This is a genomic window from Sphingopyxis sp. 113P3, assembly GCF_001278035.1.
GTDB lineage: Bacteria > Pseudomonadota > Alphaproteobacteria > Sphingomonadales > Sphingomonadaceae > Sphingopyxis.
Genome location: NZ_CP009453.1, coordinates 1 through 57,671 on the forward strand (window position 1 = coordinate 1; position 57,671 = coordinate 57,671).

48 protein-coding genes, 3 pseudogenes and 2 riboswitches (1 of these 53 running past the window's edge) are annotated in these 57,671 nt (G+C 64.8%); of the genes and pseudogenes, 13 read left to right on the forward strand and 38 right to left on the reverse strand.

Annotation, left to right across the window (positions count from 1 at the left end):
- Positions 1-626 precede the first annotated feature (626 nt).
- A complete protein-coding gene (locus LH20_RS21440; RefSeq protein WP_047867039.1) occupies positions 627-1,760 on the forward strand; it encodes a replication initiation protein in 1,134 nt (377 codons plus the stop codon).
- A 46-nt stretch (positions 1,761-1,806) separates the two neighbouring features.
- On the opposite strand, the gene LH20_RS21445 is transcribed toward LH20_RS21440, so the two are convergent.
- The 3 genes from LH20_RS21445 to LH20_RS21455 form a co-directional block, all read right to left on the reverse strand.
- Complete coding sequence (locus LH20_RS21445) at positions 1,807-2,202, reverse strand: hypothetical protein (RefSeq protein ID WP_047867038.1); 396 nt, start codon at positions 2,200-2,202, stop codon at positions 1,807-1,809.
- Positions 2,195-2,881: a ParA family protein gene (locus LH20_RS21450; RefSeq protein ID WP_047867037.1), complete on the reverse strand. Its 687-nt coding sequence runs from the start codon at positions 2,879-2,881 to the stop codon at positions 2,195-2,197. Before LH20_RS21450 ends, LH20_RS21445 begins: the two co-directional genes overlap by 8 nt.
- Positions 2,882-3,277: 396 nt before the next feature.
- Positions 3,278-3,937 carry a hypothetical protein gene (locus tag LH20_RS21455; RefSeq protein ID WP_231471610.1) on the reverse strand — a complete coding sequence of 220 codons (660 nt, stop codon included), beginning with the start codon at positions 3,935-3,937 and terminating at the stop codon, positions 3,278-3,280.
- A 252-nt stretch (positions 3,938-4,189) separates the two neighbouring features.
- Here LH20_RS21455 and LH20_RS21460 point away from each other — a divergent pair, with 252 nt between their 5' ends.
- Genes LH20_RS21460 through LH20_RS21470 form a run of 3 tightly spaced genes read left to right on the forward strand, consistent with a single transcriptional unit; the run spans position 4,190 to position 7,769 of the window.
- Positions 4,190-5,857 carry a Mu transposase C-terminal domain-containing protein gene (locus tag LH20_RS21460; RefSeq protein WP_047867036.1) on the forward strand — a complete coding sequence of 556 codons (1,668 nt, stop codon included), beginning with the start codon at positions 4,190-4,192 and terminating at the stop codon, positions 5,855-5,857.
- A complete protein-coding gene (locus tag LH20_RS21465; protein ID WP_047867035.1) occupies positions 5,857-6,678 on the forward strand; it encodes a TniB family NTP-binding protein in 822 nt (273 codons plus the stop codon). The genes LH20_RS21460 and LH20_RS21465 overlap by 1 nt, the downstream gene beginning before the upstream one ends.
- Positions 6,675-7,769 carry a hypothetical protein gene (locus LH20_RS21470; protein ID WP_047867034.1) on the forward strand — a complete coding sequence of 365 codons (1,095 nt, stop codon included), beginning with the start codon at positions 6,675-6,677 and terminating at the stop codon, positions 7,767-7,769. The genes LH20_RS21465 and LH20_RS21470 overlap by 4 nt, the downstream gene beginning before the upstream one ends.
- Positions 7,770-7,838: 69 nt before the next feature.
- Here the strand turns inward: LH20_RS21470 and LH20_RS21475 are convergent, their stop codons facing one another.
- The gene (locus tag LH20_RS21475) at positions 7,839-9,032 is read right to left on the reverse strand and encodes a hypothetical protein (RefSeq protein WP_144423740.1); all 1,194 of its coding nucleotides are present in this window, start codon (positions 9,030-9,032) and stop codon (positions 7,839-7,841) included.
- A gap of 477 nt (positions 9,033-9,509) precedes the next feature.
- On the opposite strand from LH20_RS21475, the gene LH20_RS21480 reads away from it, so the two are divergent.
- Positions 9,510-10,409, forward strand: coding sequence for a recombinase family protein (locus tag LH20_RS21480; RefSeq protein ID WP_053556442.1), 900 nt, complete (start codon positions 9,510-9,512; stop codon positions 10,407-10,409).
- 566 nt (positions 10,410-10,975) lie between these two features.
- Here the strand turns inward: LH20_RS21480 and LH20_RS23825 are convergent.
- From LH20_RS23825 to LH20_RS21495, 4 genes and pseudogenes are all read right to left on the reverse strand, one after another.
- The gene (locus tag LH20_RS23825) at positions 10,976-11,206 is read right to left on the reverse strand and encodes a hypothetical protein (protein ID WP_066117265.1); all 231 of its coding nucleotides are present in this window, start codon (positions 11,204-11,206) and stop codon (positions 10,976-10,978) included.
- Positions 11,109-11,483 (reverse strand): annotated as a pseudogene (locus LH20_RS24450) (hypothetical protein); the annotation flags it as partial. The gene LH20_RS23825 and the pseudogene LH20_RS24450, both read right to left, overlap by 98 nt.
- On the reverse strand, positions 11,480-12,403 hold the full coding sequence (locus LH20_RS21490) for a TniB family NTP-binding protein (protein ID WP_053556444.1): 924 nt from the start codon (positions 12,401-12,403) through the stop codon (positions 11,480-11,482). The pseudogene LH20_RS24450 and the gene LH20_RS21490, both read right to left, overlap by 4 nt.
- The gene (locus LH20_RS21495) at positions 12,400-13,962 is read right to left on the reverse strand and encodes a Mu transposase C-terminal domain-containing protein (RefSeq protein ID WP_235527231.1); all 1,563 of its coding nucleotides are present in this window, start codon (positions 13,960-13,962) and stop codon (positions 12,400-12,402) included. The genes LH20_RS21490 and LH20_RS21495 overlap by 4 nt, the downstream gene beginning before the upstream one ends.
- A gap of 311 nt (positions 13,963-14,273) precedes the next feature.
- On the opposite strand from LH20_RS21495, the gene LH20_RS21500 reads away from it, so the two are divergent.
- Positions 14,274-15,284: a site-specific integrase gene (locus LH20_RS21500; protein WP_235527232.1), complete on the forward strand. Its 1,011-nt coding sequence runs from the start codon at positions 14,274-14,276 to the stop codon at positions 15,282-15,284.
- Between the two features lie 437 nt (positions 15,285-15,721).
- Here LH20_RS21500 and cobU read toward each other — a convergent pair whose 3' ends face one another.
- Genes cobU through LH20_RS21575 form a run of 15 tightly spaced genes read right to left on the reverse strand, consistent with a single transcriptional unit; the run spans position 15,722 to position 28,121 of the window.
- Entirely contained in the window at positions 15,722-16,249 is a 528-nt protein-coding gene (gene cobU, locus LH20_RS21505) for a bifunctional adenosylcobinamide kinase/adenosylcobinamide-phosphate guanylyltransferase (protein ID WP_011443984.1), read from the reverse strand.
- Complete coding sequence (locus LH20_RS21510; protein WP_041549915.1) at positions 16,246-17,733, reverse strand: cobyric acid synthase; 1,488 nt, start codon at positions 17,731-17,733, stop codon at positions 16,246-16,248. Before LH20_RS21510 ends, cobU begins: the two co-directional genes overlap by 4 nt.
- A complete protein-coding gene (gene cbiB / locus LH20_RS21515; protein ID WP_011443986.1) occupies positions 17,721-18,671 on the reverse strand; it encodes an adenosylcobinamide-phosphate synthase CbiB in 951 nt (316 codons plus the stop codon). Before cbiB ends, LH20_RS21510 begins: the two co-directional genes overlap by 13 nt.
- Positions 18,664-19,647, reverse strand: coding sequence for a threonine-phosphate decarboxylase CobD (gene cobD, locus LH20_RS21520; protein ID WP_011443987.1), 984 nt, complete (start codon positions 19,645-19,647; stop codon positions 18,664-18,666). Before cobD ends, cbiB begins: the two co-directional genes overlap by 8 nt.
- Entirely contained in the window at positions 19,644-20,384 is a 741-nt protein-coding gene (locus LH20_RS21525) for an adenosylcobinamide-GDP ribazoletransferase (protein ID WP_011443988.1), read from the reverse strand. Before LH20_RS21525 ends, cobD begins: the two co-directional genes overlap by 4 nt.
- Positions 20,381-20,950: a histidine phosphatase family protein gene (locus LH20_RS21530; protein ID WP_053556446.1), complete on the reverse strand. Its 570-nt coding sequence runs from the start codon at positions 20,948-20,950 to the stop codon at positions 20,381-20,383. The genes LH20_RS21525 and LH20_RS21530 overlap by 4 nt, the downstream gene beginning before the upstream one ends.
- Positions 20,947-21,963, reverse strand: a complete 1,017-nt coding sequence (gene cobT, locus LH20_RS21535; RefSeq protein WP_011443990.1) for a nicotinate-nucleotide--dimethylbenzimidazole phosphoribosyltransferase — start codon at positions 21,961-21,963, stop codon at positions 20,947-20,949. Before cobT ends, LH20_RS21530 begins: the two co-directional genes overlap by 4 nt.
- Positions 21,960-22,367 (reverse strand): DUF1636 domain-containing protein, encoded by a 408-nt coding sequence (locus LH20_RS21540; RefSeq protein ID WP_011443991.1) that lies wholly within the window; start codon positions 22,365-22,367, stop codon positions 21,960-21,962. The genes cobT and LH20_RS21540 overlap by 4 nt, the downstream gene beginning before the upstream one ends.
- Positions 22,368-22,392: 25 nt before the next feature.
- Complete coding sequence (gene bluB / locus LH20_RS21545; protein ID WP_083455651.1) at positions 22,393-23,040, reverse strand: 5,6-dimethylbenzimidazole synthase; 648 nt, start codon at positions 23,038-23,040, stop codon at positions 22,393-22,395.
- Between the two features lie 14 nt (positions 23,041-23,054).
- On the reverse strand, positions 23,055-23,681 hold the full coding sequence (gene cobO, locus LH20_RS21550; protein ID WP_011443993.1) for a cob(I)yrinic acid a,c-diamide adenosyltransferase: 627 nt from the start codon (positions 23,679-23,681) through the stop codon (positions 23,055-23,057).
- Complete coding sequence (gene cobF, locus LH20_RS21555; protein ID WP_011443994.1) at positions 23,671-24,435, reverse strand: precorrin-6A synthase (deacetylating); 765 nt, start codon at positions 24,433-24,435, stop codon at positions 23,671-23,673. The genes cobO and cobF overlap by 11 nt, the downstream gene beginning before the upstream one ends.
- A complete protein-coding gene (locus tag LH20_RS21560; protein ID WP_011443995.1) occupies positions 24,432-25,766 on the reverse strand; it encodes a cobyrinate a,c-diamide synthase in 1,335 nt (444 codons plus the stop codon). The genes cobF and LH20_RS21560 overlap by 4 nt, the downstream gene beginning before the upstream one ends.
- Positions 25,763-26,548 carry a precorrin-4 C(11)-methyltransferase gene (cobM, locus tag LH20_RS21565; protein WP_011443996.1) on the reverse strand — a complete coding sequence of 262 codons (786 nt, stop codon included), beginning with the start codon at positions 26,546-26,548 and terminating at the stop codon, positions 25,763-25,765. The genes LH20_RS21560 and cobM overlap by 4 nt, the downstream gene beginning before the upstream one ends.
- Positions 26,545-26,925, reverse strand: coding sequence for a cobalamin biosynthesis protein (locus LH20_RS21570; RefSeq protein ID WP_011443997.1), 381 nt, complete (start codon positions 26,923-26,925; stop codon positions 26,545-26,547). Before LH20_RS21570 ends, cobM begins: the two co-directional genes overlap by 4 nt.
- Positions 26,922-28,121 carry a bifunctional cobalt-precorrin-7 (C(5))-methyltransferase/cobalt-precorrin-6B (C(15))-methyltransferase gene (locus LH20_RS21575; protein ID WP_011443998.1) on the reverse strand — a complete coding sequence of 400 codons (1,200 nt, stop codon included), beginning with the start codon at positions 28,119-28,121 and terminating at the stop codon, positions 26,922-26,924. Before LH20_RS21575 ends, LH20_RS21570 begins: the two co-directional genes overlap by 4 nt.
- 7 nt (positions 28,122-28,128) lie before the next feature.
- On the opposite strand from LH20_RS21575, the gene LH20_RS21580 reads away from it, so the two are divergent.
- Positions 28,129-28,890: a cobalt-precorrin-6A reductase gene (locus LH20_RS21580; protein WP_011443999.1), complete on the forward strand. Its 762-nt coding sequence runs from the start codon at positions 28,129-28,131 to the stop codon at positions 28,888-28,890.
- On the opposite strand, the gene cobJ is transcribed toward LH20_RS21580, so the two are convergent.
- From cobJ to LH20_RS21620, 8 genes are all read right to left on the reverse strand, one after another.
- The gene (gene cobJ / locus LH20_RS21585) at positions 28,854-29,627 is read right to left on the reverse strand and encodes a precorrin-3B C(17)-methyltransferase (protein ID WP_041549922.1); all 774 of its coding nucleotides are present in this window, start codon (positions 29,625-29,627) and stop codon (positions 28,854-28,856) included. The genes LH20_RS21580 and cobJ overlap by 37 nt on opposite strands.
- An 11-nt stretch (positions 29,628-29,638) precedes the next feature.
- Complete coding sequence (gene cobI / locus LH20_RS21590; RefSeq protein ID WP_053556447.1) at positions 29,639-30,376, reverse strand: precorrin-2 C(20)-methyltransferase; 738 nt, start codon at positions 30,374-30,376, stop codon at positions 29,639-29,641.
- A complete protein-coding gene (locus LH20_RS21595; protein ID WP_011444002.1) occupies positions 30,373-31,002 on the reverse strand; it encodes a precorrin-8X methylmutase in 630 nt (209 codons plus the stop codon). Before LH20_RS21595 ends, cobI begins: the two co-directional genes overlap by 4 nt.
- Positions 31,002-32,147: a precorrin-3B synthase gene (locus tag LH20_RS21600; RefSeq protein WP_011444003.1), complete on the reverse strand. Its 1,146-nt coding sequence runs from the start codon at positions 32,145-32,147 to the stop codon at positions 31,002-31,004. Before LH20_RS21600 ends, LH20_RS21595 begins: the two co-directional genes overlap by 1 nt.
- Positions 32,144-35,428 (reverse strand): cobaltochelatase subunit CobN, encoded by a 3,285-nt coding sequence (cobN, locus tag LH20_RS21605; protein ID WP_053556448.1) that lies wholly within the window; start codon positions 35,426-35,428, stop codon positions 32,144-32,146. Before cobN ends, LH20_RS21600 begins: the two co-directional genes overlap by 4 nt.
- A gap of 10 nt (positions 35,429-35,438) precedes the next feature.
- Entirely contained in the window at positions 35,439-36,491 is a 1,053-nt protein-coding gene (gene cobW / locus LH20_RS21610) for a cobalamin biosynthesis protein CobW (protein ID WP_011444005.1), read from the reverse strand.
- 182 nt (positions 36,492-36,673) lie between these two features.
- Positions 36,674-36,901, reverse strand: a riboswitch (cobalamin riboswitch).
- 86 nt (positions 36,902-36,987) lie between these two features.
- Positions 36,988-38,034 (reverse strand): HoxN/HupN/NixA family nickel/cobalt transporter, encoded by a 1,047-nt coding sequence (locus LH20_RS21615; RefSeq protein WP_083455652.1) that lies wholly within the window; start codon positions 38,032-38,034, stop codon positions 36,988-36,990.
- 81 nt (positions 38,035-38,115) lie between these two features.
- Complete coding sequence (locus tag LH20_RS21620) at positions 38,116-40,152, reverse strand: TonB-dependent receptor (protein WP_011444007.1); 2,037 nt, start codon at positions 40,150-40,152, stop codon at positions 38,116-38,118.
- A 173-nt stretch (positions 40,153-40,325) separates the two neighbouring features.
- Positions 40,326-40,559, reverse strand: a riboswitch (cobalamin riboswitch).
- 246 nt (positions 40,560-40,805) lie between these two features.
- Here LH20_RS21620 and LH20_RS21630 point away from each other — a divergent pair.
- A protein-coding gene (locus LH20_RS21630; protein ID WP_085995949.1) for an IS3 family transposase occupies positions 40,806-42,169 on the forward strand; the annotation gives its coding sequence in 2 pieces (ribosomal slippage) (positions 40,806-41,153 and positions 41,156-42,169; 1,362 coding nt in all).
- A 61-nt stretch (positions 42,170-42,230) separates the two neighbouring features.
- On the opposite strand, the pseudogene LH20_RS21635 reads toward LH20_RS21630, so the two are convergent.
- From LH20_RS21635 to LH20_RS21645, 3 genes and pseudogenes are all read right to left on the reverse strand, one after another.
- A pseudogene (locus tag LH20_RS21635) lies at positions 42,231-43,448 on the reverse strand (ABC transporter ATP-binding protein); the annotation flags it as partial.
- Between the two features lie 191 nt (positions 43,449-43,639).
- Positions 43,640-44,548 carry a hydrogen peroxide-inducible genes activator gene (locus LH20_RS21640; protein ID WP_053556449.1) on the reverse strand — a complete coding sequence of 303 codons (909 nt, stop codon included), beginning with the start codon at positions 44,546-44,548 and terminating at the stop codon, positions 43,640-43,642.
- Positions 44,549-44,570: 22 nt separating this feature from the next.
- The gene (locus LH20_RS21645; protein WP_053556450.1) at positions 44,571-45,905 is read right to left on the reverse strand and encodes an SLC13 family permease; all 1,335 of its coding nucleotides are present in this window, start codon (positions 45,903-45,905) and stop codon (positions 44,571-44,573) included.
- 236 nt (positions 45,906-46,141) lie between these two features.
- Here LH20_RS21645 and LH20_RS21650 point away from each other — a divergent pair, with 236 nt between their 5' ends.
- Positions 46,142-47,008 carry a hypothetical protein gene (locus LH20_RS21650; RefSeq protein WP_144423742.1) on the forward strand — a complete coding sequence of 289 codons (867 nt, stop codon included), beginning with the start codon at positions 46,142-46,144 and terminating at the stop codon, positions 47,006-47,008.
- A gap of 187 nt (positions 47,009-47,195) precedes the next feature.
- On the opposite strand, the gene LH20_RS21655 is transcribed toward LH20_RS21650, so the two are convergent.
- Entirely contained in the window at positions 47,196-47,735 is a 540-nt protein-coding gene (locus LH20_RS21655) for a hypothetical protein (protein WP_053556452.1), read from the reverse strand.
- Complete coding sequence (locus LH20_RS21660; protein ID WP_053556453.1) at positions 47,732-48,361, reverse strand: recombinase family protein; 630 nt, start codon at positions 48,359-48,361, stop codon at positions 47,732-47,734. Before LH20_RS21660 ends, LH20_RS21655 begins: the two co-directional genes overlap by 4 nt.
- Positions 48,362-48,456: 95 nt before the next feature.
- On the opposite strand from LH20_RS21660, the gene LH20_RS21665 reads away from it, so the two are divergent.
- From LH20_RS21665 to LH20_RS21680, 4 genes and pseudogenes are all read left to right on the forward strand, one after another.
- Complete coding sequence (locus tag LH20_RS21665; RefSeq protein WP_053556454.1) at positions 48,457-51,354, forward strand: Tn3 family transposase; 2,898 nt, start codon at positions 48,457-48,459, stop codon at positions 51,352-51,354.
- Between the two features lie 34 nt (positions 51,355-51,388).
- Positions 51,389-53,761: pseudogene (locus LH20_RS21670) on the forward strand (strawberry notch C-terminal domain-containing protein); the annotation flags it as partial.
- Between the two features lie 73 nt (positions 53,762-53,834).
- Positions 53,835-55,934: a ParB/RepB/Spo0J family partition protein gene (locus tag LH20_RS21675; protein ID WP_053556455.1), complete on the forward strand. Its 2,100-nt coding sequence runs from the start codon at positions 53,835-53,837 to the stop codon at positions 55,932-55,934.
- 125 nt (positions 55,935-56,059) lie between these two features.
- Positions 56,060-57,019 (forward strand): ArdC family protein, encoded by a 960-nt coding sequence (locus LH20_RS21680; RefSeq protein ID WP_053556456.1) that lies wholly within the window; start codon positions 56,060-56,062, stop codon positions 57,017-57,019.
- Between the two features lie 10 nt (positions 57,020-57,029).
- On the opposite strand, the gene LH20_RS21685 is transcribed toward LH20_RS21680, so the two are convergent.
- Both LH20_RS21685 and LH20_RS21690 read right to left on the reverse strand, forming a co-directional pair.
- Positions 57,030-57,404, reverse strand: coding sequence for a hypothetical protein (locus tag LH20_RS21685; protein ID WP_053556457.1), 375 nt, complete (start codon positions 57,402-57,404; stop codon positions 57,030-57,032).
- Positions 57,401-57,671 carry the final stretch of an AAA family ATPase gene (locus LH20_RS21690; protein WP_053556458.1) on the reverse strand. The gene runs 413 nt beyond the window's last position, so the window shows 271 of its 684 coding nt (coding positions 414-684); its start codon lies off the right edge, out of view; the stop codon is at positions 57,401-57,403. Before LH20_RS21690 ends, LH20_RS21685 begins: the two co-directional genes overlap by 4 nt.

Here is a 57,671-nt window from a genome sequence, read left to right on the forward strand (position 1 = left end):
GGGCTTCAGTGTGAGGGCTCGGGGGCGTCTGTGCGAGCCAGGGGGGGCTGGAGCCTGAGTGATCGGGGGACAATGTGAGTTCTCGGGGGACTCAGGCGAAACGGGCTAAAGAGCTGCCGGGAAATCCCTGAATCCCCGTATGTTTTTGCTTCGGGGAAGATCGCCGACATCGGAGATGCTCTTTTATGTGAGCGATTGGGGGATCGTGGCCGAGGCGTGCGGATCTTTGCGTGAGGTCTCGGGGGCGGCCCGCGAAAATGGGGCGTTCGAAATAAGGAATTTCTCCACCTTTATGTGAGCGATTGGGGGATGCCAAGAAAAGCCAATTAAACCAACATGATATGAAGATCTATATGTGAGTCGGCGGGGGTCACGCGCTGCGCGGCCCTGCTCGCCGCTTCGACGCGGCCACGCGACACGAATCTTTTATGTGAGTTTTCGGGGGAGTGATCGCGACTCGGCTCGGGAACGCGAGTCGCGTGCCGAGGGCTCGGCGGCTTTATGTGAGCGCTTGGGGGCTGGTGATCGCATGGGCCAACGACGTCTCTATGAGCGTCTGGGGGCACGTCTATGTGAGTGAACGGGGGGCGGTTCTCATTATGACAAGCTGATGGTATGCAACTCACATGAAGCTCGATTCGGACACCGTGGAAATCGAGGTTCCGCCTGACCTGGAGGGTCTGAGTCGGACGTTGCGGGTTGCTGACGTGATTCGCCGCCGCGACCTCGACTTTGTAAGTAAACCTGGGGAATTAGTCGAATCCGAGTTCGAGACGGGGTCGTTGAGTGCGGCCGGAAGAAAGGCTTTCGCACTGATGTTGCGGAAAGCGGGACCGGAAGCCGGCGAAGACAGCAAGACTTTCACGATCACCAAGAAGGAACTGCGCGGCTCGCACAAGGGTAACGAGCGCATCCAGCCGGTAATGGACGAACTGCTACGCGTGATCGTCCGTATCCGGACCACCTCGAAGAAGGGTAAGCCTGCGATCATGTCGCAGTCGCTGCTGTCGAGCTGCGTCGAGGAAATCTCCGAAGACGGCATGAGCGTCGTGGAGTTTCAGTTCTCAGAGAGCTTCAAGCGCGTGATCCAGCGTTCGGATTACTATGCGCGGGTGAACCTCGGGGTGATGCTTGCGCTCCAGTCGCGCTATTCGCTCACCTTGTACGATCTTGGCTGCCTGATCATCAATCGGCAGAACCGCGTCGTCAAAATGAACGTCGATGAACTGCGCCGACGCCTGGGTGTGCCCGACGGCAGCTTCAAGAACTTCGCCGAGTTTCGGCGTGACGTGCTCGTCAAATCGAAGGCGGAGATCGACCAGCTCGCCGATTTCATCGTGGAATGGGAAGAAATCCGGGGGTCCGGGCGCGGCCGGCCGGTCGAGGCGGTCAAGCTGACCTTCAGCCCCAAGGACCCTGTTGAGCAGGAAGAGACGGCAAAGGAGCTCGATCGGCCCAAGGTCGGACGCCGTGCCAGGCGCGATGGCAGCGTCGAGGAGGTCGCGGCCATTCCGGCGGCCGCCCCTGTGGCGGCATTGCCGTCGAGCAAGCCCTTCCCCACTGGATCGATGCATTTCTGCGGGGATCAGCGCCTGTTGACGATTGTGGCCGATTTCGGGGGCGGCTGGGACAAGGATCTGATCGCCGGGGCGTTTCGCGAGAAGATGGGCGACCGGCTCAAGACCCTGACGGGCGTGCCGCTCTACAAATCCTGGGAAGGCTTCTGCAAAAGTTTCGTCGGGCTTCGTGGCCGGCCTTAGGGATAGCCTGCCCTCCCCCGTTTCCTCACATAAAGCGAGACCGGGCCTATTCGGGCGCCCTCCCCTCCCCTTCGGCCAGATCGATCAGCGCCATGATCCCGTCCGGGAGGCTGAGGTTGCGGTCGTCGCACCAGCGCACGAGGCGGTCGCGCTCAGGAGGCGACAGGCGCATGCTGATATGGAGCGACCGGGCCGGACCGCGCTGGGGCTTGCGCTTGGGTGTGACGCCGAGATCGGCAGTAACCTGCGGAAAATAGTTGGCTGGGAGCGCCGATCCGGCGGGTTCGCGTTGGACTGGCGGCGTGCTGGCAGGTTTGGGCGCGGCTGTAGCGGCAACGAGCCCGCGGAGACGATCGGCGGGCGCTTCTGGCTGCTCCAGGCGCTGCCGTGTCGATCCGATGATGTCGCCCATGCTGCTCACGGCGGCTTTTTCTTCAGGCATCGACTGCCTCCTTGTTCTGAATTTCGCTGAGAATATCGGCGAGGACGCTTTGCGCGATGCGGCGCGCTTTCTCCGTCTTGGCGAGGTTGGCAGCTTCGACCTCAGCGAGGGTCATCCGGTAGTTCGACATGGCGCGAAAGGCGTCGAGGGTGAACATCTGGTCGGTGAAGGTCGGGAGAGCTTTCCTGATTTGACCGTCGATCTCCCACTCGGCTTTGGAGCGGGCCACCTGCCCTGTCTGGGTGATGAGCACGCGGTATGGGACGCCGCGGCACATTTTCTCGAGCATATCGCTGGTTTCGACGGTTCGCTCGAGATCGAGCCGCGATGACCGTGTCGGGATGACGACAAAGTCGGAATCCATAGCGGCATAGGCGGTCTTGAAGTTCGACGTTCCCTCGGAATCGACGACGACGAGCTGGGCCGCCTCGCGCGCTCGTCCGATCGCGGCACCGATATCCGAGTCCCGCAGCTGCGAGGCGTCCTCGACGGCGATGCGCGAGTCCCCTCCCCTGCCCGCTGCGATCCGATCCCGGTGCCAGTTCAACAGGCTGTTTTGACGGTCGGCGTCGAGCATGAACACCGAGCCGCCCAGTGCCTCGAATTCCGATGCGAGGGCAAGCGCAAGCGTCGTCTTGCCTGCTCCACCCTTGCTCTGCGCGATAGTGATGACTGGCACGAAATAGCTCCCTGTGGGTCGCGGGCGCGGCACCCATGTGACGTGGCACAGGCAGCGCGGCACAATTGATCTGCGCTTCTCATAGCGCCTGTGTAAGCGCGGTGCAAGGCGACCGCGCTACTGACCGCGCTGGGAATGGCACACGCGCAACAGCAAGCGCCGTTAGCAGCGAGGACGCAAGCGCCAGTAAACGCACAAGCGCACGCGCTGCGGCTCGCGATGCCGCACGCGCCAGCGCGCTGCGCCGCGCGAACGCTAGGCAGAGCGCAATCGCGGCACCCAGCGCGTTACAACACGCGGCACATAACGCGGCACAGGGAGAAAACGGCGGAAATCGGCCAAACCGCAGCACGCGACTCTCGCGTCGACGGCGTCTTCATCGCGACGATAGCTGGATCAAGAGCGGGACAGAAGGCGATCGATCTCCGCCATCTGCTCATCGAACGAGTCGAAAACCTGCCTGAGGCTTCGATCGGCAGGTGGGGGAGGGGGCTCCAATCGCGGTCGACCGCGCTGGGGAGAGGCATATCCGAATGCCACCGCGAGATCACCGGCCACGAAAACGCGCCAGGAACGACGCCGCGTGACTTCGACCAGCAACCCAGACCCGACACCGCGCTCGAGGAGCTTGCTCGCACCAGTTATAGTGAGGCCGAGAGCCTCGGAGACAAATTGCGGTGAGAGAAGAGGACGGTGAATGGTCAGAGCGGCCAAAGAGGGGAGGGCGCCCGGTCTGTACTCGCTGACGATCGCGCGCTGCGCGTCACGATAGAGTCGTTCGAGTTGATCGAGCCGCTCAGTCCCATCAGCGGCTGCACGTTGCAGCGACCTCACGATCGGCAGCCAGTCCGCGTCGGACAGCCGCGGCTTCAGCCGCATAGCCTTGGCGCCGCCGCAGAGGCAGGGCAGTGGGACGTGGGATAGACCCTGATCACGAAGGGAGAAGGGTAGACCAAGCCAGGGCGTGATCGTGCCGAGTTGCCGTGAATATTGCCGGACACGGTCGATGGCACGAATGAGGGGAGGGTGCTCGGCCGCCCCGGGTGGATCGACCACCGACGTGGGAAGAGCATCGCGCCATTCAAGCGGCTCGTTTGAGAGCAGCGCTTGCCGCCAACCGTCAAATTCAGCGAACTCGTCCAGATGTCAGCCGACAGAATAGGCTGCATTTCCATAATGCCTAGTAATATCAATAGATTATGTCGAATGAGCTGCAAGTAAATCTGTCCAGGGCGATATGCACGTCGCGGCCTTAGACAAAATAAGCTACATTCCGCGGGCAGCAAAAATCGTTGGGGAGCCCGTTCCATGATTGAGCGCAAGCCGTCTCCTGCGCCCCGTCGGCGCCTCAAATCTCTCGAGACGGGCCTGGCGCTCTACCCGCATTTCCGGCGACATATATCGCTTAGCGGCCCGGTGACTGCGGCGCAGGTTCAGGCGATATCCGAGGCAACCGGCCTCAAAGAGCGGCGGATACGGACACTTGCCGCGCGCTTCCGGCTGCATCCCGTTGCCGAAACGCTGGCGCCAAAACCGCGCGGACCCGCTATCGGATCGCACAGGATCGATCCCGAGGTGAGGGTCGCCATCGATACGCTGATTGACGAAATCGCGCTCAAGATGGTCGCGCCATCGCGCGCGGAAGCGGCGCGGCAGATCTGGGGCCTGCTGCACGCGTATAACGGAGATCATCGGTTTCCCGCCGATCTGATCCCGAGCGAGAAGACGATCGAGCGGCTGCTGGCCGAGATTCCGAGCCGTGTTTGGGCGAAAGCGACGATGGGATCGAAGACGCGGAGCGCGCATGAGCCGCACCCCGGCGAATATGCCAGCGAGGGATTTCTCGATCTGGTGCAGATGGATCATACCAAGGGCGATGTGATCCTGGTCGATAGCCTGCGGCGCGAACATCTCGGAAGACCGTGGATCACCTTCCTCATCGACATCTGGACCCGGTCGATTCTGGGCTATTATGTGAGCTTCGGCGACCCTTCGATCTTCCGGTGCGGGCGGGCGGTAGCGAGCGCTGTGTTGCCCAAAGAGCCGGTCCTTTCCCACCTGCGCGTCGACGTCAGCTATCCGATGCACGGCCTCTTCCGGCGCTGGCATGCCGATCAGGCCAAACCGCATCGCTCGGAGGCTTTTAGGCGCGCCTGTATCCGAAACGGGATCGCCCCCGATGTTCGGCGGCCCGGGCCGGCTCACCTTGGCGGACATATCGAGCGGCTGATCGGCACGATGGTTGGAAAGCTGCGGCTCTTGCCCGGTGCGACCGGATCGAATGTGGCGGCGCGCGACGGCTATGATGCCGAGGCGAACGCGGCGATGACGCTTGCAGAATTCGAGCGCTGGCTCTTGTGCCAGATCGCGATCTATCATCACGCGCCGCATAGCGCGCTGGGCGGCCTGTGCCCGGCCCAGATGTGGGCGCGCGAAGCGGCGAAGCACGGCCCGCTGCTGCCCGTGTCGGTCGCTTCCGACGCGCTGTTCCGCCAGTTTCTGCCGTCGAAGTCGCTGACGGTCCATGCCAAGGGCATTCAGATCAAATATCGCCATTACTGGCATCCGGAGCTTGCCGTTCGGATCGGCCAAAAGATCGAAATCAGCTGGGACGAGCGGACGATTCAGCATGTCTACGCCGATCTCGATGGCCGCTATGTCGAATTGCCGGTTATCGGCGACTATCCCGATGTCTGGGAGGCGGACTGGGAAGCCGCCAGGGCAGGCGTGCGGGCGCTGGGGCGGGCCTACCAGGCCGATGGCGGCCGCGCGGCGACGGCGCGGGCGGTGGCCGCCGCAAATCAGGAAATACACCGCGCCCGCGTTCGCACGAAGGAGGCGCGGCGCCAGGCCAAGCGCCGCGAAGGGGAGGGGGCGACCGTGGCCGATCTGCGGCGTCCAAAAACGCCGGCGGCCAAGCCCGTGATCTGGAAACCCGCGGCCGAACTCGGCGAAGACTGGGACCGGATCGGCTGATGGGACCAGCACCATCGCTGCCCTTCTGGATCGCCTTTGACGAAGCGCGCAATGCCGTCGAGACGATCGTCGACGTGGCCCATGACGATCCCGAGGAACGGCCAACGTGCATCGTCCTAGTCGGCGATTCAGGCATGGGCAAGACCTCGATCCTGCGTGAAGTGCAACGGCGGCTGACCGCGGACTTTCCCGAGCCGCCCGATTGGGGTGATGCGCGCTATCAGCCGGTGCTGAGGACGGTCATCCCCTCAAGCCCGACCTCGCTCAAGATCAATCTCGCTCTGCTGTGGCAGCAAGGCTGGCCTGTCACCAGCACGACCCACAAGGTCGCGGACCTCAGGGTCGTCGATCTGCTCGGCAAGCAGGGCACCCGGCTTGTCGCGGTGGACAATGTCCATGTGATTCTGACGGCCAGCGGCAAGGCGCGCCGCGATACGCTCGATACTTTCCGCTATTTGATGAGCGCCGGCAATGTGCCGTTGGTTGTGGCGGGCCTGGACGTGGCCGAGTATATTTTTTCCGAAGATGTCGAACTCGCCTCGCGCTCGATCATCCTGCGCTTGCCGCTGTGGGAGCCGGGGGAGGCGTCACAGCGGCTGATCCGGGCGCTGGCGCGCGGCATGGGCCTTGTCGAGCCTAACCGGCTCGCCGAGCCCGATCTCGCCGAACCGATTTGCACTGCGAGCCATGGCGTGACGGGCAATTTCAAGCGGATCCTGCACTGGTCGGCCAAGGTCGCGAAAAGCGATGGTCGCAGCGTCATTAGGCGCGACGATATCGACAATGCGCTGAAGCGTTTTCCGCCCTACCGGCTCTTATGAAGCCGGAAGCGCCGGAGCGCACGCCGCTCGCGTTCCGGGTGCGCCCCCAGCCTGCGGAGGGCTTCGATTCGTGGCTGGACCGGATCGTGCGCCGCCACGAAACCTCGCGGAGAACCTTGTTCCGCTATCTCGATGTCGATCCCGATCTGGCAAATTATGACCTCGCGAGGGGTAAGCTCGGCCTGCCGGCGCGGCATCATGCAACATTCGACGGGCTCGTTGCCGGGCTGGGCTGGGCGGTGGACGTCGATCGCGATGCGGTGATGGACGGTTTTGCCGCTGGGCCTGCGCATTGGCTATTGCCGCTGACCCTGCGCCGCTATGGCTGCGCTTGCTGCTGGTCCGGGCTGATCGCCGAAGGGCGGCCGCTCTATATCCGCAAGGACTGGATATGGAGCGCGAGCTGGTGGTGTCACGAGCATCAGCTGCCCTTGTCGGTGATGCCGGCATGGGACTGGCCGCGCCGGGAGGGTAGCCTTGCGGCGATGCTGGGACGCCTCGAGGCGGCCGCGCGCGAGATCGTGCGCGCGGCGCGCCCGACGGCGCGGCTGATCGCGTACAATCGGGCCGTGATCGAATTTCTCCGCAAAGGCGACGATGGCGTCACTCCGCAGCGGTACAGGCGCTATGTCGAGACCATCGTCGCGAACCGTTTTCATTTTTCGAGCGAGCGGATCCGGTTGCTGGCCTTGCGGCACAGCAGCGGAGCGCAACCGGCGCGGCGCTTCGAGCGCTTTGTCGCGCTCAGCCGGAGCGAGCTTGCGAAGGAGGGGAGGGGGTTCTTCCGGCGCCCGCAGCCGAGGGTCGAGGGAATCGATATCGAGGCGGCTATCGACAGGCCCAGGCGCGGCCGCCGCTGGGAACCCGATTTGCCGATGCTGTTGCAAACCTATCTGTCCATTGCCCAGCGCGCGGAAGCGCGGGGCGAGCCGCTCGGTCGCCCCGCGGGGCCTGGAGACAATTATGGCTTCTATCGCTCGATGAACAGCGCATCGGCGCAAAAATGGACGAATGATCGCGGGCCGGGCGGCCTCGGTTGGCAAAATCGCCCTCAGAAGCCCGTACAGCGCGATTTGGGGTCGCTGCCGTAAGTCTGGGCTGGCCTACGCCCGTTTTGGCGCTGTAAGGGGCATTTGCGGGGGCAAAATTTTTGCCGGTTTTCAGGCCTGGTCGTCCGACTGATCGTCATAGCGTGCCAGCAAGGCGTCGATCTTGGCGAGGGCGGCATCATAGTCCTCGATCGCCTCGCTGGAAAACTGGCTCGGTTCGTCGGCCAGGGCGGTGGGGGGAACGGACGGTCTGCCGCGCGTGACCGAGTAGAGCTTGACGCCCGAAACGGTTTCGATGGCCAGGTCGCCGGCTTCCGACAAGGCCTCCAGCATTTTCCGGACCCCAAGGCGGGTGACGCCCAGCACTGCCTCGATCTGCGACGACCGCAGCGGACCGAAGCTGGCGAGGAGGCCATAGAGCTGGGGCACGCGCGAATTCGCCCGCTTCGCACGGTAGCGATCGGCCAGCGCCTGGCGCGTGTCGCGGGCTTTCGCGACCAGGCTGTAGAGGTGCTCCAGGACATCGCGCAACGCCTCGGCCTGAACAATGGCGGCGTGCGCCGGGTTGTCGTCGACGTCGGCCGCGCGCACCGTGTCGAGCCGGATCAGACCGTTCAGCGGCAGCGCCGCACCATGGGCGCCGGTGGCTTGGAGATGCGCACCAAAGGCGCATTCGATCGCCCAGCGCGGGGAAGGTGGGCGCGGCCGCTCGATCACGACTTGCCGGTTCGCGAGCGCGATCGTGTCGGTCGTCCGCTCGGCGGGAGCGAAGCGCGGGCTCTGGCCGATGGCGCGGTGGAGGGCGGCGAGAGCGGTGAAGGGGAGGGGGGCCGGCTCGAGCGCCGCGACCAGGGCCGCGGCCTCGTCGATCGCGGCCTTTGCGGTTTCGACGGCGGCAGCGCTGTCGGGATCGCGCAGCGCCAGACAGGCTTTTTCCAGCCCCAGCGCCGCGTCGGCGAGCGGCGTCCAGCGGCTGCGGGTCATCTCCGCGAGCAGGGTGGTCGCGAGCGCGCGGGGGGCAAGTGCGAACTGGAGTGGTTCGTCGGAAAGGGGTATAAGGCCAGCAAACCAGGCGTGGAAGCGTGCGTCGGTGAATGGATGCCCTTCCTGCCGGAGCGCCGAGATCAGCGTCTCACGGATGAGGCGCGAAGCGAAGATGGGATGGATGTCGGGCGGGCACCAGGCGAGCGCCGCATCGAGCTTACCGAGCGCGAGGGCCGCGTGCGCCTGGGCTGTTCCCAGCGCCTCGAGATCCGCCAGCGAGGGCGGTTCGGTGGTCTCGAAGTCAGGAAACGCATGAGACACGGCCAAAAAATCCAGTAAAAACAATCATATGTAATCTATGTATAACGAAGGGAGGATTACTATACAACCACTCTGATGCTTTGCATTATATACCTTTGATAATTGCACTTATCACATAAGCAGATTTGACCGTTCTTTATAAGGTGGGCTACAAGTGTCGGTTTCCCTATACGACCGGACTCCAGCGTTTCCCGCGATGTAGCGCGTCAGGCTGACCCCAAACCTCCGGACTCCGATACCAAACCACTGGACTGGCATTGGCAAAGCGCCGGAAAGTCGCGGATTGGGGCGCTTTTGAACCTTTGAGTGGGGAGGGGGCTCAATCCCTCACGGGTATAGGCGCTGGCGCGGCGCGCAACATTCTCTCCTTGGATCACCGGCGCGCGTTCATGGCGATCAAGACCAGCCGCCACTTGCTCAAAACTCTATCGTACGGGGACAACCGGTCGGTTGCTAGCGTTATACGGAATGTGACAAATGGCTCTGATCGGCTACGCCCGCGTTTCAACCGAGGAACAGGACACCTCCGGTCAGCGCGACACGTTGCGCGCGGAGGGCTGCAGCGTGATCATCGAGGACAAGGCAAGTGGTGGCAGCCGCGAAAGGCCCAACCTGGCTCGAGCGCTCAAACGGGTGGGGCATGGTGACACACTGCTCGTCGTGCGGATTGACCGCCTTGCACGTTCGCTGTCGCATCTGCTCGAGATCGTTGAGATCCTGCGCGCGAAGGGTGCCTACTTTCGATCCATCAACGATCCCATCGACACATCGAGCCCTCAGGGCATGCTGATGACGCAGATGCTCGGTGCTTTCGCCGAGTTCGAACGCGCGTTGATCAAGGAACGCACACGGGCAGGGTTGAAGGCTGCGATTGCCCGCGGCGCCAAGCCCGGCAACCCGAAGATGCGTGCGCGTGATCCTGCGGCGATTGCCGACATCCGTTACAGCCTCAATGAACGCTATCTCAACAGCCTGCTGGACGGCCGACAGCGTTGGCTTCCGACCGTCCAGCGGCTGAGGCCGGACCTCCCGTGGGCACTCGTCCTGAGGCAAATCCGCGCGATCACGCCGCCGGTACGCTCATTCACCGAGCGCACGCTCATCAAGGCGTGCAAGGCATTGGTCAAGGCTGGCTATGCCGACGCCTCGATGCTTGAGCCGGCGAAGCGCCTGCCGCCGGACACGCGCGTGGCCCTGCTAGTGGCCGACAGACTTCGCACGCATCCGGACTCAACCTTGCGCGACATTGCCACTTGGCTGTCGCGAGGCCTGCGCGAACCGACCCCGCGGGGCGGCCTGGCGTGGTCTCCAGAGGGCGTCAGGCGGGTCATTGCGCAAGCAGAGGCGCTGCATTTGATCGGTGAGCCTCAGGGATAGCTCCTTGTGTCGTCGTCTGTCCAACGCTGCGGAAATTTGGCTACGAAACGACGGTGACCATCTCTTCGGCTCGGCCATGCAGTTATCGAGTGCAGATCCTTCGACCGACCTGATAAAGATATCAATGGCTTGGTCGGATCCCTGGCCGAACAGGGTTGTGCCAATGTGCCGCAGTGGTTGGATGATGGCCGCTACCGCCCCAAGCAGGGCCCGGCGCTGCGCCAAAGTGGCGGTGGCAAGCGGGAAGGTCGTATCGATTGGAAGAAAGTCGACTTCTGTCCGAGCCGGGCTCAGGGCTGGGCATTTGAAACTGTTGAGCGCGGTGTCAGATCGCGGGGGCACGCGATTTCTTCGGGTAAGGAGGCGGCAGATATCACGGACAGCGTTGATCAAATGGCTCGCTGAAGTGAAATTGAAGCGGAACTGGTCTGGTGTTTTGCCCCTTACTGCGTTCAGCAATTCGGTCTCGAGCCCGATCACGCAGTCCCAGCACTCTTGGGAGTCTTGTGCGCTTTCAAGTGTAGCGGAATTGGCGCGTTCCAGCGGTCGCCAACAACTCCTACAGATCATGCGAAGCGGGCCGCGAGGGGGCGCTGCAAATCGCCATTGGCCGGCACCGCACGCGCTGCATTGGTCATCGAGCGGCCATCTGTGCATATGGCAAAAGCCTGCGGCTGCCATAACCCAAATTTGCCGGATATGTGCTGGTCGACCAGCGGCAAAATCGTCAGCCAGGCACCGGGTGCACCAAGAAATTCGCAGCCTTGGTGCTGGCCCGGTTTCGTCGGGACGGCCAAGAAAGAATGCAAGATTCCACGCCGCAAAATCAGGCGGTAACGCGGGATAGCGGCGTGCAAGCGCGCATGCATTCAACTCTGACGTCGACACATTGAACCGTGCCGATGCGGCTTTGAGCCAAGCCTTGGTCGGATTGATGTCAGGGTGGCACCACTCGGCGTTGCGATTGAGGACGGCGTGCGTCGCGACTTGCTGCGGCCCGCATTCCTCTACCCGGCGCCGAGCATGCCACGATGCCAGTAGCTCATCGGCAAAGGGCGCGTGATACGCTTTCATGCCGCGCGTCGGCGCAATGAGCGATTGGTGTTGGCTATAACCTGCATCGATACCAAGGGCAGCAACAGCTTCTCGTCGTCAAAGCTCGCAGCATCGATCATCTCTCGGCCGCTGCGTATTGCGGCTATGGCGATGGCTTCGATCAACCTGAAAATGCGGCCCGTTACACCTTGGGTCAGCGCAATGACACGTTGCCGTACCTCCGGCGCGTCGAGCAGGGAAGCGCGGCGCAAAGGCAGCAAGCCAGAGAAACTCGCCATGAGTTGGCGCAGTTCGTGATCGTTGCGCCAGGGGAGCAGTTCAAATACGCCGAAACGGTCAGCGAGATTGGGATCGGTGAGGACCGCGATGCGCGCGTCTTCGGTGCCAGCGCACACAATCGGAATCTTCAGGTCATTGGTCAGGAAACGAATGGTATTGAGGAATATCCGTTGCTGACGCGGAGTGCCGGCCAACATCTTGTCGATTTCGTCGAGGACCAGGACTTTCGTGCCGAATTCTGTGAGCATGCGGCGGGCAAGCCCGCGTAGCGAGCGCAGGGGTAGGCGTTCGAACTCGACATAGTTCATTGCCAGCATCAACTCGGTGTAGAATTCTTCCTCGGTCGGCTGCGGCGGCATCTGGACGACCACCACCGGCATGGTCGCCATGCCAGCTCGCACGTCGTACGATCCGGCGTGGAGCTCGGCGAACCGGTTCAGTATCTCGCTTTTGCCCATACCGGTTGAGCCAAACAACAAAAGGCACGGCATCCGTCCACGCGGCGGGTAGGTCAGAAGGTCCTCAAGCCGGGACACAGCTGCCTCGGCTTGCGGCAACGATAGCCACCGGTCGCGCCTCAACCAGTCAATCCGCGCTTCGTCACTCAAATTCGCCTGTTCGCGATAGGCTGGGAACAGATGATCGTAAGGGCCGGTCATAATCGCTCCTCGATCTGGAAGGGGACGATGGGTTGGTCGTTACCCGCTGGGCCGATGTCAGGCAGGGCCGGGTGAGGGGGGCTGCTGGTCAGGGGCTGCCCGTCATGCAAAGCGTAAGCGATACGCTGGGCGGTCTTGCGAGCAGATTTTGTCTTGGCGAGAGCATCGACGACGATCCGACGCTGCTCGGCAATCATCGAGAAGAGCGATTGCTCATCGACTGACTGTCGCCCGCGATCGCGCAATGTTTTTAGCGCAAGATCGTGTTCGAACTTGGTGATCGGCGGACGCCGGTGGTCCCGGAGCGGCACCGTCAGATATTTGCCATCGGGCAGCTCGACATAAACCGCTGAGAGATTGAGCGGATTGTATTTGACCGGGACCTTCCGGTCGGAGTTCGCGATCAGAGGGGCGAGCGCTCCGTGCCAGTAGAACAGGTGGAATAATTCGATGCCCTCGCGCCGTGCCTTGCGCATTTCGAAGGGCAGGAAATCCAGGAGGAAAGCGCCGGTATCGGCAGGCAGACGCGGTGGTAGCGGGCGGATGCCAAGCGCGTCGGTCCACGCAGTCAGCGGGGGAAGGCCGAGCTCACTATGGATGGTGCCGTGATAAACCCCGATCTGAATGGCGAACCAGCGCTCGAAGTCCCGGAGGGTCATGCACGCCTGACCTTCGGCGTCGTAGTCGCCCTTTTCCTTGATGTTCGAGAACGTCGTGCCGGGCAAAAGATGCACTTCGCCGATTGTGGTGCCGATAAGCCGTTCGATGTGGCCTCCATAATGCGGCGTGCGTATGGGGCGGTAGTTGAGTTCAATCCCGTGTTGCTGGCAGCCGCGCTCGAGAGCGCGGGAGTGGAACTCCTTGGCATTATCGAGGTGGAGAGTGTCGGGAATGCCATAAATCGGGTAATCGATCTCAACTTCCCGTTCCTGCAGCCAATCGGCCTTCGGCAAGACGGCATGGCGGATCGCCATGCCCACGGACGTATTCGAGGGACTTTCCAGCGAAATGTAGAAGCCGGGGATACAACGCGTCGCGACGTCGATCTGAAGCGTCAGTGTGGGTCGACCCAAAGGTCTGCGAAAGTGCTCATCAACCACGATGATGTCCGCAGGGGTATGGTCCATCTGAACGACTTGCAGCGGGTAGTCTGCGGTGAACGATCCAGTGATCGGTCGATATCGGTCATCGGCGGCCTTCCGGCCGTCTCGCGCAGCGACCAATCGCTCGCGATCGATTGCAACGACGCGCGCCTCGATCGTTTTGCGCGAAGGTGGCGGCAATTCGCGCTCGAGGCAGGAGAACTTGATCCGTCGAACAAGTTGCGAAAGTTTAGGCTTGGGGCGGGACAAATGGAACTGCTCGATCTCATCCGCGATGACTTGGTCAACGTCGGGGGCGAGGCGCTTGAAGCCCTTCGCGACCCCTCTTGATCTGTTGAGCAAGGAACTGGTTACCGGATCGGCGCGGTAGCGCCCGACAAGTTCGAATATTCGCGTCCGGCTCAGGCTGAGCTCGTCGCAGGCCTCCGCGATCGCTGCCGGGGTCAATTTCGGCAACGTGGCAAGGGCACGGATGACCGGCTCGCGGCTGCAAGCGATGCTCCAAGCGGTTGAATCGGCCCTCGTAAGGGCAGTGCCGGTTTGGGCCATGGCCAATCCGCAAATTTACCAGGGACTCGGGCTGCCTGGTCCGGGCATATTCTACCAAAATCTGCTTTCGAACGCTACAGTCCACTCATTCTGGGAAAGCAAAGTCTTGCGATTCCGCCGATCTTCAGTCCGGTCATTTGGGGAAACCGACAATATCGCCCGCGTCCGAAGGCTGAGGTAAGGCACAGCAGCGGCATTGAAACTTGAGGAGTGTCGCCGTGGACGATGACAGCAGTAGGGCCTTGGGGCTTTCAGATGAGGCCGCGCTTGCGCCGCTAGGGAATGTGATCCCGCCGCAGCTCGCGGCTGAGATCGAGGCGGCCCGCTCGTACCGGGCGCGCTCCAAGGCCGCCAACACCGTGCGGGCCTACGACAGCGACTGGCGGCAGTTCGAAGAATGGTGCTGGACGCGCGATCTTGAGCCTATGCCGGCTATGCCAGAAGCAGTGGCAACGTATCTGGCCTCGCTGGCGCAGGCGGGGAGGGCGGACAGTACCATCGGGCGGCACCTTGCGGCCATCGCCTGGCACCACAGGCGGGTAGGGCAGGTTGCGCCCCAGCACCGCGATCCGCGCGATGTCATTGGCGACACACTTGCGGGGATCCGGCGCGAGCAGCGCGCGCGGCCGAAGCGTAAGAAGAGCGCAATACTGGTAGCTGATCTGGCGCGGATGATTGCAGCTGCTGAAGGCCAAAGTCCGCGGGCTATCCGCGACCGGGCCGTCATGGCACTTGGGTTGGCGGCGGCGCTGCGGCGTTCCGAATTGGTCGCGCTACAACTGGCTGACCTCGAACTGGTGCGGGAAGGGCTCAAGCTGACGATCAGGCATTCCAAGACCGACCAGGAAGGGGAAGGGCAGGTCATTGCGGTGCCGTTGGGCAAGGTTCTCAAGCCCGGCGCGCGCCTCAACGAATGGCTCAGCGTAAGGGGAGGAGAGGCGGGTCCTTTGTTCTACCGCACCGACGCACAAGGGATGATGACCAAGGAGCCCATGTCAGATCGCTCGGTTGCCCGCCTTATCCAGCGCTACGCCGAAAAGGTTGGGCTCGATCCTGCCGTGGTTGGCGCGCACTCGTTGCGATCCGGATTCCTGACTGAAGCGGCCAAGGCAGGGGCTTCGTTGCCCAAAATGCAAGAGGTGTCGCGCCAGAAAAAGGTCGAGGTGTTGCTTGGCTATGTCCGTGATGCTGCTCTGTTCGAGAACCATGCGGGCGAGAGATTTCTGTAGTCCGTGTTTTTGAGCGCTCACCGTGGCCGAATTGACCGGGTCTGGGACAATGCTGCCGTTCGACGTGCGCCGCTCAAACGGCAGGCTTCGCCGCAACCCGCCTTAGCTAGCGTGAGATGGGGCGGATGGGGGTCTGGGGCAAAAGGTTTCCGGCTCAGGTGTCAACACCGGGACAAAAAACGGGCCAGGCTGTCAAAACCGGTCGACAGTCGAGCACTGGCGCACTTCGGTGATTACCTCTGCGGTCGGGGATCCCCGCGTCCGAAGGCGTAGTCGCTAATCAGCGAGCCGCAGACACCGTTATTCCCGCTACATCATCTAGTGGCAGCTGTGCACCACAATGATGGCCGGCGGCCTCACCGACACGCTGGATCTGGCTTTGCTCCATACCACCTGCCCCCACGAGTTGCACAGTGGCAAGTGGTATGGCTAGCCGCTCATCCTTTAGGTTTCAGCGTCAAGGGAAGGCCGGCGAACATTATGACTGCCTCTTCAACCAATGCCGCTATTTCCTGATTGATGCGGCCCGCAACATCGCGAAACCTTCTGGCAAGGGCGTTGTCGGGTACAATGCCCAGACCCACTTCGTTGGCGACCAGAATGACCGGCCCCCGTGCGGCTGAAAGCGAGCGCGTCAGTCCTTCCGTAGCGGCAGCCGTATCGCGTTCCGCCAGCATCAGGTTCGAAGCCCACAGCGTCAGGCAATCGACCAGCACCACCGTCTCGGGCGTGCTATATACCGTGATCGCCTCCGCCAGTTCCAGGGGGGCCTCGACGGTTGACCAGCGCGGCCCACGATCGGCACGGTGCAGGGCAATCCGCTCGCGCATCTCGTCATCGAAGGCCTGGGCTGAGGCCAGATAGATCAGTTCACCCGCCAGGGCCTCTGCCCTGCCTTGCGCATAGCGGCTCTTGCCCGAACGCGCGCCGCCCAGCACCAGCAAGTGGGACAAGGCGCTGCTCATGCGCTGTCTCCCGCCGGGACGGAAGCGGGTCTCTCCGCCATGGCCAGCGCCACCAGCGCGTCAATATCGAGATGCTCCTCAAGCGCGGCTGCGATCTCGTCCAGCGCCGCCTCGACAGAGGCGCCATAGTCCACGCCCCCGGCTTCTACATCCATGCGCGACAGCAGCGCCCGGCGCAGCTCCGCATCAGCCAGCAGGCCGTGGACATAGGAACCAAACACCGTGCCGCCCGCATTTATCGCGCCATCGCGGCGGCCATCGGCGAAAACGGCGAAGGGCTGTTCCGTATCCGGCCCGTTGGTTTGCCCCATGTGCATTTCATATCCCTGGAATGGCGCGCCCATCGCCAGCCCGCTGACCGGACGCAACGCCTTGTGCGCGTGCAAGGTCGTTTCAACATCAAGCAGGCCAAGGCCGCTGGCAGCGCTGGCCGAACCTTCAAACCCATCGGGATCGGCGATGCTTTTGCCGAGCATCTGGTAACCACCGCAAAGCCCAAGGATCAGCCCGCCGCGCCGGTGATGCGCAAAAATATCGATGTCCCAGCCCTCTGCACGCAGAGCGGCCAGATCGGCGATTGTCGACTTTGACCCGGGCAGGATGATGAGTGCGGCCTCTGCCGGGATCGGCTGGCCGGGCGGAACCATGTGCAGGTCCACACCATGTTCGAGCTTCAGCGGATCGAGGTCATCGAAATTAGATATGCGCGGCAGGATCGGACAGGCGATCAGCTTGCGGCTTTCAGCCCGCGCCTTGCCGCTCTCCAGCACCACGGCATCCTCGCTGGGGAGCCGCGCCGCCGCGCTCAACCATGGGACAACGCCGAAGCCGCGCCAGCCTGAGAGGCTTTCGATCTGGGCGTAGCCATCGGCGAACAGGGCGGGATCCCCCCGAAACTTGTTGATGATGAAACCCTGGATCATCGCCGTGTCGGCGGGGTCGATGATCGTTCTCGTGCCAACGATGGCGGCAATGACTCCGCCGCGATCAATATCGCCGACCAGCACGACGGGCACGCCTGCCGCTCGCGCAAAGCCCATATTGGCGATGTCGCCAGCGCGCAGGTTGATTTCCGCAGGAGAGCCGGCACCCTCGACAACGACGATGTCGCACGCCCGGCGGAGCCGGTTATAGCTGGCCAGAACTTCGCCGAGCAGCGCGCCCCGTGCCTGCCGAAAATTGCCCGCGCCCAATGTGCCGCGCACCCGACCATGCACGATCAGTTGCGATGTGCGGTCGGCCTGCGGTTTCAGCAGCACCGGATTCATGTCGGTATGCGGCTCCACCTTGCAGGCGATTGCCTGCAAGGCCTGCGCCCGGCCGATCTCGCCGCCATCGCTGGTGACGGCAGCATTGTTCGACATGTTCTGCGGCTTGAACGGCAAGACCCGCAAACCCCGCTGCACCAGGGCGCGGCACAGCCCCGCCACCAGCACGGATTTGCCCACATCAGAGCCGGTGCCCTGAAGCATTATAGCGCCCATGCTGCACCTCCTGCAATACCGGCCGCCATGAACCACAGGCACAGACATGCACGGGCGTAGATGCCCAATCCGCGCCAAATATCCTCTGTCCGGGCCGGGCGGTCTCCCTCCCCAATCCAGAGCTTGTCCGAAAGAATCCCGTCATAAGCGATTGGCCCAGCCAGGCGCAGCCCCAGCGCCCCAGCCATCGCGGCCTCGGGCCAGCCCGCATTGGGCGAGGCGTGCCTGGACGCATCGCGCCACAATATCCGCCAGCCACCCCCGCCGCACAGGCAGATCAGCAATCCCGACAGGCGCGCTGGAATGAGGTTCATCGCATCGTCGGTGCGGGCCGCAGCCCAACCATAGGCGCGCCATCGCTCCTCGCGGTGCCCAATCATGCTGTCGGCGGTGTTGATCGCCTTATAGGCCCAGATACCGGGCAGCCCCAGCACCAGCAGCCAGAACAACGGCGCGACCACCCCGTCGCAGAAACTTTCCGCCAGACTCTCGATCGCCGCGCGGGCAACACCCGCGTCATCAAGCGCGGCTGTATCGCGGCCAACGATCATGCCGACTGTGGCGCGCGCGGCTGGCAGATCCTGCCGCTCCAGCGCATCGGCAACGAGGCGGACGTGGTCGTACAGGCTGCGCTGCGCCAGACCCGGCCAGGCCAGCACAGCGATCAGGGGCCAGGCCCAAGGCCCGGCGATTGCCACGAGCAGACTTTGCAGCACCCAGCCCGCACCGCCCGCCATACCCAGCAGGATCAGGACGGTGACCGCCCCGGCCATGCGCCGCTGTCCATCGGAACGCGAGGGGACATTCCAGCGCCGTTCCAGCGCGGCGATAATCCGCGCAAAGATGCCCACAGGATGGCCGATCCGGCGATACAGCGGCTGAGGCCAGCCCACTGCCGCGTCGAGCACCAAGGCCAGGAAAGCAGTCAGATCAATCATCAGCCAGCGCCGCATCAAGGCGATCCAGCGCCTGTCGGTCGGCGGGCAGGCCCAGGCGCAGCCAGCGCGGATCGTAATCGAACGGCCGCGTCAGGATGGAATGGCGCGCAAGGCGTTCGAACAGCGCGGCGGCATCGTCCGTTTCGATCAGCCGGAACAGCGGGCAAGCACCTATCGCGCTGTAGCCCCGCCGCGCCAGCACCGCGTCCAGCGCATCCGCCTGTTCACGCAAGGCCATCCGCATGGCGGCTGTCCAGTCCACATCCTGATATGCCGCTGTGCCGATGGCCAGCGCCGCTGCCGATAGCGGCCAACTGCCCAGCCGCTGCCGATATTGCGCGATCAGCGCGCGCGGTCCCAGCACAAAGCCGAGCCGCACCCCGGCCAGCCCGAAGAATTTGCCGAACGAGCGGAAGATAATCAGCCGCTGTCCGTCCTGCACATGGGCGGCAAGGCTGCTGTGCGGGGCGGCATCGGCAAAGGCTTCGTCCACGACCAGCCACGCTGCGCTGTCGCGCCGCGCCGCCAGCCAGCCAAGCAGGGTGGCAGGCGACATGATCCGGCCATCGGGGTTATTGGGATTGGCAAGGATGATGGTCGCCTCCTCCGTTCCGGTCAGCTCGGTCAGGGCTACGGGGCGGCTGCGGGGAATCATTTCGCCATGGGTGCGATAGCTGGGCTGGGCGTGGATGGCAGCGCCGGGCAGGATGTCACCCAGCATCCGCAGGCCGATCTCCGTGCCTGGTACGGCACAGACATGGGCTGGGTCAGTGCCGAAACAGGCGGCGGCAGCGGCCTCCAGATCGTTCAGCGCGCCGGTGTCGGGCAGCGCCTGCCAGTCCACTGCCAGATTGTCCGCGCCGGGCCAGCCATGCGGATTGATGCCGGTGGACAGGTCGATCCACGGCGCCTTGCCCATGCCGAACTGCGCCATGGCATCGGCCAACCTGCCGCCGTGAAAACTGAAGCTGTTCATGTCGTGTGTATCCATAGGCCCGTGATTGCCACGCTCAGCAGCAAGCCGGTTTCGATCAACTCGATGCCTGCACCATGGCCATCGCCGGAAATCCCGCCCAACGCGCGGCGCACGTGCCACCCCCACCACAGAACGAGCAATGGTGTGACAAGCAGCGCCGGAGTGAACCACGCCGCCGCTGCCAGCGCGGCCGCCCAGCCCGCAAGATCGATCGGGCCGATGGCGGAACGGAATCGAGCCGCCAGCCCCTGATGCAGCGGCATCAGCCACCATGTCCACACCAGCGGGCCGATGCGCGCGGCAAACGGCACCAGTACCAGCGCGCCAAACGCCCGTGCATCCACCAGCATATCCAGCAGCACCAACTTGCTCAGCAGTTGGAGCACAATCGCGACAACGCCGAAGCTGCCGACATGGGGATCGGCCAGAACGGCCAGCAGCCGCTCGCGATCTTTATGCGCCGCGCCGCTGGCATCGGCGAGGTCGGCCAGGCCATCAAGGTGCAGCGCGCCGGTCACGCCCACCCAGACGATCAGTGCGGCTAATGCGCCCAGCCGGTGATCGACCAGCGCGCCTGCCCATGCGGCTCCCGCAACCGCTGCACCAATAACCAGGCCTACAGCGGGAAACCAGCGCATCGACCGGGCAAACGCGGCATCATCCACGACGATTGTCCGCAGTGGAGCTGGCATAGGCAGCCGCGTCAGGAATTGCAGGGCGATGATGAAGCCCCTCACGGATAAAGCCCCGCGATCTGTGCCGTGGGGGTTGCTCCGGGCCAGACGCGCAACGTCAGCAGGCAATTGTAGGGCAGGTCAACGGCCCACGTCTGGTGCATGTCAAACCCGCACAACACCGCCAGCGCCGCCCGCATCGCGCCTCCATGCGTGACGATCAGCGTCGGCCGCGCGGCCAGATCGCCAAGGGCGCTGGATACTCGTTCCACCAGCGCCGACCAGCGTTCTCCACCGGGCGGCGCATGGCCATCGGGATCGTCCCAGAACCGCGCCAGTGCCGCGCCTTCTACATCGCCGGGAGCCATCCCGTCCCATGCGCCAAAGTCCAGTTCGCGCCAGCGCGGATCGATTGACAGCGGCGCACCGGTCGCAAGGGCAATGGCCTCGCCCGCCAAACGCGCCCGCGACAGGTCGGAAGCGATCAGCACTTCAGCCGCCAGATTCCGCGCCTGATCGGCGCAGGCCGCGATACCGGCGGCAATAGGCGGCGCATCGGTAAGACCAATCAGCCGCCCCGCGCCTTCCGGTTCACCGTGGCGCAGGAGATAAAGGGGAAAGCTGCTCACAGGCCGTCTGCCACCCCGGCCTGCGCAAAAGTGGCCATGCCGTTGTGCGTGGCCAGCGCTGCCCGGATTACCGACACGGCCAGCGCCGCGCCGCTGCCTTCGCCCAATCGCATCCCCAGCGACAGCAGGGGATCAAGGCCCAGATGCTCCAGCAAGCGGATATGCCCCGGTTCAGCCGAACAATGGCCCGCCAGACAATGATCGGTGATCGCCGGAACGGCGGCGGCCAGCGGCGCCAGTGCGGCGCAACTGATGAACCCGTCCAGCACCACCGGGATGCGCAGACGGCGCGCCTCCAGCACGGCCCCGGCAACGCCTGCGATTTCGCGCCCGCCCAACCGGCGCAGGATTTCAAACGGGGTGTCCGGCGCATCGGCATGAAAGGCCAGCGCCCGCTCTACCACGGCTACCTTGCGCGCAATTCCGCCCGCATCAACGCCCGTTCCCGGCCCGGCCCATTGCGCGGGACTGCCGCCATAACTGCGCGCGCAAAGCGCGGCGGCGGCGGTTGAATTGCCAATGCCCATTTCGCCAACGACCAGCAGGTGCAGCCCCGGCTCCACCACCGCCGCTCCGGCAGCAAGTGCAGCAAGGCACTCCGTCTCGTCCATTGCCGCAGCGATGGTGAAGTCCGCCGTGGGCCGGTCCAGATCGAGTGCGATGACCCGCAGATCAAGTCCGGCGGCCCCGGCCAGTGCGTTGATGGCGGCACCTCCGGCAGCGAAATTGCCGACCATCGCGGCAGTCACGCTGGCGGGAAAGGCGCTGACCCCGTGGACAACGAAGCCATGATTCCCGGCAAAGATCGCCGCGCGGCCCTGTTCGATCACCGGCTGCGCCGTGCCCTGCCATCCGGCCATAAACACCGCGATGTCTTCCAGTCGCCCCAGCGATCCGGCGGGCTTGGTCAGGCTGGCCTGCCGCGCCCGCGCAGCGGTGATGGCGTCCGCATCGGCCACAGGCAAACGCTCAAGCGCCGCTTCAAAGGCGGCAAGGGACGCAAACCGGCTCATTCCGCAACGAAGCCCTGCGGCGGGGTGCGGGTTATGAAATGCCCCTTCACGCCTTGCGGCCATTGCTTGAACGGCACCCGGCCATGTTCGCTGGCGGCATAGTGGACCGCATAGTCCAGAATGGCGGTGGCGGCGTCCTCGTCCGGCGTGAACCGGCCCAGAACATAGCCGACCTTGCCGGGCGCGCGCAGGTGGATTGTGCAGAAATCGGTGCAGGCGAACAGGCACGGCATCTCCTGCACCGCCACCCCGGCATAGCGCGCGTCGCTCTCCTGTACCTGTCGCAGCGCCGCCACCAGTTGCGCGCCGCCGCGCGTCCCGGCGGAGTCCTCACGCGCATCGGCGCTATGGCGGCAAGTGTTGCAGGCCACGATAGCGGGGCCGTCCTCCACGGGTATCAGCATGGTTTTCTGGTCCTTTGATTGAAAATCATCGTTCGAACACCCGGTCGCTCCACGGTTCACGCGGTTGCCAACCGTGCCGTTCCAGTTCGGGTGTGTCGGATGTGTCTGCCGGATAGCCAATGCACAGCAGCGCGATCAGCGACCAATGCGCGGGTACATCCAGCATGGCCTGAACCAAAGGCGGATCAACGATCGACACCCAGCCAAGGCCAATGCCGCGCAGCCGTGCCGCGAGCCAGAGATTGTGGATCGCCAGCACACAGGAATATCGCAGCATTTCAGGCATGGTGGCAATGCCAAGGCCGTGCCCCGCCTCGGGCAGTTCATCGCAGAACACCGCCATCAGTTCGGGCGCTTCACGCAAGCCGTGCAGCTTTAGCGACAGGTAGTGATCGTGCCGCGCCTGCCCGGCATAACGCTCCGCCGCTTGTGCACTTTGCCCATCGGCATGGGCGGCCAGCGCCTCGCGGATGTCAGGCGTCCGCACCCGCACAAATCGCCACGGCTGCGCATTGCCGACCGACGGCGCAAGCGAGGCACAGGCCAGCAGCGCGCGCATGTCCGCTTCGCCCACGGCGCGGCGGTCGAAATGCCGGACATCGCGCCGCCAGCGCAGCAATTGCATGAATTGCTCCGCAAATTCCGCGCCGAACACAGGCGGGACCGCGCTCAGAACTCGATCCCCGGTCAAAATTCAATGCCGGCCTGGGCCTTCACGCCGGAGCGGAATGGATGCTTGACCATGGTCATTTCGGTAACAAGGTCGGCCGCCTCGATCAGCGCCTCGGGGGCGTTGCGGCCTGTGACGATAACGTGCTTCATCATGTCGCGCGCGGTCAGCACCGCCACCACTTCATCGACCGGCAGATAATCATACCGCAGCACGATGTTCAGTTCGTCGGCCAGCACCATGTGATAGCTGGGATCGGCGATCATGCGCTTGACCTCGTCCCAGCCGGCGCGGGCGGCCGCGATATCGCGTGTGCGGTCCTGCGTGTCCCAGGTAAAACCCTCGCCCATCGGCTTGAATTCGACATTGTCGGGAAAGGCATCGAACACGGCCTTTTCACCCGTTTTCATCGCCCCTTTGACAAACTGGACCACCCCCACTTTCATGCCGTGGCCAATGGCGCGAACCACCATGCCCAGCGCCGCGCTGGTTTTGCCCTTGCCCTTGCCGGTGTGGACGATCAGCAGGCCCTGTTCGCGGGTCTTGCTGGCCATGATCTTGGCCTGCGCGGTCTGCTTCTTGCGCATCTTTTCGGCGTGGCGGGCATCGCCGCCTGCAACTTCTACTTGGTTTTCAGGTTCCATCGGCCAATTCCCTTCGCATGAGATAGACATCCATGATCCAGCCATGGCGCGCGCGCAGTTCCGCCCGGCGCAACGCGATCCGGGGACCGGCTTGCGCCAGGGGGCCCTGTTCCAGCGCCTCGTGCGCCATGCCCAGATAAGCGCCCCACCAGATGGTGATGCCTTGCGGTTGCAGCCCCTCGAACGCGCAACCGCTGTCAAGCATCACGACAATCGTGTCGGCTCCGGCAGGCCAGCCATGGGCGCGCAGCAGCCGCCCGGTGGTGATCGTCACCGGGCCGGCCAGCGGGTTCAACGGCATGGCATGGGCAGCGGTCAGCGCCTGAATACTGGTGATGCCCGGCACCACCCGCACGGCGATTTCCACCCCCGCGCTGCGCAGCCGGTCAGCAATGCGCAAGGTGCTGTCATACAGCGAGGGATCACCCCAGACGAGCAGCGCCAGCTTGCCACCGCCGGGCAAATGTTCGGCGATCTGCACCCGCCACGCATCGGCAATGGCATCATGCCAAGCGTTGACGTCATCCAGATAAGTGGCCCCATTGCCGCGCACTGGCAAGTCAAATTCCACAATCCGCGTTGGCCCCGTCAGCACCTGCGCGCAGATCTCCCGGCGCAGGTCGATCAGATCGGACTTGGCCTGCCCCTTGCGCGGCAACAGGATCAGGTCGGCACGGTTCATCGCCGCGACAGCCTGCGCTGTCAGGTGATCGGGGTTGCCAGTGCCGATACCGATCAGGTGGAGGTCGATCATTGGGCATCTCGGCACGAAGCGGGCGCGATCATGTGGAAATAGCTGCCGGTGACATGGCCGCGATGCGATCCGCTTTCGGCCACCGCCGCGCCTTCGGCATCGGTCACAAGCGCCAGCGGCGCGTCGCTCTGTTCGGCAATGGTTGAATAGTGGAACTCGTGCCCGCGCAGCCTGGTCCCGGCGGCAAGGCGCGATACCGGCACCAGCAGTTCGGCATGGCGATAGCCAAGGTGCATCTTGCGCTGGGCATGGCTGGTGACAAGCCCCAGCAGCCCGGCCATCCGGTGCCGTTCTCCGCTCTTGTCGATCAACCCCTGCCCCAGCACCATATAGCCGCCGCATTCGCCGTGCACGGGCCGCGTTTGCGCATGGCAGCGCAGGCCGGACAGGAATGTTGCAGCCGCCGCAATGGTCCCGGCGTGCAGTTCGGGATAGCCGCCGGGCAACCACACCAGATCGGCATGGGCGGCAGGCGCTTCATCGGCCAGCGGCGAGAATGGCAGGATCTCCGCCCCGGCGCGCCGCCAGCCTTCGATCAGATGCGGGTAGACGAACGAAAAGGCCGCATCGCGCGCCATGGCGATCCGCTGGGCCGGAGGGGCAGGCAGGTTGCCGCCGTCGGCTTGTGGTGCGGCACCAGCGGCAAGGCGAATAACGTCAAGATCGACATGGGCGCGCAGGAACGCTGCAAACTCGGCAATCGCGCGATCAAGGTCGGGATGCTCCACCGCCTGAACCAGCCCCAGATGGCGTTCGGGCAGGGTCAGGTCGCCGCGCCTTGGCAGGGCGCCCAGCACCGGAATGCCCACCGCCTCCATGCCCTTGCGCACCAGCCGTTCATGACGCGGACTGGCCACGCGGTTCAGGATCACCCCGGCAAATGGCAGCCCCGGATCAAGGCTGCTGAACCCCAGCGCGGTGGCGGCGGCGGACTGCGCCTGCCCCGACACATCCAGCACCAGCACGATCGGCCAGCCCATCCGGCGGGCCATGTCGGCGCTGGCACCATTGCCCGACGCACCCTTGCTGGCCACGCCATCGAACAACCCCATCGACCCTTCGGCCAGCACCATGTCCGCGCCCCCGGCCTGCGCCGCAATGGCAGCGATCAGATCGTCCTCCATCGCCCAGCTATCGAGATTGAACGACGGCCTGCCACTCGCCGCGCGGTGAAACGCCGGGTCGATATAGTCCGGCCCGCTCTTGAACGGCTGCACCGCCAGCCCGTCTTCGGTCAGGGCGCGCAGCAGGCCCAGCATCACCGTGGTCTTGCCTGTGCCCGATGCGGGGGCGGCGATCATCAATCCCGGAGTCTGGTGGCGCGCGCTCATTCGGCCGCACCGCCAAAACGTGACGTGGCATCCTGCGGCCTGAACCGGCGATCATAACCGGGCGCATAGAGGCTGCTTTCGGCAAAATCCTGCGCCGCCAGCACCCGCCCGACCAGGATCAGGGCGGTGCGCTCCATGCTCCCGGCGATGGCCTGTTCAATAGTGTCGAGCGTGGCGCGCACGATCCGCTGATCGGGCCAACTGGCGCGCCAGACCACCGCGACGGGGCAATCCGCGCCATAGGCCGGCGTCAGGTCCGCCACCACTTGCGCCAGATTGTGAACCGAAAGGTGAATGGCCAGCGTCGCGCCGGTCACGGCAAAGTTGGCCAGGCTTTCGGCGGGCGGCATCGTGCTGGCGCGGCCCGGTGTGCGGGTCAGCACCAGCGATTGCGCCAGCGCGGGCAGGGTCAGCTCTGCCTCCAGCGCAGCGGCGGCGGCGGCGAAAGCCGGGACGCCGGGTGTGATCGTAAAGGGAATGTCCAGCGCGCGCAGGCGGCGCAACTGCTCGCCCATGGCAGACCACACCGAAAGATCGCCCGAATGCAGCCGCGCCACATCGTGCCCGGCGGCATGGGCGGCGGCGATTTCGGCCATGATCTGGTCCAGTTCCAGCGGCGCGGTGTTCACGATCCGGGCGCCCGGCGGGCAATGATCCAGCACGGCGACCGGGATCAGCGACCCGGCATAAAGGCACACCGGGCTGCCCGCGATCAGATCGCGTCCGCGCAAAGTGAGAAGATCGGGCGCGCCGGGACCGGCGCCAATGAAGTGGACGGTCATGTCGGGGTTCCCTGAAGGTTGACACTGGCAGCAATGGCGCACGTCGCCATGCGATCGGGGGAGATGTGGCGCGGCGACAGCAGGCGCGCACCCGCGCCAGCAGCGGCAAGCGCGGACGCTTCGGCCACGCTGCCGACGTGACGAGCGTTCAGGCTGGCGATGGAGCGCGTGGGGGTGGAAACGGCAGCCAGTGCATCGGACGCCACGCCCATCAGCGGCAGGCCCAGCGCTTCGGCCAGAGGGAGCAGCGCTGCGAGCTTGTCTTGCGCCGTGGCCAGATGCGTCACCGGCGGTTGCCCCTGCTCCGCCAGCGCGAACGCCGCGCGCAGCGAAGGCAGGCCGACGCCTGACCGAAAGCCGAACCCGGCGATGATCACAGCGTCACGCTCCATTGCACCACCGGATAGCGCGCGCGCCAGCCGTGCCGGTTGCCCAGCGGTGCGGCGTCGGCCAGTTCGATGCGCAGGAGGCTCCCGCCCTTCTGGCCATGCCACCGGGCTAGCAGCGCTTCTGATTCCAGCGTCACCGCATTGGTCACCAGCCGCGTTCCGGCGGGCAAACGTGCCCATAGCGTGTCCAGCAAGGCTTCCGATAAACCACCGCCGATGAACACCGCATCGGGCAATGGTCCCGGTGGCAGGGCATCCGGCGCAATCCCGACGACAACTTTCAGCCGATCAACGCCCAGCGCAGCGGCGTTGGCCCGCACACGGTCCGCGCGCACCGGATCCGCCTCTATCGCACAGGCCCGGTTGGCCAGGTGGGCCAGCAGCCATTCGATCCCGATCGATCCCGATCCCGCGCCAATATCCCACAGCAGCTCACCCGCACACGGGGCCAGCGCCGATAGCGTCAGCGCGCGTACCGGACGCTTGGTCAACTGCCCGTCGGACGCAAACCAGTGGTCCGGTCGGCCCGCCGTCAGCGGCAAGGACGGGCCATGCCCGGCACACTCGATCCCGGCCGCTACCGGATGGGCGATGTCGGTGAAAGACAGCCCCTCGGCGCGCGCGGTGCGAACCCGTTCGCGCGGCCCGCCCAGCGCTTCCATCACATGCAACGCTGACGCGCCAAAGCCTTGGCCGGTCAGATAGTCCGCCAGCGCGGCCACCGCCGCGCCATCGCGCAACAGTGCAATGACGCGCCGCCCTGGTGCCAGGTGGGGCTTGAGCCGATCTAACGGCGCGGCATGGAGGCCAAGACAGGCCACATCCTGAACCGGCCAGCCCAGCCGCGCAACCGCCAGCGTGAAAGTGGAAGGCGCGGGGATCGCCACCCATTCGCCCGGATCAAGCAGGCGCGCCACACTGCTTCCCGCCCCGAACCAGAACGGATCGCCCGATGCCAGCATCACCACCCGCTGCCCGCGATGTTGCATCAGCAGGGCAATGCCATCGGCAAAGGGTACTGGCCATTCGATCATGGTACAGGTAATCGCGGGCAGCAGCGACAGGTGCCGTGCCGGTCCCATGACCAGTCCGGCCTGCGCCAGCGCCGTGCGGGCGGCGGCGGAAAGGCCGTCCGGCCCGTCCTCGCCAATGCCGATGATCGTCAACCACGCTTCAGGAGCCATATCAGCCATGCCCAACGTCCTCCTGCTGGGCGGCACGACAGAGGCCAGCGCGCTTGCCCGCCTGCTTGGCGCGCGGGGCATTGCGACGACGCTCAGCTATGCCGGACGGACCGAAAACCCCCGCGCTCAACCGGTGCCGGTGCGTGTCGGCGGGTTCGGCGGTGTGGCGGGGCTGGCCGATTATCTGCGCCACCACCGCGTGACTCATCTGGTGGACGCGACCCACCCCTTTGCCGCAACGATGAGCAGCCATGCCGTGGAGGCGGCCCGCCTGGCCGGAGTGCCTCATGTAGCGCTGACCCGCCGGGCGTGGCAACCGGTCGCCGGAGACCGCTGGACCCGCGTTGCCAGCATCGACGGTGCGGTGGCAGCGCTGGCCGGGCACTCCCGCCGCGTAATGCTGGCGCTGGGCCGGATGCATGTGGCAGCCTTCGCTGCCCAGCCGCAGCATCATTATCTGTTGCGCTTTGTCGATGCGCCAGACCAGCCGCCGGGCTTGCCCCATCACACCCTGATCGTCGATCGCGGGCCGTTCACCGCCACAGGCGACAGCGCATTGATGGAGGCGCACGCCATCGATCTGGTGGTGTGCAAGAACGCTGGCGGGCAAGGCGCAGAGGCCAAGCTGATCGCCGCACGGGATCTGGGCCTGCCGGTCCTGATGATTGATCGCCCTGCCGTTCCGGGCCGGGCCGAATGCTATCGCCCGGAAGATGTACTGGTCTGGCTGGGTCATGACGCCGAACCCAAGGCCGAACGCGACGTGTAGAGGATCGGACCGAGCTTTCGCCCACTTGTCCGTTCGATGATCCGCGTCAGGCTTGATCCGACGATCACCATGGTCCGCATGTCGGCCATGTCTGCACGGGCCTGACCCAGCGGTACGATCCGCAATTGCTCGTCGGGCGTCGATACGGCGCGGGCGAACAAGATCGGGCGATCCGGGCCGCACACTTCGCGCAGCAATTCCAGCACACGTTCGAAACCTTCGGGCCGGGCTTTTGACCTCGGGTTGTAGAAGGCCATGGCAAAGTCCGCCTCTGCCGCCAGCCGCAACCGTTTTTCGATCAAATTCCACGGCTTGAGATTGTCCGACAGATTGATCGCGCAAAAATCATGACCCAGCGGCGCCCCCGCCCGCGCGCTGGCGGCCAGCATCGCGGTGATGCCGGGCAGCACCCGGATGTCGAGATCGCGCCAGTGGGCCGGGCCTGCCTCCAGCGCCTCGAACACGGCGGCGGCCATCGCGAAAACGCCCGGATCGCCCGATGATACCACCACCACGCGCCGCCCCTGCGCCGCGAGTTCCAGCGCATGGGCGGCCCGGTCCAGCTCCACCCGGTTATCGGACGGATGCAGTGTCAGCCCGGCGCGCGGGGCGATCCGGGCGACATAGGGAATATAGCCGATGACATCGCTTGCCCCGGCCAGAGCGGCGGTGACTTCGGGCGTAATCAGCGCCTCGTCGCCCGGCCCCAGACCGGCGATGGCCAGCCAGCCGCTCATGGCCCCGGCACTCATGGCCGGCGCCCCTGGCCGTGAATCAGCAGGATCGAGAAATAGGGCGTGACCGTTTCGGCCTCGATCAGCCGCGTGACCCGCTGACCTGGCATGGCGGCATGTTCGACCAGCCATGCCGCATCCTCGCGCCCGGCAGCGGCCACCGCGCGGCGCAGTTTGGGCAGGTTGCGCCCGATCTTCATCACCACCAGCGCATCTGTATCGCGGATGCGTCGCACCAGTTCATCCTCGGGCAGGGTCGCCATCGCGATGGTCAGCACATCGTCGCCCCAGGTGATCGGGATGCCGGTTGCGTTCCACGCCCCGGCCATGCCGGTGATACCCGGAACCACTGCCACCGGAACCGTGCCCGCCAGCCGGGTGTGCAAATGCATGAATGAACCGTAGAAAAACGGATCGCCCTCACACAGCACGACCACGTCTTCGCCTGCCTGCGCCAGCATGACCAATCGCTGCGTGCATTCGGCATAGAAAGCGGAAAGACAGTCGTTGTAGCGCGGGTCGGATAACGGAATCTCGGTCGTCACCGGATATTCCATCGGGATTTCGATCACGTCGGGGCGCAGCATTCCTTCGACAATCCGCCGCGCCTGTCCTGGTCGCCCGGCCTTGCGGAAATAGGCCACGTGGCGGGCGCCACGCACCAGCCGGTCAGTGCGAACGCTCAACAGATCGGGCGCACCCGGACCCAAACCCACGCCGTGGATCGTCCCGCAGGAAAGGGCCGCGCTCATTCGGTGCCGCTCGCCAAAGCGTTGATCGCAGCAACCGTGATCGCGCTGCCGCCCAGCCGCCCTTCAACGATGCAGCACGGCACCGGCGGCGCGGCCCATAACGCGGCCTTGGATTCGGCCGCGCCGACAAAGCCCACCGGACAGCCGATGACCGCCGCAGGGCGCGGGCAATCGGGATCTTCCAGCATATTCAGCAGATGGAACAGCGCGGTTGGCGCGTTGCCGATGGCCACCACCGCGCCTGCCAGATGCGGCCGCCACAGTTCCAGTGCGGCGGCAGAGCGGGTGTTACCCATTGCCCGCGCCATGTCGGGCACTTGCGGCGCATTCAGGGTGCAGATGATCTGATTATCAGCAGGCAGCCGCGCACGGGTGATCCCTTCGGACACCATCCGCGCATCGCACAGCACCGGCGCGCCAGCGGCCAGCGCCGCCCGCGCCGCACTGGCAAAGCCGGGTGAGAAGCGGATATGCGCGGCAAGGTCCACCATCCCGGCGGCGTGGATCATGCGCACCGCCACCGGTTCCTCATCAGCGAAAAAGGGCGCCAGATCGGCTTCGGCGCGGATCATGGCGAAAGACTGGCGATAGATGGCCGCGCCATCGGTTTCATAGATATGGGGCATCAAGCGGCTCCGAAATGGGCGAGAAGCTCGGCTGGGCTGAGCGCAGAGCGAACTGGCAACGCACCGGCGGGTGCGTTCAGGGAAAGATCGAACAGGCCATCGCGGCCGGTCAGCGTGACATCGGCGGCGCGCTGGCGGGCGCAGCCCTTGGCACAGCCCGAAACATGCAGCCGCCCGGCGACATGCGGTGCAAGGCGGCGGGCAAGATCGCGGGTTTCAACCGAGGCCTGCGGGCAGCAGGGCGCGCCGGGGCAAGCATCGACATGCAGCAGCGGGTCGGCAGGATTATCGATCAGCCCACCGGCGCAAACGGCAGGCGCGCCTTCCACCAGCAGCACACGCCACGGCGTGATCCGCACCGCTGCGGCGGGCGATGCTTCCACCATCCCGGCCAGTATCCGCGCCTCTATCCGGCCAAACGGCAAGCCATAGGCCCAACTCCCATCACGGAGGCCCAGATCATGAAGGCCCGGCACGATGCAAGCAGCCGACGGCGCGGGCAGAATGTCGCCACAGGCCCATTCGGGCAGGACCAGCCGGTGTCGCGCCATGCGCCCCGCTTTCGCGCCGCCGCTGGCCGCAAACCAGTGGGCGAGCGCGATCAGCGCGTCCACTTCCCTGCCAGCAGCAACCGCCATACCGGTGGCGCGGCCATCGGCGCGCAGGATCAGACCGCCATCGCCGCCGCGCTCAATGCGGAAATCGCCCGCCTCGCCACCCAGAATGCAGGTCTGACCGGCATCGATGGCAAAGCCCACTTTACCGAGCAGATCGGGCAACTCATCCAGCCGGGTCAGCAACGCGCCCGCAATGCGATGGCTGTCATCACCGACCCGCCAATCCGGCGCGACCAGAATGTTGCGCCGCTGTTCGATGACAGGGTCAGGGTCCACCAGATCCAGCACCAGCAACCGGTCGAGCAGCGCCTGCCAGCCAGTTTCAGGCACCCCGCGAAGCTGGAGATTGGCGCGGGCGGTCATGTCGATCAGGCCATTGCCGTGCACCACGGCGGCATCGCACAGGCCCAGCACTTGCGCCCGCGTCAGGCGGCCAAGCCGAGGCTTTACCCGCACCAGCAGCCCGTCGCCCGCCATCATCGGGTGCCAGGCATCGGGGCACCAGCCCTTCACCGCAAAACTGCTCATGCCCTGTCCTCAAGCCTTGGCAGGCTGGCGAGGATGGAATTGCGCCGGGTCTGCCACAGCCCGGCGGCATGGAGCGCGGCAAAGCGGGCTTCCATCGCCGCCAGCGCAGCCGGATTCTCGCGTTCAAGAAATGCGCGAACATCGGTCTGGCCCAGTGTCGCGTCGTGATAAAGGTCGAACAGATGCGGCGGTACGCTGCCTGAAAGGTGCGCAAAGGCACCCATATGGTCCAGCGTCGCGGCCAGTTCTGCCCCCCCGCGAAAGCCGTGCCGCATCATGCCCGCCACCCAGCCTGGGTGCGCCGCGCGGGCGCGGACCACGCGGGCGATCTCTTCGGTCAGGGTGCGCGCAACGGTGCGCCCCGGATCGCGATTGTCGAGGTGGTAGAGCGCCGCCGAACCACCGATCAGCGCCTTGGCAGCGGCAAAGCCCGCCTCGTGCGCGGCATAATCGGCGGCCAGCAGCAGATCGGTTTCGGGCAAGTCCTGAAGATGGACAAAGGCGTCCGCTCCTTCAACACGCTGGCGCAGGCCGTCAGGATCGGCAAAGGTTCCGATCGCATCGGAGGCTGCGTCAAACGCATGGTCCGATGCCGCCAGCCATGCCTCACCAGCAGCGCGCCGGGCCGCTTCAGTATAGACCTCGGCTGCATCGCCAAGACCCAGTCCATAGCTGCCGGGGGCCGGGCCATAGACGCGCGGTGCCGCAGCCTGCCCTGCAAACGGGTTCCAGTCCGCCGGTTCATCGCACAAACACAGCGCGCGCACCGCTTGGCCAAACAGTATCGGCAGCGCAGGAAAGGCATCGCGGAACAGGCCGGAAATCCGCAACGTCACATCGATACGCGGCCGGTCCAGCAGCGCCAGCGGCAGGATTTCGATGCCTGTTACCCGTTCGGACGCGGTGTCCCACAGCGGCTTTGCGCCCAGCAGGTGCAGCGCCATGGCGAATTCCTCGCCCGCCGTGCGCATCGTGGCCGATCCCCACAGATCGACCACCAGCCCGCGCGGATAATCGCCGTGATCCTGCAGATGCCGCCGGATCAGCTCCTCTGCCAGTGTCACCCCTTGGGCATGGGCCGCGCGTGAAGGCACGGCGCGCGGGTCTATCGCATAAAGGTTTCGCCCGGTTGGCAGCACATCGCTGCGCCCGCGAAAGGGGGAGCCGGAGGGACCGGGCGGAACGCGGCGTCCGTCGAGTGCCGCCAGCAATCCGGCCCGCTCGGCTGCGCCCTGATCTCCCCGCCCGAACACATGCAGCCCGTCACCGAACTGGCTGTCCTTTACATCGCAAACGAAGCGGTCGATCCGGGTGATCGCCTCGACCAGCGTGGCCGCGTCATCAAGGCCCAGTTCCGCCTCAAGTCCCAGCACGCGCGCTTCGTCGCGGATGTTCACTTGCAGACGGTCGCGGCGGGCCGGGTCCAGCCCGCCAGCGTTGGAGAATTCATCCAGCAGCGCCTCGATCCGGGCCAGCCCCGCACCGCTTTGCGTTTGCACCAGTGGCGGGGGAACGTGCCCGATCGTAACCGCGCTGATCCGGCGCTTGGCCTGCGCCGCTTCGCCGGGATCGTTGACGATGAACGGATAGATCACCGGCATCGCGCCGGTCAGCGCCTCGGGCCAGCAAGCATCGGACAGCGCGACTGATTTGCCCGGCAGCCATTCCAGTGTGCCATGTGCGCCGATATGCACCAGCGCGTCCACGCTTCGCTGGCGCAGCCACAGGTAGAACGCCACATAGCCATGGCGCGGGCAGCGGGACAGGTCGTGATAGTCGCCGTCGCGATGGGCGCGTTCGCCGCGTTCGGGCTGCAAGGCTACCAGCGCGTTGCCGATGGGCAGCGCGGCAAAACGGAACGCGCCATCGGCGGCGGCAGCATCGGCTTCCGGCTCGCCCCATGCGGCGAAAAGTTCAGCGCGCAGGGTATCGGGCAGTGCTGCCAAAGCCTTGCGGTACTCTGCCATCGGCCAGTGCTGATGTGTGCATTGAAGGAGCGCTGCCAGTCCGGCCTGCGCGTCAGTGGCATATCCCGCCTCGGCCAGATCGGCCAGGATCGCCTCGGCAGAAGCCAGCGCATCCAGCCCCACGGCGTGGGCCATCTGGTATGTCTTGCCGGGATAAGTAGACAGGACCAGCGCAACCCGCCGTTCTGCAACCGGCGTTTGGGCAAGTGCGATCCAGCCCGCCACCCGCGCGGTGATCGCCCCAACCCGGCCTGCATCGGCGCGATGGATGGTGCGGGCAAAGCCAAGCGCGGGATCGCGCGTCCCCGCCTCCTTGAAGCTGGCGACGCCTGCAAACACCCGCCCGTCAATTTCGGGCAAGACCACGTGCATGGCAAGGTCTGCCGGGGAAAGCCCGCGCGAAGCCGCTGCCCATCCCGCGCGCCCGGACGTGGCCAGCGCCAGCTGAAACACGGGAACGCCCGCGCCATCAAGCGGGGTGGCGCCGTCATCGCCCCGCGCGGAAAAAGCGGTAGCGTTGATGATCGCTGCCGGGCCAAGCCCGCGCACCCAGCGGTCCACCTGTTCGCGCACCTGCGGGGCTTTCAGCGAGGGGACGAAGATCGACAATGCATCGAAACCGCGCTGCTCGAACGCGGTATGCAGGGCGGCAAATGGGTCCAGATCGTGGGCGGTCAGGTAAGAACGATAGAACACGATCAGGACCAGCGGCCTTGCGGGATCGCGCGCAAAGGCTTCAAGATCGATCACGCCCCGGCCGGGATGCCAGCCTCCCGCCATCAGCAGCGGATCGAATGTCCGGGCGGGGGCATCAATCAGCCCCGCCAGCTGCGACAGCGCGGCAAGCGCCGCCTGCGCCGCCCTTGCACCGCCAGCATCGCACCACTGCGCAAGTTCGCGCAACGCGGTCACCGGCACGGTCGAGGCCGCATCCAGCCGCGCATCCTCAAAGCCGTCGCCGGGCAGCACGGCCAGCACGATCCCGCGCGACCGGGCCAGCGCCTCGACCTGTTGCAGCCCGTAGCTCCAATAGGGCGTGCCGCCGATCAGCCGGATCAGGATCGCCTTTGCGCCCGACAGCGTCCGCTCGGCATACGTGTCGACCGACAGCGGATGCATCAGCGCCGCCAGATTGGCGAGCCGCAGCGAAGGAAATGTCGCATCGTCTGCACGGGCCTGATGCCATGCCGCCGCGAACGCCCCCAGATCGCTGTCCGAAAAGGACAGGACCACAAGATCCGCGGGCTCTTGCCCCAGATCCTGCGGGACGGCGGTTTCCTCCATCCCGTGCGTTTCGCGGAAAATGACGTGCATGGCCCGCGCCTTACGCCAGCAGCACCGCGCGAATGGCATCGGCGTCGACGTGATCGTGCTCGGCAATGGCGACCAGCGTGGTGCGGCGCGGCTCGTCAGGGCGCCACGGGCGATCGTACTGGTGCCGCACCCGCGCGCCCACCGCCTGCACCAGCAGCCGCATCGGCTTTCCCGCAACGGCGGCATAGCCCTTTACGCGCAGGATATGGTGATCGCGGGCCAGCGTCTCGATCCGCGCGACCAGCGCCGCCGGATCGGCGATCTCGCCCCATTCGATAACGGTGCTGTCAAAGTCGTCGTGTTCGTGATCATCCTCACCATCATGGTGCGATGGGCGCGCGGCGATGTCGTCCTCGGCTGCGGCATCAAGCCCCAGGATCACACGCGGATCGACCACGCCTTCGGTCAGTTCTATCACCGGAACCGGGCGACTAAGCTCTGCCGCAATGATCGCGCGCGCGGCGGCTACGCCTTGGGGTCCGGCCAGATCGACCTTGGTCAGCAGGATCATGTCGGCGCAGGCCAGCTGATCCTCGAACACTTCCGACAGCGGCGTCTCGTGATCGATGCTCGGATCGGCGGCGCGCTGGGCGTCAAGCGCTGCCACATCGGGCGCGAACCGGCCTGCCGCGACCGCTTCGGCATCGGCCAGCGCCAGCACGCCGTCCACGGTGATCCGGCTGCGGATCGCAGGCCAGTCGAACGCCTTGAGCAGCGGCTTTGGCAACGCCAGACCCGATGTCTCGATCAGGATGTGATCGGGGCGCGGATCAAGCGCCAGCAGCTTTTCCACCGTCGGGATGAAATCGTCCGCCACGGTGCAGCAGATGCAGCCATTGGCCAGCTCTACGATGTTTTCCGCCGGGCAATCAGGAATGGCGCAGGACTGCAGAATCTCGCCATCCACACCCAGCGAACCGAATTCGTTGACCACCACGGCCAGCCTGCGGCCACCGGCATTGTGGATCAGGTGGCTGATGAGCGTGGTTTTCCCCGCGCCCAGAAAGCCCGTGATGATGGTGACCGGCACCTTGGACAGGGACGCCTTGGACAGGTCTGGCATAGTAACTTCCCCGCGCGCCAGAGCGAGACACGGCGGGGCTTGCCGGACAAGTCCGGTCGGCGCGCGACGACGGGCGGGCGCGACAAAGCACCCGTAACCACGCAACCCGTGCAGCCCCAGCCACACAGCTTCGTCGCTCAGACGGAGAGTTACCGTGCCGTGACCATCCCCTGGATCAGGCAAGAGCGACCGGTGCGCCGGCAGGTCTCCTGGCTCGCGGGTCACAGCTTGATGCACGCCTTCCCAGACTTGGCGCTTGCGCGCTGCCCAGTGGCTGCTCCTGAATTCAGGAGCATGTGCATCGCGCTATCCGCTTACAGTTGCAGGGACAGCCACGGATTTGGGAGCACGCTCCCGCACCGCATTCCCGATTAAGCCCCTTGCGGGGCACCGGCGCGATCATTGAAGGGCGGGTTACCCCGATCCTTCACCGCGCGCTCTAGACGAAAATGCCAGCCAAGCCAATTGATGATGTTGCTTCACGCAACGTGGACGGTCAGGCACCGACCGAAACCTCGATTTCATCGAACCGCTTCCATCGATAGATCGCGTAACTCGCCAGCCAGCAGAACACGAAAAGACCGATGATGGCGAAGCCCAGACCATTGAAATTTTCACCCAGTTCAATGGCGATCCGCCATGGCGCACCCGTAAGGGCCAGCTTGTCGCCAATCAGGGCCAGCGTTTCGATTCCACCAATGACAATCGCCACGATGGCCGAGATCAGGGTGATGGTGATGTTGTAGTAGAGCTTGCGGATCGGCTTCACGAAGGCCCATTCATAAGCGCCCAGCATCACCACGCCGTCCGCCGTATCGATGAGGGCCATACCGACCGCGAACAGGGCGGGCAGGACCAGGATTGTCCCGATCGACAGGCCATCGGCGGCCTGGCTGGCCGACATGCCCAGAATGGCAACTTCGGTTGCTGTATCGAACCCAAGCCCGAACAGAAACCCCAGCGGGGCCATATGCCAGCTTTTGTTCACGAGGCGGAACATCGGCCTGAACAGTCTGGAAAGCAGACCGCGCCCACCCAATAGCAGATCAAGATCGTCCTCGGCATAGCTGCCGCCTGCACGAACATGGGCAAAAGTCCGCCAGACAGAGCGCAGGATGACCAGGTTCATGCCGGCGATCGTGAACAGGAAAAGCGCGGAAATCACGGTTGCAATCACGCCACCGATTTCCTTGAAGGCGCCGAACTGCGACAGCGCGCTGGCCGTCACCGCAATGATGATCGATGCTATGGCAATGATTCCGGAATGCCCGATCGCGAACCAGAATCCGACCGAAACCGGGCGCTGCCCGTCCTGCATCAGCTTGCGGGTCACATTGTCAATCGCCGCAATATGATCGGCATCAACCGCGTGACGCAGGCCCAGCCCCCAGGCAAGCACAGCGGTGCCGAGCATTAACGGCTGTGCATGAAACAGGCTGAATGCCCAGACCCAGACCCCAATGTTGGCGGCGATCAATCCGGCAAACAAGGCACCAATTCGTCGGCGCAGAGACAGGGATGGCAGTGACTTCGTGAGGTGCATGATTGGCTCGGCGATTGAGGAATATACAAACGAAGGATGGCGCCGCAGACGTGCTGCAGCGCCGCCCATCAAGGGATTTCGCTAGAAATTGACCTTTGCGCCAATCCTCACAGTTCGAGGCTCGACCACGCGGCTCAACCGGCCTTCCACCGGAGCACCTGCATCGAAGGCGGGGATGTAGGACTCGTAATAATAGGCGATGTCCTTGTCCCGGCTGTCGAAGATGTTCAGCACTTCTCCAAATATCTCGACCTTCTTGCCCTTCCACGCGGCCCGGGCATTCATGACGGTGCTGCCTCGATCCCGGACACTGTTGTCCTCGACAAGCGGAGAAGGTCCAAGGTGGCGCACCCGAATGCTGGCTTCCCAGGGATCAAGAATGATGGCGGCACCGGCTGAAGCCGCGTTCTCAAATGCATTGGGGATGTGATCGCCATTGTCGAAGCGCGCATGGCTGGCGGTATAGTTTCCATCAAGCGCAAGCCAAGGGAACGGCCGCCAGAAGGCGACGATTTCATAGCCATGACGCCCACTGGCACCCGACGGTTCAACAGCATTGGAATCGCCAATGAAACGAAGTTCGCTGCCGACATGCAGCCACCAGTAAGTCGCGGTTAACGTGACCCCGGAGAATTGAATGCGTCCTCCCAGTTCCTTGCCGATGCCGCGAACCAGAACGGGAACAGGCGTGTCCCTGTTGACCGCACCCCGAACATCGTTGGAATGGAATCCACGGCCCCAGTTGGCGTAGAGTTCAAGATGCGGCGTAACCTGATAGGCGATTGACGCCTTGGGAGAGAGAATCGACGCTGAGCCACTGCCTTCGCCCAGCGACGCCGCAACAGAATCTCGTGCACGCACGGAATAGTGATAATAGTCCCCGCGAAGACCACCTGTCACACGCAGTCCCGCCAAGGGTTTCCAAGCGACTTCGCCGTAGAGCGCGGAAGACAATTCCCCGACCCGAAAGTGCCCGAGAGATTCAAGAAATGCGCGGGCAGCCGTTCGATCGACACCAACATTCCCGACGGCGTCGTATCTGTTTTCGGTGCCAAGGCTCACAGCCAGACTGTCAGCGATTTCCCAATGTTTTTGTGCGGACAGCCCGAGGACCCAACGCCGGTCGAACTGCTTGATCTGCGCGCTTGTGCCATCCGGATCGGTGTAAGTGGGGTTCGAGAACATCGACCAGTCGTAAAACTGGGCATAGACATTGGCGCGCCATGTCGGTTGCTTGACCGCGATGTTAGCCACCAGGCGCGTCGTCTCACCCCGCGCGGAAGGATCTGGAGAGCAGAACACATCCGCACACAACGCCGTGCCGATAATGCGCTCGGGGATTTGCTCGGTTGGGTGCCATGTCGCCCGGTAGGCATGGAGAGATGCCTCCAATGTGCCCGCACCGGTCGGCATGCTATATTTCGCGAACCCCGAGTAATGGCGCAGACGTTCAGGTTCCTGCCACGGTCCGTCATAGGCCTTGGCCTGGGCGACAAGCGTGAGGTCTCCGCCGCCCAGGTCGTGCAATGTTCCACCCGCAGCGACGCGGCGCCAACCATATGAACCAGTCTCGGCCGATGCCCATGGCCGGTCATAACCCTTGATGGTCGTCATATAGGCTGCTCCCGCCAGAGCGAAATCACCGCCATCGGCGCGGTAGGGCCCTTTACGAAAATCCTCCCGGCCCACGATCTCCGGAATGAGGCCGTTGAGGTCGAGATAGCCATGACCATGTCCGTGGGTACGAAAGTTCATCTGCACATCATCGATATAGGTACTGAAGTCAGACCCATGGTCGAGGTTGAAACCGCGCAGGAAATACTGGTTGGCTTTGCCGCTCCCAGAATGCTGGGCTGCAACCAGCCCGGGCACCGCTTCCAGCAGTTCGGCCACGCGGAGAAGAGGCCGCACGAGGAGATCGGCCCCTCCGACGCTTCCTTCGCTCGCTGATTTGGCAGTGCCGATCATGGCCTCACCGCGACCGAAAACCACAATGTCGTTACCCGCCACGACTGCATCCGCGCTTGTTTGCGATGCCTTTTCAGAGGTTTCGGCAAATGCCGGTTTTCCGATACAGATCAGCGCAAGGGCGCTGCTGGTAGTAATGGTCTTGATCACTAAATAGTCCCCCGGCGTCTTGCGACGTGGCCGGGGCAAACCCGCGCGAACGGGCGACACGCGCGGCGGCCGGACGCCATGGGCGGCCGACGCACGTCTCCGATGCGGCCCCAGCCGCTCGTTCGTCGCTCAGACGGAGTTCACCGTGCCGCAGCCATCCTCTGGACCAAGGCAAGAGCGACCAGACGCCGGCAGGTCTCCTGGCTCACGGGTCACAGCTTGATGCACGCCTTCCCAGACCTCGCATGATTTAGCGTCCGGCCCAGTGGCTGCCCCTTCCAAGAGGAGCGATGTACATCGCGCTATCCGCTTACAGTTGCAGAGACAGCCGCGGATTTGGAAGCAAGCTTCCGCACCGCATTCCCGATTAAGCCCCTTTCGGGGGCACCGGCGCGATCAATGAAAGGCGGACTAGTCTGCCCGTCGATACCTCACCTAACTGAAGTGATCGGAAAAGCCAATAACGCTTGGAGCAGGGATTGAATCAACGATTACTGCATCCCGCGCCACCATTGCCATTGGCACGGCCAGAGCGCACCAACCGCGCGCACTCGATTTGAATGGCGGGTGCTCCCCGTCAGCACCAATGGCACAGATTTGAGGTTGTGATTTAAGGAGGATTTGGGCTTCGTCGTAGTGACGAAGGAACGAAGATGAAGCCCAAATCCTCCAATGCAAAATCGCCGACCAAGGCCCCTGCGGAGCGGGTGGTGAAGGACATCCGGCGTGCAACCCGCCGGCACTTCTCGGCCGAAGACAAGATCCGCATCGTGCTGGATGGCCTGCGCGGCGAGGACAGCATCGCCGAGCTGTGCCGCAAGGAAGGCATTGCCCAGAGCCTGTATTACACCTGGTCGAAGGAGTTCATGGAAGCCGGCAAGCGCCGCCTGGCCGGCGACACCGCCCGTGCCGCGACCACTGGCGAGGTGCAGGATCTGCGCCGCGAAGCCCGCGCCCTGAAGGAATGCGTTGCCGACCTGACCCTGGAGAACCGCCTGCTCAAAAAAAGCATGATCGCGGATGGGGGCGACGACGAATGAGGTATCCCGCCTCGGAGAAGCTCGAGATCATCCGGATCGTCGAGCAGTCGCACCTGCCCGCCAAACGCACGCTGGACCAGCTCGGCATCGCCCGTCGGACCTTCTACCGCTGGTATGACCGGTTCCTCGAAGGCGGCCCGGAGGCCTTGGAGGATCGGCCGTCGGCGCCGACCCGGGTGTGGAACCGCATCGGCGATGATATCCAGGACCAGATCGTCGAGATGGCCCTGGACTACAGCGAACTGTCACCGCGCGAGCTGGCGGTGCGGTTCACCGACGAGAAGCGCTACTTCGTGTCGGAAGCCACGGTTTACCGCCTGTTGAAGGCCCATGATCTGATCACCAGCCCGGCCTATGTCGTGATCAAGGCCGCCGATCAGTTCCACACCAAGACCACCCGGCCGAACGAGATGTGGCAAACCGACTTCACCTACTTCAAGATCATCGGGTGGGGCTGGATGTACCTGTCGACCGTGCTCGACGACTTCTCGCGCTACATCATCGCCTGGAAACTGTGCACCAACATGCGGGCCGAGGACGTCACCGACACGCTGGACATGGCGCTGGCTGCCTCGGGCTGCGACAGCGCCACCGTGCTGCACAAACCCAGGCTGCTCAGCGATAACGGTCCCAGCTACATCGCTGGCGAACTGGCTGAATACATCGAAGCTCAGCAGATGAGTCATGTGCGCGGTGCACCGTGCCACCCTCAGACCCAGGGCAAGATCGAGCGCTGGCACCAGACTCTGAAGAACCGCATCCTGCTGGAGAACTACTTCCTGCCCGGCGACCTCGAGGCCCAGATCGAAGCCTTCGTCGAGCACTACAACAATCAACGTTACCACGAGAGCCTGAACAACGTGACGCCCGCCGACGCCTACTTCGGCAGGGCACCAGCCATCATCAAACAGCGTGAAAGGATCAAACGACAGACCATCGAATATCGGCGCTTGCAACACCGCAAGCTCGCCGCTTAAAATCCAGCCCCTGACGAGGCCCGCACTCCGCTAATTTACGCCGCGAGTTGTGCCAAATGTTCTGACGACGGACAATCTCGACAATCGTCGGGCGGTCCAGCACGATCACGTCCGAGCGCAGGCGGTACATGTCGAACATGCCAAGATCGGCGCCGCCCACGGTGACGATGCCGGTTTCGGGCACGCTCAGCCGCTTGAGCAGGCTGGCGAGGTTGCGTTCCACCCCGGCGGCGGCCAGCACGCCGACCTGTTCGCCGCTGCCCAGCGCGAAATCGAAGCGGTGCCCGTCGTGCGCCACGTCGCGCAGGCGGATAGCGCCATCGGGCGGGGTCGGCCCTTCGCCATCGGGCGTGGGTTCAAGCTTCACGTCCCAGAACAACGATAGCTCTTCGAGGCTGGCGGCCAGATCGTAGAACACTTCCAGATAGGTGCCGAGCTGGGCCACGCCATAGAACACGCCCGAAAGGATCAGTTCGGCAGCCACGAGCTGGCCGATCGACAGTTCGCCCTGCAGGATCAGCCAGCCGCCCATCGCCAGCAGGCCCGAACTGGCAAAGGCATAGAGTGTCAGCAGCGCGATGGTCTGGCCGAAGGTGTGGCGGAAATGGCGGCGGTGCGCGGCGATGTAGGTTGCCGTCACCGCTTCGGTGCGGTCGATGGCGAACTGCATGTGGCGGCTGGATTTGTAGATGCCGTTCGATCCGCCCACGCTGCCCAGCCAGTGGGCGGTGGCGTGCTTGGCATGGCTCTTGGCGACGGTGCTTTTGAGCGAGGCATTGGCCCAGACCCGCCAGATCGTCACCACCAGCAGCACCAGCACGGCGTTGAACGCCAGGAAGAACGGGTGGTAGAAGCTGGTCACGATCAGCCCGACCAGGCTTTGCAGGACAATCGTGAACCCGGCGATCAGCAGGCTGGTCAGCGATTTCTGCACCACCACCATGTCGAAGAAGCGGTTGAACAGATCGCCGCGCCGCGCATCGACGAAGAACGGGTTCTGGGCATGGACCGCGCGCATGGTGATTTCGGCGGTCAGCCGGGCAAACAGGCGCCGTTCGAACTGCGCCAGCAAGGCCACGCGAAAGGCGCTGAGCATCGCCCATACCAGCAGCAGCACCAGCAGCACCCCGGCGAGCGTGAACAGCGGCGCGGGCAGGGCGATGTTGGCCACCGAATTGATCAGCAACTGCACCGAGATCGGCGTGGCCAGCGACAAAAGCGAAATTGCCGCACCATAGAGCAGCGCCAGCCGCATGAATCCCGCGTCCGGCCCCAGCACCTGCCGGGTCCAGCGCGCGAAATCGCGGTAGGTGGGTGCGCGGTGGGCGTCGTGCCCGCCGCTGTCCCCATGCTGATCTGCCTGACCCGCCATTGTGTCCGTCTACATCCTTTCGCACGTGCAGCAAACTAGGTGGCGATACCGGGCCATAGCTGCAATAGGGTAGTATCTATCTTTTCAATAGGTTTAACCTATGAATTGGCAATGCTTTGCAATACCTGCGCGATCAGCAGCAGGTCTTCGGCCCGGCCTGCGCCGCTGCGCCAGACCAGCCCGATATCGCGGTAGAGCCGCCCTCCGGCAAAGGGGCGCACCACCACATCGCCATCGTCGCGGATTTCCTGGCGGACATAAAGCTGCGGCAACAGCGCCAGCCCCATGCCCATGCCCGCCATCTGGCGGATCGCATCCAGGCTGGTGCCTTCGTAATCGCTGAGCACGCTGGCCCCGGCGCGTTCGGCCAGCGCGGCCACCTGCGTGCTCATCCGGTATTCGGGCTGAAGCGTCAGCAGGCCGCGCCCGGCCAGGTGTTCGGGGCGGATCGCGCGGACATCGCGCAAGGGGTCGTCGGTGGCCATGGCCAGAAACATTGGCTCACGAAAAAGGCGCTCCACGTGCAATCCGGGATCGTCCACCGGAAGCTGCACCAGCGCCACATCGTGCCGCCCTTGCGCCAGTTGTTCGATCACCGCGCCGGGCTGGCCTTCGCGCACCAGCACTTTCAGGCTGGGGTGGGTGGCGTGCAGCCGCGCGACCATCTGCGGCAGGATATAGGGACCAAGCGTGGGCGATACCCCCAGCCGGATCGTGCCCGCCAGCCGCCCTTCGGCGCGGCGCGCGGCCAGCGCGGCAAAGGCATCGGCTTCGGCCAGCACGCGCCGCGCCGCTGCCACCGCATCGCGGCCCAGCGGGGTCAGGTGCGCGCGCCCGCCGCGTTCCACCACGCGATCGCCCAGCAGTGTCTCCAGCATCTGGATCTGTTGCGAAAACGATGGCTGCGATACCCCGGCAAGGGCTGCGCCGCGGGTAAAGCTGCCCGCTTCGGCCAGCGCCACGAGATAGCGCAACTGGCGCAGGGTGGGCAGGTTTTCAGCCGGCATCGGCGCGCCCCCTGTCCATCGCCTAGAACGGAAAGAACTCGGCAATCGCCACGACCGCCACGGCCCATGTCAGCAGGTTCAGCGGCAGCCCGACCTTGACGAAATCGAGGTAGCGATAGCCGCCCATCTGATAGACCAGCACATTGGTCTGATAGCCGAACGGGGTGGCGAAGGCGGCGCTGGCCGACATCATGATCGCCACCAGGAACGGGCGCGGGCTGACGCCAAGGCTTTCCGCCAGCGCCACCGCCACCGGGGTCAGCAGGACAGCCACCGTGGCGTTCGAAAGCAGTTCGGTCAGCAGCAGCGTGGCCCCGTAAAGCAGGATCAGCGCCGCCAGCGGGCCGACGCCGTTGACTGACCCCACCAGCCAGCCGGTGGCCTGCGCGGCCAGCCCGGTCTGTTCCATGGCGATGCCGATCACCACCATCCCGGCGATCAGCAGCAGGATTTCCGGCCGCATCCCCGAATAGGCTTCATCAGGCGAAATGATCCGCAGCACGATCAGCAGCACTGCCCCGGCAAAGGCCGCAGCGGCAATCGGCACCAGGTCGATCGCGGCAAAGGCGATCACGCCGATGAACACCGCCACCGATACCAGCGCCATGCGCGGCTGGAAGGCGTGCTTCCTGGCGTAGATGCGCGTGTCCTGCAGCGTATCGCCCGACAGGTCGAGGTGCGTCACGGTGTGGCGTTCCACCTCGGACCAGTCGCGCGCGTCGCCTTCGGTCGCGGGCGTATCGGTCCTCTCGCCCACCAGCCGCCCGGTGAACAGCAGCAGGTACAGCCCGCCTGCCAGCGCGATGGCCAGCCCTACGGGCGTGATCTCGAACAGCCCGAACTGCGGCTGTCCCGATGATCGCGCCATGTCATCGACCAGCAGGTTGGTCGATGTGCCGATCAGCGTGCAGCACCCGCCCAGCACCGCGACATAGGACAGCGGCATGAGGAAGCGGCGGGGGTCGATCCGGATCGAGCGCGCGACATCGCGCACCACCGGCGCTGCGATCACCACGATCGGGGTGTTGTTGAGAAAGGCCGAGGCAAAGCCGCACAGCCCGATCAGACCCCACAGCCCCGCCGCGCCGGTACGGCGGCACAGCGCCACGGCGCGGTCTATCGCCTTGTCCAGCAGGCCGGACAGCTCCATCGCGTGGGCGATCACGAACAGCGATGCCAGGGTGATGATCGCCGGGCTGGCAAAGGCGCCCTGCACTTCGCTGGGGCGCACCGCACCGGTCACCAGCAGCACTGCCGCCCCGGCGATGGCCACGACATCGGCCCGCATCCGGTCCGCGATCAGCGCGGCGATCACGCTGACCAGGACGACAAGGGTTATGATCTGTTCGAAGCTCATCGCAGCCCACGGCTTACCCGCGACCATGCCCGGCGGCAATCGCAGACCGCGCCGGAACGCGGACTGTCGGGCCGGGTCCGCGAGGGGGCACGCGGCGTATCGGACAGGCGGCGCGGTGAACCCCTATTTCACCGATCACCCCCTCGCCGGGGCTGACCGGCCATGCTAGAGCACGCGCCATGACTGCACTTCCTGCCACACTGCCAACCCGGCGCGGCGCGTCGGCGCTGCGGATCATGGCCCTTGCCACAGTGCTGATGCTGCCCGCGTGCAAGGTGGTGAAGGCCCCTTCGCCCGATGCCACGGCCAGCGATACCCCCGCTGCAGATGCTTCGGCATCGGCCGGGCCCGCACCTGCCGCCACCCCCGCCATCGCCGCGCTGGCCCCGCTGGACCGCGCCGCGATTCTCGGCCTTGTCTCTGCCGCGGCGGATGCCACGGCGGCGGGCCAGCCCTTGCCGCCCGCCGGCCGTCCGGCGGTCAACCGCACCTTTGAACTGCGCCTGCCGTTCGGGTGCGCCGGGCCGGGATCGGCCTGGGGATCGGCCAACGGCGGCATGTGGACTTATGATCCGGCAATGCGGACCTTGCGCATCAGCGTGCAGGCGCAGCGGCTGGGGTCCGATCCGCGCTTTGCCGATCTTGCCGGAAAGCAGCCGTTCGATGCCATCGAAGGGTTCTGGCTGGAACGGCCGTGGACCAGCGCGGAATCCTGCCCGGCGGTGCCGGTCGGCGTGGCCAGCGAACCCGCGCCCGCGCCGCAGACGCTGGCGCTGGCGCAATTCTTTGCCGCCGATGCGCCGCGCACCTTGCAGCGTGCCGGACGGCCCTATGCCTACACCGGCCGGTTCCGCGACGATGGCGCCTTGCCCGCGCTGCCGGGGATCAAGCCTTCGGACACGGTCGGTGCGCCGCCGCCGGGGGCTTCGGGCTTTCGCCTGCGGCTGATCGGGCGCATTGCCGGGTTTGCCGATGGCCAGCCGGTGCATTGCACGATGACCGATCCGGCCCGCCCGCCGCTGTGCGCGCTGGCGGTCGATTTCGCGTCCGTGGCCATCGAAGACCCCGCCAGCGGCACGACCCTGGCGGAATGGCACAAGTAGCCGTACCGCCGCGCGGCATGATTCGAACCACGCTTGCGATCAGGGATTTTTGCCGATGAGCACCAGTCAGATCCGGCCGGGCGCCAGCGTCGCCCAGCTGGGGTCGGTTCCGGCTGAGGGCGAAATGACACCCTAAGGGAATAGCTGTCCTTGCCGTCGCCGCGGCTGCCATTGATCACAAACTGCGTCACTCTCGATGGATAGAACATTCCGTCAGCCACCTTGCAGGCATGACGTTGACCGCTGCCCTCAAAGGTATGCGATAGAAGTTCATCGTTCGATAGCTCCATGCATATGGCACGCAGTGCTTCATGACGGCGGTATGCAGGAAGAACTGAAATTCTTCCGGGGCATGCCGGACCGATTCTAAAAACGAGTGTTGGGTTTGCCGGTCAGCACCGAACTCGTTCAACGCCTTCAATCTCAGATTATCCGCATAAGCTCCGACTGAGAGTAGAGAGCCCGCCAGCGCCACCGCTACAAAAATGGGGCCTCGAACGATCGAAAACCGAGCCGGTATCAAAAAGCTGGTCGCTCCGACCGCGAAGCAAGCGGATACGATCCAGAGCCAGTGAGGCGCGCCCAGTCTATCTGACCAGATCGTCGCGAGGAATACTGGCTTCAGCAAGCTACCGAAGACGAAGCCTGCAATCGCCAGGTACGTAATGCATCCAAGCGCGGCGGTCTTCATCCTGTGCTTTCGTCCGACATCCGGCGCGACGCTCATGCCGCCACCTCGACCTTGTGATCCATGTCCGCCCTGGAGCGTCCGACGATTGCGGCGACAGTATTCTTGCTGAGGCCGAGGTCCCGGGCTATCCAGCGATAGCTGCGCCCCTCGGCAACAAGGGCTAGCACCTTGGGGGCAAGCCGATCCGACTTCGGGCGGACGCCGGTCTGCCGCCCGAGTTTCCGACCCCGCGCCCGTGCCGCGGCGAGGCCGGAGCGAACCCGCTCGCTGAGCATGTCGCGCTCGAACTGCGCAATGCCTGCGAGCATCGTCGCCATCATACGACCGTGCGGCGTATCGACCTCGAAGGTCATGCCGCTCATCGCGACCACCGACACGCGCCAGCCCGACAGCCGGTTGAGCGTATCGAGCAGGTCCTGCGTCGAGCGCCCCCAACGACTGAGTTCGGTGACAAGGATCGCATCAATGTGGCGCGCCTGGGCCAGCTTCATCACTTCGGCACGTGCCGATCGGTTGGCCTTCATCCCCGAGGCGGTTTCTCGAAAGACCTCGACCACCTCATAGCCGCCACGCTCGGCAAAACCGGCGAGGTCGCGAAGCTGCCGCTCGCACGACTGGTCGGCTGTCGAGACCCTGGCGTAGATGGCGGCGCGCTGTCCCAATTGAACCCTTCTGGAATTAGGCCTCGAAAAGCCTTGATCTGCGTGGGGTCAGTGTTGTCCAAAACAGACTTCTGTTCAATAGGGACAAGCCGTGCATGCCGAGACGCCATATCCTCAGCGCCCGACAGCGTTCGGCCCTACTCGACCTGCCGACTGACGAAGCGGCGCTGCTGCGGCATTATATTCTGGCAGCCGATGACCTGATCCATATCGACCGGCGGCGCCGACCGGAGAACCGCATCGGGTTCGCCCTGCAGTTGTGTGCGCTGCGATATCCAGGTCGGACGCTTGCTCCCGGCGAACTGATCCCCCACGCCGTGTCCGCCTTTCTAGGTGCCCAGCTTGGCATCGCTGGCGACACGCTCGCGTCCTATGCCGTTCGACGCCAAACCCGGCACCAGCACATGGAGGCGCTGCGCCGCATCTACGGATACAGGATGTTCCCCGGACAGGGACCGCATGCCAGGGCGTTCCGGGATTGGCTTCTCGCCGAAGCCGAGCAGGCACGCTCAAACGACGACCTTGCCCGGCGCTTCATTGCCCGCTGCCGTGAAACCATGACCATCCTGCCAGCGATCACGACAATCGAGCGGTTGTGCGCGGACGCGCTCGTCGCCGCCGAACGCCAGATCGAGAAGCGGATCGCAGCCCGTCTCGATCCCGTCGCCTGTGATGGGCTCGACCGACTGACTACCGAGATGCTGCCGGGGGCGATCAGCCGCTTCATCTGGCTGCGCCGGATTGAGCCGGGCAACAACTCCGCCGCGGCGAACCGGCTGCTCGACCGGCTCGAGTTCCTGCGCGCGATGAACCTCAATGATGGTTTACTTGCCGGTGTTCCACCGCATCGCGTCGCCCGGCTACGCCGGCAGGGCGAGCGCTACTTCGCCGATGGCCTGCGCGATCTCGGCGCCGATCGGCGCCGCGCTATCATGGCGGTTTGCGTCATTGAATGGGCCACTGCGACGGCGGATGCGGTGATCGAAACACATGACCGGATCGTTGGCCGCACCTGGCGCGACGCGAAGCAACTGCATGACGCGCGGGTCGTAGAAACCAGAGGCGCTACCACTGCGACTTTGAACGGCTTCACTGCACTCGGTCAATCATTGCTCGAAGCGCATGGCGACGGCGCGTCGCTGGAAGATGCGGTCGCGCGCGGGGCGGGATGGGAACGGCTCACCAGTCTCGTCGCTACGGCCAAGACGTTGACGGACACCTTGGGCGACGATCCGCTGGCCTATGTTGATCAGGGGTATCACCGCTTCCGTCGGTATGCCCCGCGCATGCTGCGATGCCTCGACCTCAAAGCTGCGGCGGTTGCACGGCCTTTGCTGGACGCGGCTACCGCCATCGCTACCAGGGGCGCAGTTCCGGCGGCCGACGATTTCTTGCGCCCGCATTCCAAATGGCGGCGACAGTTGCGGGCGAAGGGCGATGATGATGCCCGCCTCCGGGAAGTCGCGGTCATGTTCCACCTGCGCGACGCGCTGCGCTCGGGCGACATCTGGTTCGACCGCTCGCATCGGTATGGTGACCTGCGCCACGTCCTCGTGCCGATGGCGGTCGCGCATGCCGCGAAGCTAGCGGTCCCGTCCGACCCGCATGTCTGGCTGGCTGACCGCAAGGTGCGTCTCGCCGATGGCCTTGCCCGGCTCGGTCGCGCCGCGCGCAGCGGTACAATTCCGAAAGGCAGCATCGAAGACGGCACGCTGCGCATTGATCGCCTCACCGCCGACGCGCCGGATGGGATCGAGGATCTGATGCTCGATCTGTATCGCCGCCTGCCGCCCGTCCGCATCACCGATCTGCTGCTCGAAGTCGATACCGCGCTGGGTTTCACCGATGCCTTCACGCATCTGCGCACCGGCGTGCCGTGCGGCGACCGAATTGGTCTGCTCAACGTCCTGCTCGCCGAGGGCCTGAATTTGGGCCTGCGTAAGATGGCAGAGGCTTCCAACACCCACGACTATTGGCAACTCTCCCGTCTCGCGCGCTGGCACGTCGAAAGCGAGGCGATCGACCAGGCGCTGGCCAACGTGGTCGCGGCGCAAGGGGCGCTGCCGATGGCCCAGGTGTGGGGTATGGGTAGAGCCGCATCGGCCGATGGCCAGTTCTTCCCCGCAGCACGGCAGGGCGAGGCGATGAACACGATCAACGCCCGCTACGGCAACGATCCCGGAATCAAGGCCTATACTCACGTCAACGACCGCTTCGCGCCGTTTGCATCGCGGACTATTCCAGCCACAGTCAGCGAAGCACCTTACCTGCTCGACGGGCTGACGATGAATGAGGCAGGGCGACGGATCGAAGAGCAATACGCCGACACTGGCGGGTTCACCGATCATCTGTTCGGGATCAGCGCCATGCTCGGCTACCGCCTTGTGCTGCGCATCCGCGACCTCCCATCCAAACGACTGTACGTATTCGACCCTGCCACCACGCCGAGCGAGCTGCGCCCGCTGGTGGGCGGCAAGGTTCGTGAGGCGCTGATCGTTTCCAACTGGCCCGACCTGTTCCGCTGCGCCGCCACCATGAGCGCGGGGCAGGTCGCGCCGAGCAGCATCTTGCGCAAGCTCGCCGCCTATCCGCGCCAGAACGATCTTGCAGCCGCGCTGCGCGAGGTGGGCCGGATCGAGCGGACGTTATTCATCGTCGAATGGATTCTCGACGCCGGTATGCAGCGCCGTGCACAGGTGGGCCTCAACAAAGGTGAGGCACATCATGCGTTGAAAAATGCCCTGCGCATTGGCCGTCAGGGCGAAATCCGCGACCGCACGACGGAGGGTCAGCATTACCGGATCGCTGGCCTCAACCTACTGACCGCCATCATCGTCTACTGGAACACCCTGCATCTCGGCCATGCCGTCGAAGCTCGCCGCCGCGAAGGGCTCGATACCCCCGACCATCTTCTCGCCCATATCTCGCCGCTCGGGTGGGCCCACATCCTTCTCACTGGTGAGTACCTTTGGCCCAAGGACTCCGCCGCTTAGGGTGTCATTCCGCCCTCAGCCAGAACTGACCCCCACCGGCGCATCCGAAGTCAACAACCTTGCTTACGCCGTCCGGCTCGGACTGTGGGGTCCGGAAACAGCCTTCGCGAATCGCGAAGCATTCATCTCGTCGATCCGTCAGGGCGGGATCGCGGCCATGGAACTGGTTGCCCGCGACATGAAGGCGACCGGCCTCTACATGGCGCGCGCCCTGTCCTTCGCCGGCGTCGAGTACGAGATCCTGCGGCACGAGCTCACCGAGGAGCAGATCGCGATCTACGACACTTACGCCGACGCATGGAGCATCATCCACCGCAACATGGAGGCCGCGCTCGAACTGACTGGCGTGGTCGACGAACTCGACAAGTCGACGCTCAACTCCGGCGCGAAAGCGGCGGCACGTTCCCGCTTTGAAAGCACGAAGCAGCGTTTCTTCGGGCAGGTACTTTTGGCCATGAAGCTGCCGACCGTGATCGCCGCTGTCGAACAGCATATCGCCGACGGCACCTCGGTCGTGCTGCAGCTTGTCACCACAGCCGAGTCGATCCTGACACGGCGCTTGAACGAGCTGTCTCCGGAAGAACGCGCCGATCCCGAGATTGAGCTCAGCCCGATCGAATACGTCATCGACTACCTCACGCGCGCCTTTCCGACCCGGCAGATGGAGACCTATACGGATGACACGGGCGAGGTCCGCTCGCGGCCGATGTTCGACGCCGCCGGCAATCCCGTCGTCAATCCCGAAGCGGAGGCGAAGCGTGCCGAACTGATCGAGCGTCTGTGCGCCCTCCCCCCGATCAAGGCAGCGCTCGACGCAATCCTCGAACGGTTCGGGCACGACAACGTCGCCGAGGTAACCGGCAGGACCAAGCGTCTCGTGCCCACCGGCCACGGCGGCCAGAAGCTGGAAACACGCACCACCCGGTCGACCCAGGCCGACGCCGCGGCGTTCATGGAAGGCACGAAGCGCATCCTGATCTTCTCGGATGCCGGCGGCACTGGCCGGTCCTATCACGCCAGTCTCGATGTGCCGAACCAGCAGCAGCGCGTTCATCTGCTCCTGGAACCGGGCTGGAGAGCCGACAGGGCCATCCAGGGCCTCGGGCGAACCCACCGGACACATCAGGCCTGCTCACCCCTGTTCCGGCCCGTTACGACGTCCTGCAAGGGCGAGCTGCGCTTCACATCGACGATCGCGCGGCGCCTCGACAGCCTCGGTGCCCTGACGCGCGGCCAACGTCAGACCGGCGGACAGAACCTGTTCGATCCGGCAGACAATCTCGAGAGCGATTATGCGAAGTCGGCGCTCATCACCTGGTTCCATCTCCTTGTCGGGGGCAAGCTGACCAGCATCGACTTCGCCGAATTCACCGAGCGGACCGGTCTGGAGCTCACCGACAGCGACGGGATCCTGAAGGAAGATCTGCCGCCCATCCAGCGCTGGCTCAACCGTCTGCTGGCGCTCCCCATCGGCCTGCAGAACCTGATCTTCGACGAGTTCCTGGCGCTGGTCGAAACACGCGTGGCGGCCGCCCGCGAGGCAGGTACGCTCGACGTGGGTGTCGAGACCATGCCCGTGGAAACCGCGACCGTCCTCGAGGACACAGTGCTTCGCACCGATCCGGTGAGCGGAGCCACCTCGCACCTCCTGACGATCGAAGTCGCACGGCGTCGGCATCCGGTCAGCCTCGAACGCGCGATCCGCATCGCCGAAAGCGACAGCACCGCGCGGTTCCTCAGGAATGGACGTTCGGGCAAGGTCGCCTTGAGCACCAAGGCCCGGTCGGGCATGACCGACGACGGCACATCGGTCCCGCGCATCGAGCTCATGCGGCCGACCCGGCGAGAATATCTCCGCGAGTTCGACATGTTCGAATCCGCGTGGGAACCCTGCTCGCGAAAGACCTTCGAAGAAGGGTGGACCGCCGAAGCCGACGAGGCAGCCACACGGCTCGACCATGAAACCGTCCAGCTGGCGACCGGCCTCCTCCTGCCCATCTGGTCCGCCCTGCCCTCAGACCACCTCGAGGTGAACCGCATCGTCGATGCAGAGGGCCGCTCGTGGCTCGGCCGCATCGTGTTCCCGAAGGACGTCGCGAAGCTGCTCACGACGCTGGGCGTCGAGCAGACCTCGTCGCTGACGCCTGCGCAGATCACTGCAGCGGTAGTCGGCGGCAGCGCGATGCCCATCCAGCGGCCCTTCCCCTGCGAGCTGAAACGCTCGCGCGTGAACGGTTCGCCCCGCATCGAGATCGTCGGCGCGCCGGCAAGCCAGCTTCCCTGGCTGAAGTCCCTCGGCTGTTTCAGCGAGATCATCTCGTACCGCACGCGGGTCTTCGTCCCTGCGGAACGCGCTTCGGAGATCATCGAGCGCTTGGTCGCCTCCACCAATCCGGAGGCGGCCTGAAGAGGAAAGACGAGGGGGATCGGGAAAGGTGTCCGGTGAAGGTTTCGCCGGGCCATCCACCAGGAGAAGACCGATGACCCAACTGATCCCCCTTTCGAAGCTGCGGCTTTCGGGCAGCAATGTCCGCAAGTCGGGCGCCACCTCCATCGAGCAGCTTGCGGCCGACATCGAAGCGCGCGGCGTGCTGCAGAACCTGCTCGTCACGCCGCTGAAGAAGCCGCGCGGCCACTACGCCGTCTTTGCCGGCGGCCGTCGGCTTGCCGCCCTGCAGCTGCTCGTCGAGGGCGCCCGCATCGATCCCAACACCGAGATCGCCTGCAAGGTGCTCGAAGGCGACGAAGCCATGCTCAGCGAAACTTCGCTGGCCGAGAATTTCCAGCGCATGGCGATGACGCCCGCGGACGAATGCCGCGCGTTCCAGCACTTCCTCGGCATGGACGGCGACGTCGATGGCGTCGCGAAGCGCTTCGGCGTAACCCGCCGCTTCGTCGAAGGCCGCCTGCGGCTTGCTGGCCTTGCTGACCCGGTGTTCGAGGCGCTCGCCAAGGGTGAGATGACGCTCGACATGGCGAAGGCCTACGCGTCCACCGACGACCAGGCCAAGCAGGTCCGGATCTACGAGCAGTACGCCCGCTACGGCTACACCACGCCCGACCAGATCCGTCGCGCCATCGCCGGCGATGCCCTGAAGGCCAGCGATCCGATTGCGATCCTCGTCGGCGAAGACGCCTACGTCGCCGCGGGCGGCACCGTCGAGCGCGAGCTGTTCAGCGAAGACGGTGACCGCTGGTCGGACCCGGATATCGCGCGCGAACTGGCGGGCAAGATCATGGAGGCCGAGGCCGAACGGCTCGGGGCGGAATCCGGCCTGGCCTGGATCCGCCCGATCGCCAGCTCGCACATCTACAACGCGACCGCGGACCTTCACCGCGTCACGCTGCCGACCACGCCGCTGACCGAAGCCGAAGAGGCGCGCGTCGAGGAAATCGCGTCGCGCATGGACGACATCGCCGAGCAGATCGAGGCGGGCGGGCTCGAAGACAATGCGGCCGCGGCCCTCGAGGAAGAGTATCAGAAGCTCGACCGTGAATACGACGAGCTGCAGGACCGTCCCTCGGTCCTGACCGATGAACTCAAGACACAGGTCGGCACCTTCCTCACCCTCGCGCCCGACGGCACGATGAAGCTGGAAACCAGCTACTTCAGCGAGACGCCGATCCGCACCGGCGACGACGAGGACGCCGGATCGAGCCGGCAGCGCGGCACCGCGGCAGCGCCCGCCCCGGAAGCCGTGGCACCCGGTGGAAAGCCGCTTAGCGCCCGCTTGTCGGACGAATTGGCCATGCAGCGGCGCGACATTCTCGCCGCGTCGATTCTGGCCAACCCTGCCCTCGCCCTCGATTACGCGCTGTTCGCCATGATCGACGGCAATCGCGGATACGATCGCTATGGCACGACCATGAAGGCGCCGCGGCCGCAGGATCCGGTCATCGGCGGCGAGATGGAGCCGACGCAGGCCCGCATCGCCATCGAACAGGCCCGCGAGGCGCTGGACAGCAGCTGGATCGAGGCTGGTGACGTCGTCGCGCGCTTCGAAGCCTTCCGAGCACTCGAAGACGACGCGAAGGCTGCCTGGCTCGCGGTCATGGTCGCAGGGTCGCTCGAGGCGAAGCCCGAGTATTCGGCGACGACCAATCCGCTCCACGCCCGCCTCGCCACGATCCTCGAGATCGACGTCGCGCAGTGGTGGCGGCCGACGTCGGCCAACTTCTTCGACCGCGTCGCGAAGGGCACGCTGCTCGCGCTTCTGACCGAGGTCGGCGGGACGGTCCTGGCCGCACGCTACAGCGCGTCCAAGAAGGGCGAGGTCTCCTCCGCCTGCGAGAAGATCTTCGCCGGCGAAGCGATCACCGAGACCGAGACCAAGGAAGCGGCCCTTGCCTGGGTGCCCGACGCCATGCGCTTCGACATCGAGCGTCCGACCATCGACGGCCTCTCGGACGACGACGACGAGGCCGACGACACTGGCGAGACTTCGGCCGACGACACGGATCTCGACCCCGATGCCGATAGCAACGAAGATCCGGATGACGATCCCGCCGACGACTTCGGCGATGACATCAACGACTTCGACGTCGCGCATCCCGACGAGGCGCTCGAGCCCGCCGAATAGCCCCCTCGCCTCTCTCCTGGGCGACTTGGCGGCAGCCGCGACACCCCGGCTGCCGCCATTTTTTTCACCGCTTTCCAATCCGCTCGCGCACCCGCGCGAGCCCTTCCCCGCTGAAAGGTTCTCACATGCGCAAGCCTTCACGCATTTCCCGCCCGCGCCGCGACATCGCCAGCGAAATCACGGCCCTTATTCTGTCAAAGCTCGAAGCCGGCGTCTTGCCGTGGGCGAGGCCGTGGGACCGCACCGGCGGCGGCGGCGGCGGCCGCCCGCTCCGACATTGCGGCACCGCCTACACCGGCATCAACACGCTGTTCTTGTGGGCCATGGCCGACGCAAACGGGTATAACAGCCGGTACTGGATGACCTATCGCCAGGCCCAAGAACTCGGCGGTCAGGTCCGCAAGGGCGAAGCCTCGTCGCTGAGCGTGTATTATTCGCAGATCAGCAAGACCGACACGAACAGGATCACTGGCGAGGAGCAGAACCGCGCGATCCGTTTTCTCAAGGCGTACAACGTCTTCAACGCCGACCAGATCGACGGGCTTCCCGCGCATTACTACCCCACCCCGGCGCCGCCCGAGCCTCGTGAGGAAAGCGCTCACCGCGGCGCTATCGACGCGTTCTTCGACGCAATCCCCGTGGAGGTCCGTCACGGCGGAAACGCGGCGTTCTTCTCACCCGTTGGCGACTACATCCAGATGCCGCCCCGGGGCGCCTTCCATTCGGACGATCTCTACGCGAGCACCCGCGCCCACGAATCCATCCATTGGTCCGGCGGGACTGGCCGTCTCGAACGCAAGTTCGGTAAGCGGTTCGGCGACAACGCCTATGCGTTCGAAGAACTCGTCGCATCGATCGGCCAGTGTCTGGTCTGCGCCGACCTCGGCCTACCGGGCGAACTTCACGACAACCATGCGAGCTATATCGAGCACTGGCTCCGCATCCTTAAAGGCGACGCGAGCGCGATCATCCACGCCGCCTCGAAGGCGGAACAGGCGTTCAACTACCTCAAGGCCTTCCGCCCGCCGGAGGAGCCATGCGACGCGGAGAACCATCGCGCAACGGAGATCGAAGAGCCGGCTTAACGCCAACTCGTCAGGACGCCGGTCGGTCCGCATCGGCAGTCTCTTCCTGCTCCACGAGCTTCCTGAAATCCTCGATCGAATTCCACAACGCGCGGTGGCCGCGCTGCTCGGTATACCGCTCGAACCACTCGGCCAATTCCTGGGGAGCCCTGATATACAGGGTCTGAGACGGAGGCGCAGGCGGACGCTTGCGCCCTCCCCTTCCCGCCGCACCGCTCGGCTGCGTATCGGTCTGGCCACGATCGACATAACCAAGCTGCTCGCCGCGCGCCACGGCATCACGCTCGCTGGCCGGATCTACCACGATCGGCCCCCGAGGCAGTCCCGCCTTGTCGATGGTCTTTTCACGCTTCTCTGCGGGCTTTCCGAAACCGAAGCTGCTCATCGGCGGTGATCCTCCTTCAGGCTATCGACAACGGCCTGCGCTAGGCCCTGTGCGTTCTCGATGGCCTTGGGCACACCCGAGGTTTGCGATGGATCGAGCTCGCTCAACCGAAGACCGAATTCATAAATGTCGCGGTACGCCGCACGCTCGACCACGCCGATCGGAAGCATCGGCAGACCGGCTTGCTCGATCGCGCTGGTGATGCGCTTCGACGTCTTCGTGGCGAAGGCGGCGCTGTCGCGGCTTCGTACCAACCGGAACGGGATC

Coding starts and splice junctions, on each gene's coding strand:
- LH20_RS21470 (WP_047867034.1), top strand. CDS start 6,675: ATGAAGCCGGAAGCGCCGGAGCGCACGCCGCTCGCGTTCCGGGTGCGC.
- cbiB (WP_011443986.1), bottom strand. CDS start 18,671: ATGATTGATCTGACTGCTTTCCTGGCCTTGGTGCTCGACGCGGCAGTG.
- cobJ (WP_041549922.1), bottom strand. CDS start 29,627: ATGAGCGGCTGGCTGGCCATCGCCGGTCTGGGGCCGGGCGACGAGGCG.
- cobN (WP_053556448.1), bottom strand. CDS start 35,428: ATGCACGTCATTTTCCGCGAAACGCACGGGATGGAGGAAACCGCCGTC.
- cobD (WP_011443987.1), bottom strand. CDS start 19,647: ATGAACAGCTTCAGTTTTCACGGCGGCAGGTTGGCCGATGCCATGGCG.
- LH20_RS21580 (WP_011443999.1), top strand. CDS start 28,129: ATGCCCAACGTCCTCCTGCTGGGCGGCACGACAGAGGCCAGCGCGCTT.
- LH20_RS21640 (WP_053556449.1), bottom strand. CDS start 44,548: ATGCCGGCTGAAAACCTGCCCACCCTGCGCCAGTTGCGCTATCTCGTG.
- LH20_RS21615 (WP_083455652.1), bottom strand. CDS start 38,034: ATGCACCTCACGAAGTCACTGCCATCCCTGTCTCTGCGCCGACGAATT.
- LH20_RS21560 (WP_011443995.1), bottom strand. CDS start 25,766: ATGAGCGCGCGCCACCAGACTCCGGGATTGATGATCGCCGCCCCCGCA.
- LH20_RS21685 (WP_053556457.1), bottom strand. CDS start 57,404: ATGAGCAGCTTCGGTTTCGGAAAGCCCGCAGAGAAGCGTGAAAAGACC.
- cobT (WP_011443990.1), bottom strand. CDS start 21,963: ATGAGCCGGTTTGCGTCCCTTGCCGCCTTTGAAGCGGCGCTTGAGCGT.
- LH20_RS21665 (WP_053556454.1), top strand. CDS start 48,457: ATGCCGAGACGCCATATCCTCAGCGCCCGACAGCGTTCGGCCCTACTC.
- LH20_RS21540 (WP_011443991.1), bottom strand. CDS start 22,367: ATGCTGATACCCGTGGAGGACGGCCCCGCTATCGTGGCCTGCAACACT.
- LH20_RS21575 (WP_011443998.1), bottom strand. CDS start 28,121: ATGGCTCCTGAAGCGTGGTTGACGATCATCGGCATTGGCGAGGACGGG.
- LH20_RS21445 (WP_047867038.1), bottom strand. CDS start 2,202: ATGCCTGAAGAAAAAGCCGCCGTGAGCAGCATGGGCGACATCATCGGA.
- LH20_RS21440 (WP_047867039.1), top strand. CDS start 627: ATGAAGCTCGATTCGGACACCGTGGAAATCGAGGTTCCGCCTGACCTG.
- LH20_RS21600 (WP_011444003.1), bottom strand. CDS start 32,147: ATGAGCAGTTTTGCGGTGAAGGGCTGGTGCCCCGATGCCTGGCACCCG.
- LH20_RS21490 (WP_053556444.1), bottom strand. CDS start 12,403: ATGACCGGCCCTTACGATCATCTGTTCCCAGCCTATCGCGAACAGGCG.
- cobM (WP_011443996.1), bottom strand. CDS start 26,548: ATGACCGTCCACTTCATTGGCGCCGGTCCCGGCGCGCCCGATCTTCTC.
- cobI (WP_053556447.1), bottom strand. CDS start 30,376: ATGAGCGCGGCCCTTTCCTGCGGGACGATCCACGGCGTGGGTTTGGGT.
- cobF (WP_011443994.1), bottom strand. CDS start 24,435: ATGATCGACCTCCACCTGATCGGTATCGGCACTGGCAACCCCGATCAC.
- LH20_RS21655 (WP_053556452.1), bottom strand. CDS start 47,735: ATGAGCGTCGCGCCGGATGTCGGACGAAAGCACAGGATGAAGACCGCC.
- LH20_RS21675 (WP_053556455.1), top strand. CDS start 53,835: ATGACCCAACTGATCCCCCTTTCGAAGCTGCGGCTTTCGGGCAGCAAT.
- LH20_RS21595 (WP_011444002.1), bottom strand. CDS start 31,002: ATGCCCCATATCTATGAAACCGATGGCGCGGCCATCTATCGCCAGTCT.
- LH20_RS21465 (WP_047867035.1), top strand. CDS start 5,857: ATGGGACCAGCACCATCGCTGCCCTTCTGGATCGCCTTTGACGAAGCG.
- LH20_RS21645 (WP_053556450.1), bottom strand. CDS start 45,905: ATGAGCTTCGAACAGATCATAACCCTTGTCGTCCTGGTCAGCGTGATC.
- LH20_RS21510 (WP_041549915.1), bottom strand. CDS start 17,733: ATGGGCGCTATAATGCTTCAGGGCACCGGCTCTGATGTGGGCAAATCC.
- cobO (WP_011443993.1), bottom strand. CDS start 23,681: ATGGAACCTGAAAACCAAGTAGAAGTTGCAGGCGGCGATGCCCGCCAC.
- cobW (WP_011444005.1), bottom strand. CDS start 36,491: ATGCCAGACCTGTCCAAGGCGTCCCTGTCCAAGGTGCCGGTCACCATC.
- LH20_RS21680 (WP_053556456.1), top strand. CDS start 56,060: ATGCGCAAGCCTTCACGCATTTCCCGCCCGCGCCGCGACATCGCCAGC.
- cobU (WP_011443984.1), bottom strand. CDS start 16,249: ATGAGCAGCGCCTTGTCCCACTTGCTGGTGCTGGGCGGCGCGCGTTCG.
- LH20_RS21480 (WP_053556442.1), top strand. CDS start 9,510: ATGGCTCTGATCGGCTACGCCCGCGTTTCAACCGAGGAACAGGACACC.
- LH20_RS21650 (WP_144423742.1), top strand. CDS start 46,142: ATGGCCCTTGCCACAGTGCTGATGCTGCCCGCGTGCAAGGTGGTGAAG.
- LH20_RS21460 (WP_047867036.1), top strand. CDS start 4,190: ATGATTGAGCGCAAGCCGTCTCCTGCGCCCCGTCGGCGCCTCAAATCT.